Raw genomic sequence first — 57671 nt, 5'->3', positions numbered from 1 at the left:
TAGCGAAATTCCGGTAGACTATGTATTTATCGGATCTTGCACAAATTCTAGATTAAAAGATTTAAGGGATGCCGCCCAAGTGATTAAAGGTCATCATGTTCATGAAAATGTTACAGCGTTAGTCGTTCCCGGCTCTTTTCAAGTAAAAGCCCAAGCTGAATCGGAAGGGCTGGATAAAATCTTCATTGAAGCAGGGTTTGAGTGGAGAGAATCAGGTTGCAGTATGTGTCTTGCGATGAATGACGATGTGGTTCCTGCCGGCAAACGTTGTGCTTCCACTTCCAATCGCAATTTTGAAGGACGACAAGGTTCCGGGGCTAGAACCCATCTTGTAAGTCCTGCAATGGCAGCTGCTGCAGCAATATTTGGGAAGTTTGTTGATGTACGAAAGCTGGAGGAAAAAGTATTAGTCTAAGAAATAGGTGAAGGAGGTCGAAAATCTTGGAACCCTTTAAAAAAATGGATGGTCTAGTGTTCCCGTTAAACCGCAGTAATGTGGATACAGATCAAATTATTCCAAAACAATTTTTGAAAAGAATCGAGCGAAAAGGATTTGGAGAGTGCCTCTTTTATCATTGGCGGTTTGATGATAACGGTCAGAAAAAGTCGGACTTTCCATTAAATAACCCAAAATATGAAGGTGCCTCCATCCTTATTGCAGGTCCTAATTTTGGATGCGGTTCATCACGAGAACATGCGCCTTGGGCATTGCAGGATTATGGTTTTAAAGTAATTTTTGCGCCTAGCTTTGCAGACATCTTTTTTAACAACTGTTTAAAAAATGGAATTCTAGCAGTTACTTTACCTGAAACGGTAATCGCAAGTTTACTAGATACGGCAGAGAAGGAACAACTGCATCTTACGATCGACCTTGAAGAACAGCTTATTTATAATCAACAATTATCGATTGACTTTGAGATTGACGAATATCAAAAGCATATGCTGATCAATGGTCTTGATGAAATCGGGCTAACATTAGTCCATGAAGATAAAATTAAAAACTATGAATTAACAACAGGAAGGTGAATGAATTGGGGATTACTTGCAGACTAACCAAATAATTGAGGCATTTGAACATTTAATGAGTGTTGTCCACCGCACGCCTTTAAATGAATCGAAAACCTTCAATGAATTAACAGGATCAAAGCTTTATTTGAAAATGGAAAACTTGCAGCGTACAGGTTCATTTAAAATTCGGGGTGCCTTGAATAAAGTACTTTCCTTGAGCGATATAGCTGCTTCCAGAGGGGTTATTGCAGCTTCAGCGGGAAATCACGCCCAAGGTGTCGCATATTCAGCAGCCAAAAGAGGAATGAAAGCAAAAATCTTTATGCCGGAGGGTACACCTATCGCGAAGGTGAAAGCAACACAAGCTTATGGTGCGGAAGTAGTAATAACAGGAGAGTCTTACCAGGAAGCATACGAGGCTGCAGTTCTCACACAACAAAAGAACGGTGCGACCTTCGTCCATGCATTTGACGATTATGAGGTAATAGCTGGCCAAGGAACCATTGCACTTGAAATGGTCCAGCAATGTTCAGAATTGGATGCTATCGTTGTTCCAGTTGGGGGTGGAGGATTAATTTCCGGTGTCGCTACCCTCATTAAAAACTTATATCCAACGATCAAGATCATTGGTGTTCAATCGACCGGAGCTTTGGCAACCTATAACTGTTACCATGGAGTTGGGAAAACCCGGCTATTAAAAGTGGGGGGAATTGCAGATGGTATCCTGGTCAAGGAACCTGGGGAATTAACATTTCCTATCATACACCGATATGTTGATAATATTGTTTCCGTAACGGATGAGGAAATTGCGCAAGCCATGATTATGATGCTGGAAAGAGAAAAAATGTTTGTAGAAGGCGCCGGAGCAGCTGCATTAGCAGCCGTAATTTCTGGGAAGGTAAGAATGGCAGGTAAGCATGTTGGTATTATCATTAGCGGTGGCAACGCTGATTTGGAAAAAATGCCACTCTTTACAAGTCTGGCAAATTCGATTCAATCCACCAGTAAAGTGGGATGAGGGACGGTTCCCTTGTCCCATTTTTTGATGCGATGATGGAAAAGTTCCTTTTCCCTTTTTTTCAAAATCTAACGTGTAATACACTTTACTGTGATAAACTAGTGAGATATAAGTGTGATAGGAGGATTCGTCGTTGGTTCAAACTATTTTATTTGATGTTGATGGTGTTTTATTGAGTGAAGAACGTTATTTTGATGCGTCTGCCCTAACGGTTTGGGAGCTTTTGTATAGTGAAAATTATTTAGGGATAGCTCCGGAAAAATTTAAAACAAGTTATTCTGATGAAGAAATCGCGAGCATTAGAAAACAGGTTTTTGAAGAAGCAGATCAGGTTTTGAAATTTTTTAAATCAAGAGGCTTAAATGCCAATTGGGATATGATTTATATCGCATTCAGTTATCAACTCATCCATCTTTTATCACAAATCAAGGATCAAGAACATTCACAAATAGTGAATTGGTTTAAAAATGAAATGGATAGAAAAACGTTGCTGGAAATAAAAGATGTTTTAAAACGATACAAGCTAGAGATCGATTTTAGTAAATTATTAGAGGATTTCAAAAAGTTCCCTCAAGCTAAACGAGAATTATTTATTGTTCTGGATAAGCTTGCCGAAGAGAAGCTAAGGGTCCAATCAGAGATTTTTAAACAAAAGGGATCGCTTTGGTCTATTTGCGAGCATTGTTCGCAGGAATGGTATGTTGGGGATAAGAATATTTTAGCCTCCACCGGGAGAGCATCTGTCCAAACCGGTAAAAAAGGATTTTTAGATGATGAAAAAGTGCTGGCAAAACCTGAGGAAATTGCAGATTTATTTCAATTCTTAAGAGAATCAGGCATTTCGATAGGAATTGGCACCGGGAGACCGGAATTAGAAACGATTGAACCATTTGCAGCATTAGGATGGCTGGATCAATTTGACGTTCAGCATATTGTAACAGCGGACGATGTATTAAAGGCGGAAAATACAAGGGGCAGTGGTATTTCATTGTCCAAACCGCATCCTTTTACTTATTTAATGGCACTGAAGGGGAAAGGTGCAAAAGTAGACGAGATTTTAAATCAAAAACTTCCTATTGAATATGGCAATGAAGTATTAGTTGTCGGAGACTCTCTTGCTGATTTATTGGCTGCACAAAAAATGGGATGTCGATTTGCTGCAGTCTTAACAGGACTCTCTGGAAAGGATGCGCGGACCGAATTTGAAGAACACAACGCGGAATTTATCCTAGACTCGGTACTAGATATTAAGAAACTGATAACAAGCATATGTAAATAATAAAAAATACAATCTGGTGCCTGACACCAGATTGTATTTTTTCTACATTAAAGAGTTGCTTCTTCCAGGGTATATCCGGAAGTTAGTTCAAGGATTTGGATGTCTTTGATGCCTTTTAAAGATTGGATTTCAATGGCCACCGGTCCATCTATTTTCTTATCTAAAGTGAGGATCATAATAGCCTCGCCACCCACAGCAGATCTGCCCACTTGCATAGTTCCAATATTTACGTTATTGTTACCTAGGATGGATCCCACACGGCCAATCATTCCCGGTATATCATGGTGTTTAATGTAGAGCAGATGTGTTTCCGGTTTTACATCAATTCGATAGTCATCAATTTTCACGATTCTTGCCCCTAGACCGATTAAGACAGTTGCGGCAACACTCACCTTTTCTCCATTTCTATATAAGGTTAGCTCAATATAATTGGAAAATCCTTTATTCGAAGCCTCTTTTTGAATTTGATAATGAACGCCTTGCTCTCTTAATAGATGAAATGCGTTAATAAGATTTACAGAATCGCTTAGGTGATGGGATAAAACTCCTTTGATAATGGAACGCGTCAGAAGGCTCGTATCCTCATCCAATAGCTCCCCGAAATAGGCAATTTGAATTTTCTCTGGTGCGGTTTTTAATAACTGTATCGCGATTCCAGCCATTTGCTCTCCGATTTGTAAGTAAGGCTGCATTCTTGCCTGAGATTCGCTTGTAATTTGTGGCATATTGACGGCAGAACGAATCGATTGGTATTCACATATATTGATGATTTCAGCACTAACCTCCAAAGCAACCTTTTCCTGCGCTTCTTCTGTAGATGCTCCGAGATGCGGAGTTACAATAACATTAGGATGTTTTAGTAATTCGAAATTTGCCGGCGGCTCTTGTTCAAATACATCGAGTGCAGCCCCTGCAACTTTCTCTGAATGTAAGCCTTCAAGTAAGGCACTTTCATCGATAATCCCGCCGCGCGCGCAATTAATGATTCGGACACCTTTTTTCATTTTCTGAATATAAGATTCATTCACGAGATCTTTCGTCTCTTTTATTAGTGGTGTATGAATGGTGATAAAATCAGAACGCTCGGCTATTTCATCTAAATTTGCTTTTGTAATCCCGAGTTTTTTTGCTCTCTCCTCGGTAAGGTAAGGATCATATCCTAAAATATTCATCTGAAAGCTTTTTGCACGCTTCGCAACCTCTGTACCGATTTTCCCCATACCGATAATGCCAAGCGTTTTTTCGTACAACTCAATCCCTTGATATTTTTTTCGTTCCCAATTTCCATTGACGGTAGATTGATGAGCATGAGGAATTTTTCTTGCCAAAGATAAAAGCATTGCCATGGTATGTTCTGTTGCGGCTATGGTATTCCCACCTGGAGCATTAATGACAATAATTCCTTTTTTAGTTGCAGCTTCTACATCGATATTATCAACGCCAACACCGGCTCGTGCGATAATTCTTAAGCGAGGTGCAACATCCATTAATTCCTTTGTTACATTTGTTTGGCTGCGTACAATGAGAACATCATAGTTTCCTATAATGGAAAATAGTTTATTCGGCTGCAGCTGATCATAACGATCGACCTCAAAATTCGGATGTTCATATAACGGAGTGAGCCCGCTCTCACTTATAGCATCAGTCACTAGCACTTTATACATTTTTACTCCAAACCTCCTCTGCTTTAGCTGTAGCCTTACCTAAAATATTCCTTCCCAACAGGCTCGATTGAATCATTTCCAATCCTGTCAGAACTCTTAAAATATCAAATGGAGTGCAATATCCCATATGGCCAATTCGCAGGATTTTTCCCTTCAAATGTTTTTGGCCACCTGCAATGACAATTCCAAACCTTTCCTGTAAGCCTTGCTTAATTGGAGCAATAGAATTTTCATTTGGTTTAATAGACGTTACCGTCGGAGAGGCAATATCATCTGCAACAAAAAGCGGAATATCCAGCTCTTGAAGCCCGCTGCGAAGCATTGACTTCAATAACTGATGGCGTGAAATTACATTTTCCAAACCTTCCTGTTCTACTAAGTTACATACCTCACGCATCCCCGCAATCAAAGACACAGCCGGTGTAAATGGAGTGGAGGTTTCTTCATAATAAGAAGTTAAGTACCTGTTTAAATCGAAATAAAAGCGCTTCGTCCTACAGTTTTTAACAACTTCCCGAGCCCTTTGATTTAAAGCAATAAAAGCTAATCCAGGCGGGAGCATAAGTGCTTTTTGCGATCCGGAAACAAGAATATCTATCTGCCAATCTTCCATATCGACCGGAACAGCTCCAATACAGCTGACACCATCAACAATAAAAAGGGCATCTGTATGCAGTTTTGTTATTGTTCCTAAATCTTTTATTGGATTTAATACTCCGGTAGATGTTTCGCAATAGGTGGCAAAAACAGCTTTAATTGGAACATCCAAAGATTTCAAATAGTTTTCTAATTGATCTGGCTCACATGCTTTTCCCCATTCAATATTTAAGCGGTGGACGCTCGCCCCAAACGCTTGGCAAATGTTTGCAAACCGATCGCCAAAAGCCCCAGTAACAATCACAACAACATGGTCACCATCTTCTACAATATTACATGCCGCTGCCTCCAATGCAGATGTACCAGTACCTGCCACTAGTAGAACAGGATCTTTTGCCCCAAAGATGGGCATAAGTCTTTTGGAAACATCCTCGAGTAAATGCGAAAATGCCTTACTACGATGGGCAATCATCGGCTCATTCATAGCCAGTTTCACACGCTCTGGTATTGGCGTAGGGCCTGGCGTGAACAAAAATTGCTGATTAAAAAGCATCCATTCATCATCCTTTCCTAAAAAATAAAAACGCCCCTCATAACAGACATTCCTGCCTATTATAAGGGGCGTGGGGAAACGCGGTACCACCCTCAATTTGTTACTTTATTTGTAAAGTAACCTCATAAAATAACGACATTCCTGCCGTTCTGACCTACTGTTATTTCAGCCAGCCGGTTCCGAAGTGCTCGGCATTTGAAGAAAAAGCATCGGTTCACAGCATCCACCGACTCTCTTTAGTCATTTTCTCCATACCATCTTCATCATTACCTTTTGCGTATATTAGACTGTTTAGAATATTCTATCCAAATGCTTTAGTTTTGTAAAGAGGTAAAATATTTTTTTTTGAAAAAGCTCTGTTAATCTTTAATGTTGCTTTTCCTATAAAAAAATTTATTTTAAAATTTTACAGAAAATTTAGATAAAATGAATGTATATATTTTTTAAGCGTGTTACATTCGAAATGTAACTAACAATCCATAAAGAAAGGAAGAAAAAACATATGAAATTCAAAGTAGAAATACTTCCAAACTATCGCATTGCTTATATGCGACGAGTTGGTCCTTATGGTCCTGCAAATATTGAGGTAATGGAGAAATTAAAAAAATGGGCTCATGAGAAAAAACTTCTTGAATCTGCCATTCTATTTGCAATTCCACAAGATAATCCAGAAACAACACCTCCAGATCATTGTAGATTTGATGCTTGTATTGTGATACCAAGTGATTATCAAGTCGATGATTCCGTTGTTCAAGGTGAAATTTCTGGCGGACAATATCTTATTTATGAGGTTAAACATACAGCAGAAGATATTCAAAAAGCATATTCTTATATTTTTTCATCTCTACAAAACAAGGAATATCAATTGGACAACAGACCAATTATGGAAAAATATATTGGTGATAGGATTAACAACCCATATTGCGAAATATGTGTACCCATAAAATCATTATAGTTTGCTTAGCTTGATCAGAGAAAAAATACAATGGAGAAGAACAAGAAGTTATCTACTGGTAACTTCTTGTTCGCATTTTGTATTTGAAAAGACACATATGACAGTTCGCGATTGTACAAGCTCAAAGTTCTGTGATTACTTGGCTAACAGATCATTTTAAATATCAAATTTTCCTTTAACAGAGCCTTTAGAACAGCCGTTGATGTAAAGGCAAAAAGATAAGTAAGTGAACGTTTACACATACAGTGATTGGAACATCAAATATTCATTTTCAGAACTATTGACAAAATAGAATAAACCAATTATTATATCGTTAACCGATATATCGTTCTACGGAATATCAGCTGTCGATATAATTTGGAGGCTTTATGATGTTAAGTGAAAAATTAATAAAGAAGTACCTTCCGCTTACTCATACCACTTACTATATTTTAGTTTCCCTTACCTCGCCGCTTCATGGGTATGGAATTATGCAAAAGGTGGAGGAACTTAGTGAGGGAGAGGTAAATTTAGGTCCTGGAACGCTTTATGGTGCGCTCAGTAAGTTGGAAAAGGATGGGTTAATCAAAAAATTAGCGGAAGAAGAAAATGATAGAAGGAAAAGTTATGTCTTAACGGATATGGGAAGGGAAATTAGCAGACGTGAATTTGAACGATTAAAAGCACTAGTAAAACAAACAGAACCATTTTTTACGAGTGAGGGTAAAGAGCAATGAGGAAACGGGTATTTAAATTATTTTTGGCATGGCAGGATGATCAGGAGAACAAATGGCTGGAAAAAATGGCAGAAGAGGGCTGGAAGCTTATAAAATATAATTTTTTAGTTTATACCTTTGAAAAAATGGAGCCTAAAAAATATATTTATAAGACAGATTTCAAAGCCAATCAAAAACATGATTTAACAGAATACTTGGCAATATTTGAAGATGCTGGCTGGGAGCATGTAACGGAATATGCAGGTTGGCACTATTTTAGGACGGAACCAGGAAAAGCGAAGACGTTAGATATTTATTCGGATACGAATTCAAAAATGGACATGTTTAAGAGGTTGCTTTACTTTTTATTAATGCCATTGATTGGGATTCTGCTCATTTCTTTTACGATTGTATTTAATTCAGGCTACTCTCATATAAAATTTATGATAGTTCTTAGAGTAGTGTATGTGATGTTAATATTTCTGCTAGGTTATTCTGTTCTAAACATTTTATATAAAATGAAACGGTTAAAAAATTGATTTAATAGGGAGTTAGATTAATATGAACTTGACCCAGCAGCAACAGACCGTATTGCTAGCATTAACCACTGAGTGGCAATCACCAAGGCAAATCTCTGAGCAACTTTCGCATGAAAATGGAGACCTATCTACTGTGAATCAATCACTTAAAGAATTAATGCGTGAAGGATTGGTGCAGACTAATCCACTTTTGTTCGGATTGTATCGATTAACTGCGCAAGGTGTGGATACTAAAGAAGAATTGGATAAGGATCAATGAGCTAGAAACGCTTAGGTTAACCTAAGCGTTTATTATATATTATTTAGCTCTAAATGACTTCAATCGCTTTTCGATAACGCAAATACATATAGGATCCAATGAAAATACATGGCAGTGCAACCACAGACATTCCTCCGAAAGCAAGGCCAGGGGAGTGGCTATAAAGGAAACCTCCTAAATATGTAAATATTCCAACGATAAATCCCATCCCAAGGGACGTGTAGACAGCTTGTGCCGCTGGGATGTCCTGTTGCTGCAGCTCTTCGTTTATTAAGCGAATAAAGGTATAGTGTGTTAATCCAAATGTGAGGGAATGAAAAAGCTGCATTACTATAAATACAATAGCAGATGGAAAAGCAAAAATCACAAGCCATCTTATCATGCAGGCGATACTCGCAATGATAAACATAACCGGTGTTGGCACTTTCCGAAAAATTCGATCTGCAAAAGAAAAGAAGAGTATTTCAGCCAAAACGGCGATATTCAAAATAAATCCGATATAAAATTTGCTGACATGCAGATCCTGTAAGTAAAGAAAACCATAATTGTTATAAGAAGCATGTGTACCTTGCAATAAAATAGCGATGACAAGTCCTAATAAGAATCTTTTCGACTTCAACAATCCACGATAAGAACTGCTCTTACTTCCGATTCTTTTCTGAATGGAAGGCGGAGATTTTACATTCGCCGTTGCCAGCATGACCAGCATCCCAAATGCCATAATAAAAAAGATGGCATGATCACTAAAAATAGATGTAATGATGCCTACCACAATCAGAGCGACCGTATAACCTATCGATCCCCAGCGCCTGCTTTTCCCATAATGGATGCCATCTGCTTTTACCATCATCGTTCCCGTGCTTTCCATTAAAGGAAGGATAAGCGGATATAAAATAGTGAAAATAACCATTACAGCGATAAGAATTTTCGGCGATGTAAAAGGCAAAAATAAGAATAATAGAATGGTAGAAATGAATGGAAACATTCTTAATAATAATGCAATCGACCGGTGGCGGCAAAATGCAGGAAATACCACTAAGGTTGAGATCGACCGTGAAATAAAGCCAGCACCTATAACGGCACTAGCGGCTTGAATCGTTAACCCCTTACTATCAACAAGCCATCCAGTCCAAAAAGGCATAAATACTCCCCAGGTAAAGAAAAAGGCAAAATAGTTAAGCGATAACCATGTTTGATTTTTCATACGGTCCCCTTTCTTTCTGCATTCGAGTAAGTAACGTTTAAGTCAATAACATGATACCACACCGTTTTTTTAGAAAATACAAATATTTGCATTTTGTTTTCATTGTTGAATGACAATAAAGTTGGTTAAAAACTTCAAACGTTTTATTCTATTAAAAAAAACATATTGTGGAAAAAGGAATCTTCGTACAAAAGTCGAAGTTATGATCTTACACACATTATTTTACGTCATCAAAAACGTTATATAGTAGAGAGGATTTAATTAAGTTTATCAATCACCCAAGAATGGATTTAAAAACTAAGGGTTATATAAATCCTAAGGATTATTGAGAAGCTATGGGGGCTTGAGTGACGTAAGGTTGAAGCGTATAATATATTACGAATTGAGCGAATATATAAAGATAAAAAAATCTTTAAAAGGAATTAGAGGGTTTTCTAATGAAAAAGAATTTTTTTACAGTTAAAGATGTGATACGGATAACAGGTGTCACTGCTAGAACATTACATTTCTACGATAATATAGATTTATTAAAACCAATTCGCTTGTCTAATAATGGTTATCGAGCATATAGCAGAGAAGATTTGGACAGCCTTCGAACGATTTTATTTTTAAAAGAAATGGGTATTTCATTAAAAAAAATATCAGATATTATGCAACTAACGAAGCAAGAACAACTACAAATTTTAAAAATGCAATATCAAAAACTGCTCGCAAAACAACAACGCTTAGGTGAAATTGTTAGTGCCTTAGAGGATTACGTATCAGGAAAAGATATATTTAATTTGAATATCTTTAATAACTCACCAATTTTGCCACTACAAGAACAATATAGCCGTGAAGCCAAAGCGGTATTTGGTGAAACAGAAAAATACAAAGAGTATGAAAAGAATATAGAAAAACTATCTGATCGGGAAAAAGAAGATGTATATTACGAGTTTGGAAAAAACATGGAAAAAGTATTTAAGAAATTAGCAGAACAAATCCACAAACTTCCTTCCTCTAAGGATGTACAAAAACTAATAGTAGAATGGAAAAGTTACCTTGAACAAAATATGACTTGTGATACAGAAATTTTGATATGTATTGCTGAAACCTATACATCTGATGAGAGATGGAAAAAATATATCAACCAATTCAGTGATGAAGATTTGAGTGAATTTATTTATCAGGCAATTATGTATTATTGTAAAACGAGTAGGTAGTAATAAAGCATGCTGCAGATTCAGCACACTTTATTACATTAATTTAGTCTTCAAAATAGCCAGATGCCTTTATAACTTCATCTCCATCCATAACCGTAGCCTTTTCTATTGAAATACCTGTCTTTTTTAGATATGCCTGTATAGCATAATATCCTACAGCATAGCCTCCACAGAAAGGCATTCCAAAGTCTTGAGTCTCTGGCATCATTGGGTGCTTTCCAAATATATATTTACGAACTTCCATAAACCCTCTGACGTCTAGTGATTTTGAAATTATTCTTCTTGCGGTTTCCAAATCCGCTCCTTGTACAAGTCCATCTGTTACCCATGGGCCAATAAACTCTTCTCCAAACATACTTGCTGCAAAGCTTTCAGCCAAGCCTTCAATAGCAATGTATCTTCCAACTGTTACGTCAGTCATAAAATTCCACTTTGTATTATGGAAAAGCACATTGTGATGAAACTCATGAGTAATACATGCATTCAGCTTTGGCAGGTTCTTTTCGTTCGGATCTATCATTATTAATATATAGCCAGGTATAGAGCCCATACCCGTGTATCCTTGAAACATTGATAAGTATTCTGGGTTTCCTAAGAAGATCCCTACTACAACTTTTTCCGGTAATGGAATGCTGGCTTTTTCAAAGCGGGCGGCTGCAGCTTCAATTGTCCTTTTTGCATTATTCCAAGCATCAGTCTTTTCCAGTCTTTCTAACATTTCTATCATCTTTGATTCCTGGCCGGATAGCTGTATACACCCCATGGCTTCAGGTGTCTTAGGCATATGCATTATTTCAAACATCCGATTAAAAGGTTTTAATAACTCTCCGCTAAAAAATTCACTTCTCTCCCCTTCTGGCAAATTAAGCATTTCTTTATATAAATTTAATGTATCTTGTATGATTATTTCCATTAAAATCATCTCCTTATTATTCAATTGAAATAGTGACATCACTTAGAACAATTTCGATTATAGGCTATGACGTTACGTCAATGTCAACAAGATAATTAATAATCTATTATTGCACTTTGAAGAACCCTTTAATGGAGTAAGAGAAAAAGGCTTTTTCAATTAAAGTATCCGGTTGTGAAAATAAACTCCCAGATTTAAACGACTTTATTGTTACTTATTTAAAGAGTTATTCGGTAATTAATCCAAAAATTAAATAACTTTATTCTCCCCCTTCCATTTTAATGGACGGGGTAATGCGCATTTGGCGGTTTAAAATCAAACAACTTTATTGTAATTCATCATTCATTTCCGAAATTTCCTCCGTATATTTTCCTTTTCATGGATAAAAATATAAAGATAGCATCCATTATGAATTAAAGGTGAATGATTAGATGGCAATATCAACTTTTGAATTTTTAAAATTACAGCTAAGCGGAAGTGCCGATGCGAAGATTCAGCCATTAATGAAAAGTAATCAGCAGATTTTTTTGATATATTTAAAAAGCTTAAGTGATGGGGACAAAATCCAACAATTAGTGGTAAAGCCATATTTTGAAATGCAATCTATGGAGGATTATTGCTATTATTTGCAGTCGCTTGCAGACTATAAGGAATTTAAAGGTAATGATGCAGCGTTAAAGGATATTTTTCATGGAGGAGTAGCCGTTATCCTTCCTGGTCAAGTCGTTATATTAGACTTGAAATTTCAAACGAATAAAGAAGTTCTCGATGCTAGTGTAGAAACCACCATTCATGGGCCGCAAAAGGCTTTAAGTGAAAACTTAGAAGTGAATCTTAATTTAATTAGACAGCGCTACCATTCGAGTACCTTAATGGTCGAGTTAATGGGGGAAATCGGGTATAAAAGTAAAGTGCAATTAGCCCTCATTTACGATGAATCATTGATTAGAAAAGAAACCCTGGAAGAAATACGTAAGAAAATTAATGAAATTGATCGGTCAGTCATTCAAACCACGGGACAGCTGATGCGAAATTTTACTAAAAGAAGAACCTTATTCCCGACCTATCTTGTCACAGAGCGACCTGATCGTATTGCTTATAATCTGGCACTTGGGAAATTTGTTATTACCATTCAGGGGACCCCATTTACATTAATTGGACCAGCAGTTTTCTATGATTTTTTAAGTTCCATGGAAGACTTATATATGCCTTATTGGATTACCAAGTTTCTGGTAACCATTCGATACATCGGCCTTTTTATCAGTACACTGCTTCCTGCCGTCTATGTAGGGGTTACATCCTATAACCCCGAATTATTTCGGGTCCAGCTGGCGCTCACAATTGCTGGCAGCCGGGCAACCGTTCCTTTTCCATCATACTTAGAAGTATTATTTATGCTTTTAATGATGGAATTATTAGTGGAGGCAAGTATCAGGCTTCCAAAAGCAATTGGACCAACCGCAACAACCGTTGGCGGACTTATTTTGGGTACTGCAGCGACGGAGGCTGGTTTGGTTTCCAGCATTATGATTATTATTGTTTCCGCAGTGGCGATTTCAAACTTTGTTATTCCTATTAATGAAATGGGCTTTGCTATGAGAAATGTGAAATATGTTTTGTTATTTTTTGCGTCTATTAGCGGACTAATTGGTGTCATTGTAGGCTTGATTGGACTTCTCTTTTTCTTGGTCAATATTAACAGTCTTGGCGAGCCTTATTTGAAGGCATTTTACAGTGAACGAACGCGCAAAAAGCAAGTTTAAAAAGGAAGTCATATCGATGAACCGATACTTTTATTATTTGATCATTGTGAATATGATTACGAATGTCTTAACCTTTATTCCAAGGATTTTGTTGAACGAGCGTTTATCGGGAGGACTGCTCGCGATACCGATTGGAACCATAGTTGGGACGGGTTTAATGTATCTTTTTATAAAACAGATATCCCATTTTCCCGAAATGGGATTACCGGAAATATTAGAGAAATATCTCTCTAAATGGTTTAAAAACATTTATATATTCTTTAATGGTTTTATGTGGTTTCATGCGGGGCTCTTTACCTTGCTTTCCTTTATAACTATTACAAAAGTTTTTATCAGTCCGGATATGTCAGGTTTTCTTATTACTGGCATGTTTTTATTATTAATATGCTTTTCTATATTAATGCCTTCAAAAAAAGTTCTGTATGCAACAGAGTTATTGATTTTATTGAATATCCCGTTTATTTTACTAATTTTAATAAAAGCGATTTTTAATGATTATTTTAGCTGGGATTCTGTTCGTATTTTATTTACTCATTATCGGGAGATACCTACATGGTCCTCCATTTCTGCGGCCAGTTTTATCTACTTTGGTTTTGCTAATTTAATCATTTTCAATCGGGATTTTCAAAAAGTGAGTTTAAAGTGGATTTGGTTAATCATGCTGTTTGGACTGCAGGTACTGCTTGTTACAATGCTCGGTCCCATCGGATTTCATGGTGCGGTAAAAGGTGTTGAAAGTTATGTGTTTCCCTGGGTTAGCACAGCTGATTCTATGCGGATGGAGCTCGGTTTTGTGGAAAGGGTTCTCTTTATTTTTTTATTGCTGCATATAAATGTTTCATTAGTCAGCATTACCATTCATTGGCATGTGAGTATTGAATTATTTAAAAGCATTTTTCCAAAATTCAAATGGAAAGGGAAATACATTACAGGCTATATTATTTCGGCAATCTTTGCGGTACTCACCTTTATATTAGATGGGTTTTCGACGGAAGATACTAATTTTACGATTATGAAATCGTGGATAAATGGTTTAATCCCTGCCGCCATATTTATGAATTTTATCTTACTATTAGCTATTCGGAGGAAGAAAAAGAATGAATAGAAAATGGCTTCTTATTCCTTTAATAGTATTTGCCGTATTACTTGGTGGCTGTGGATTTAAGGATATTGATAAAAGATTTTTTGCGGTATCCATTGGGGTCGATAAAGGGGAAAAGAAAAGATATAGGGTTTCTGTGGAACTTGCTATTCCAAGCGGAGATCCGAAACAGCCCGGAGACAGCATTGTCTTCACAGAGGAGGCAGATTCCATTGCTGCGGCTATTGGCATTATAAAAGCAAATGCCGATAAAGAACTTGATTTTGGACATATGAACGTAATCATTATCGGAAAGGATTTAGCGAAGGAGAATTTATTTACGACGGTCGATTGGTTTTCAAGGAGAAGAGATATTCAAGAAATTGCCTGGGTAAGTATTTCTGCCTCGAAGGCGAAGGATATTTTAGAATATCATCCGAAGGGAGAATACATACCGAGTAATAATCTTCTTTTGCTTTTTGGTAATGAGGGTACGGAAACCCCTTATGTTATATCAGAATATCTTTTTAGCTTTTGGAGAGATTTAGCTGAGCCAGGAATTGATCCTGTCTTGCCAATCATCAAATATATAAAAGGTGAGAACACATTGGAAGTTCAAACAAGCGGGGTGATTCGAAATAAACATTTGGCTCTTGTGTTGAACAAGGATGAAACGATGCTTCTTAATCTATTCATCAAGCAAAAAGTAAAATCAGAACTTAATGTTACATCAAAGAAATACAATTTTACTATTGCCTCCAGTAAAGCAAAGGTAAAATATAAAATGAACACATCCGGTTCAGCCCCCATCATCGATATATTTGTATCGTTGAAAGGAAATCTGGAAGAAAAACATCGAGAGCATCAGAATGTAAATTTACATGTATATGAAAAAATAACGAATCAGCATTATAAAAAGAAATTTGAAAAACTCTTAACCAAATTGCAGAAGGAAAAAGTAGACCCAGTTGGCTTTGGGATGCGCTATGAAGCAACCCACCTAGGAGATGAGAAGGTGAAAATTTCCGAATGGAAGAGACTGTATCCACAAGCAAAGTTTAATGTTCACGTTACAACGAAAATAGATGGGACAGGCATTATTAAATAAGAACCTGTCCTATATGTATTTGCTCCCTTCTCTAATGCTTAGTTCTGGCAATGTATGGGACTGAATAAAATTTCTGACCGATTCAGGATTTGTTTTCGAATATTCTCTTAGTGCCCAGCCAATGGCCTTTTGGATGAAAAATTCTTTGCTGTCGGCATTGACTAAACAGTAACGGTAAAGAAGATCTGCATTTGTATTTGATTTATATTTTAGCTGAAAAAGAATAGCTGATCTTTTTAACCACATATTTTCATCAGTTGCCCAATTATCTATGTATTGCGGTATAATCTTAAGAAACCTGCTGGCAATTTCCCCGATGATGTGCGGTGCAATCGTATCGACTGTATCCCACCATGAATTCGTAGTAATAAGCTTTTGAAAAAATGGAATATGCTCGCTTGTAAATACTTTTTTATATTTTTGACAGTAACTAAGAGCTGCATAATGATATTCCCTTTCTTTAAAACTCCATAGTTGTTTTACAAAGTCTGGTGAAAATGGCATCTTATTTATTTCGGTTTCTGAAAAAAACTCCTTTAAAAGTTGATTTCGTTCGGGGGTCTTGATGCCCAGAAACGGTAAATGGTTCTTCATATAGCTTGCCATTGGAATGGCTTGCTCTGGATCCGCATGTTTTTCGAACTTGTCTACTAAGATTTTTATCTCCTGCATCGTTTTGAACTCCTGTTTTTTTCTTTCATCATACCGAAATATAGAAAATTAGCAAAATGCTTTTTTATTGGCTTGCCACTTTCTGTGTGAGAATTATAGCGTCCACAATTGAGCTTTTAAAACCGAAAACTTCTTCAATTTTTAAAACGGAATCGTTTAAAACGATGACGTCAAAGGAAAGTCCTAGTCGCTTCGCAGTTTCTAATTCTGCTGCGTTCGTTAAAAATCCTCCATCTCCTGTCAGACAAATAACCTGGTGATCCGGACAGGCTAATTTTGCTCCAATTGCACCGGGAAGGGAGATACCGATAGATGCTAATCCATTGGAGATAATTAATCTATTGGGGTTCTTTGGCTGAAAGGTGCGTGCCACTGAAACTTTATGGGAACCGACATCTGATATTATGATGGTTTTGTCAGTAGCGGCCATTTCCATAACATGCAATATATTCTCAATTGTAAGAGACAATGAAGCATAATTGGTATGATTCCAGCTTATATTGTAGGTTTTTTCCACGTGCATCTTTAAATTTCCAGACGGCATCCAGGTTTTAGAAGGGAGTTGGTAGGACTGAAAACTTTTCAACGTTTCCTTGATATTCCCGACTAATTCCAATTGAACGGGATAATATTCATCTACCTCTGCAGGTTCTGAATCGATATGAAGAATGGCGATCTTTTTTCTGTTCCATTCTTTTGGCAACCTTTCGTGTTGATCATATCCAATTACAATAAGCAGATCTGCTTCCTGTAACCCCGGTAAAATTTCATCCTTTTCCATAAAACCAAATGTAAAATAATTTTGTTCATGTTCTTTCGGTAAAATTCCTTTAGCCGTAAAACTATGTGCCACAGTTGCTTGCAAAGTTTCGGCAAATGCTAAAAATTCATCTGCAGCGCCGCCTCGAATGACACCATTTCCAACCAGGATAAAAGGCTTTTTGGATTGTTGGATGACTTGATGAGCGGATAAAAATACTTCATTACTTGGGATGAAAATAGGCTCAGGCGAAACGGGAAGCTGAACTGGCGGGATGGATTGAATGGCTAAATTTTCCGGGAGTTCAATTGCAACTGCACCGGGTTTTTCCAACTTTGCAATACGAAAAGCTTTGCGGATAATTTCAGGAATGGCGGAAGCTTCCTTAATTTGTACTGCCCATTTTGTAACGGAATCCATTATCTGTATGACATCAAGATATTGGTGGGAATGCTTATGCTGCCTCTCTAACCCTGCTTGACCTGTGATAGCAACTACCGGGGAATGATCAAGTGTTGCGCTTGCAAGTCCCGTTATTAAATTGGTTGCACCCGGTCCAAGTGTTGCGAGGCATACACCTGCTTTCCCCGATAATCTACCGTAAACATCCGCCATAAACGCTGCACCTTGTTCATGGCGAACGGTTATGTATTGAATTTGCTTGGAACGTGACAATGAATCCGCTAAATCTAATGTCTCATTGCCGACGATTCCAAATATATATTCCACTCCTTCATTTTCTAAACATTGAACAAAAACATCCGTTGCTTTCATGCGGTACCCCCTTGATAAATTTGGTCCCGGATAGTTTTTGATATTTGCAGAAAATTATAAGCACATCTAAAAGGAAAAAGCCCACAAAATTTGTGGACTTTGTACTATTTGTAAAGGAAGTATAAAATTTTCTAACCGATGCAATGAACGTTTCTACGCCAACATCAAGTAAAATTACATTTCAAATTTAACTCATCCGTACGCTAAAGCTGCGGGTTTCCGCATTTTTAATCTTCACCAATAATTTTTACTTCTCTTTCTAATTCTACATTGAATTTTTCTTTCACTGTTTTTTGGACATGGCGTATTAACGCAATATATTCTGAAGCGGTGGCATTATTTTTATTGACAATAAAGCCCGCATGCTTAGTGGAAACCTCAGCTCCCCCGATGCTTGTTCCTTGCAGTCCGCTATCTTGAATCAGTTTACCGGCAAAATAACCCGGTGGCCTTTTGAAGACACTTCCACATGAAGGATATTCAAGTGGCTGTTTGGATTCACGGCGAAACGTGAGATCATCCATAACTGCTTTAATATCTTCGTAATTGCCCGGTTTAAGTTGAAATACTGCCTCCATGACAATGTCGCGGTTTGCTGCAATATTACTTGTTCGATAATCAAGCTCTAAATCAGCAGCTGTTCTTTTTTGGATATCGCCATTTCGATCCACTACGATAGCGTAGTCGAGAACGTCTTTTATTTCTCCGCCATATGCTCCGGCATTCATAAACAATGCTCCGCCGACTGTTCCCGGTATACCGCAGGCAAATTCAAGACCGGTTAATTTTGCATCTAATGCTTTACGGGATGCTTCAATAATGGCAGCTCCGCTTTCCGCAATTAATTTATCCCCGTCCACTTTAATGTTTTTAAAACGATTCAAAAGAATCACGATGCCGCGAATTCCGCCGTCCTTCACAATTAAATTAGAGCCATTCCCTAATAAGGTAAAAGGAATTTGTTCCTTATTCGAGAACTTAATGATGTTTTGTAATTCCACATAGGTGGAAGGTGTGACAAGAAAATCCGCTTTACCGCCAAGCTTCGTATAAGTATGATTTTTTAAATATTCATCCACTAATATGTTTTCTTTTTCTACAATTTCAAGTAAGTTATTATAAATTTGATGAGACTCTATCATGATAATCATTCCTTTGACGTAATTTTCGAATAATCTATCTATATAAAGTAAGAAATTTTTTACCCCTTAAACAAGCATTATAACAGTTTTCCATCACAAATTTTAGTCCTACAACACAAATTCAAACATACTGTAATATTATATAGGCAAATGCTCATTTGGTGTCAGGCACCGCAAATGGACAAATCGATATTTTGTCCTTCTATAGTGGACAATAGTTCTAAAAATATTAGTAGAATAAAATTTCTTTCTCCTCTTGACATTCTATTTTGAACGTAATAATATAATTAACAATAAATTTAAAAAAACTGAAAATTATGCAGCGTTGAAGAAGAAGAGTAATCCTTATGGACACTTTAGAGAGCTGGTGGTTGGTGTGAACCAGTGTGAATGTATGGATGAATGGGCTTCTGAGCTTCCAAACCGAAACTAAAATTTGAGCAGTAGGCTTTGGCGAATGTCTCGTCGTTACAAGAGACGGATATTACGATCTTTCTATTAGATCTTGATATTGTCAAAGTGAGCTGTTTTGTTCAGCTAATAAAGGTGGTACCACGGGTCCTCTCGTCCTTTTCGGATGGGGGACCCTTTTGTTGTTTCTGTAAAAAAACTAAATATAGCGAACTCTATGATTAAGAGGAGTATGTTTTATAAAAATCGTTGCAGAGAGCCGGTGATGGTGCGAATCCGGTACGATGGGTAAGACAGAATGGACTTATGAGAGGTTTCTTGAACGAAAGTAGGGAAACACGGAATTCCACCGTTAAAAGGATAGGGTATCGGAAAGAACAAATGCGTAAGCGCCTTGCTCAGCGGCTTATGGATTTCGTAGTCGCAGGCTCGAGATAAAGGAAACACAGTGAGGTAGTTCACGAACAAGTGAAAATAGCACTACCATTTTCAACTGATGTTGACTTATCGTAGGGAGAAGACGGAGAAATCCACTAGCCGCTAGGCGCTGAAGCTAGACGAAAACAATCCCGTACCCGAAAAAGCGGAAGGAGTGTATTCTCCTTCAACATGAGGTGGCACCGCGGTATGAATCGTCCTCTATAAACTCAGGCAAATTGCGCTTGAGCTTATAGAGGACTTTTTTATTTTCATGACAAAACCCATTTTAAAAATTAGGAGGTTCCCAGCTTTGAATCCAAATTACAAAATCACGACATTTAACGGTGATACCCTAACACCAATCGCCATTTACAATCGCCTGAATGGAAAAAAGAAATTTCTGCTTGAGAGCTCACTTCAACATGATGAAAAGGGCAGGTACTCCTTTATCGGTATGAACCCATACCTTGAGTATAAAGCGGCTCATGACCAAATAACGATTATTTCAAAGCAGCAAACTCTAAGAGAACAGGGGAAACCACTAGAAGTATTGAAAAAATACATTCCCAAACTAGAGGCAGAAATACCCTTTCCATTCTATGGCGGAGGTGTTGGGTATATAGGTTACGATACCATCCGTCAATACGAAAAGATTGGGGAAATAGCAAACGATACTATGAAAATGCCGGATATCCACCTCATGTTTTATCAGGAGGCAATCGTTTTCGATCACGTTTCTCAAACCGTTTCGATCATTTTATTAAATGCAGATCAAAAACGAACGGATGATGAGCTCACACAAATAACAGAGCAATTGAAGTTAACCATATTCACTGCCAACGACATTGTGGAAACATCAACATCTCCTGCCAAAATGAATTTTACACCAACCAAGACAAAAGAAGAATTCATGGAAATGGTTGAAAGTGCAAAGAAACATATTCAGCAAGGGGATATTTTTCAGGTTGTATTATCTCAAGCCTTAGAAGGGGAGGTAACAGTAGAACCCTTTCAGTTTTATCGAAAACTGCGAAACGCAAATCCATCACCATATATGTTTTACATCGACTTCGATGACTACATTCTTTTAGGCGCCTCACCTGAAAGCTTGATAAAAACTAAGAGCGGGGAATTATCAACCAATCCAATTGCTGGAACCAGACCGCGCGGAAAATCTAAATTAGAGGACCGCCAGTTAGAACAAGAACTTCTTTCAGATGAAAAAGAACTGGCAGAACATAAAATGCTCGTGGATTTAAGCCGTAATGATGTGGGGCGCGTATGCGAAGCCGGCTCCATCACGATTCCAAAGTTTATGGAAATTGAACGGTACCAGCATGTTATGCATATCGTCTCTGAAGTAAAGGGCCGGCTAAAACCAAACTTATCCGGAATCGATGCTCTTGTTTCCTGCCTTCCAGCGGGAACGGTATCTGGGGCTCCGAAAATTCGCGCGATGCAAATCATCAATGAACTTGAAAAAAGAAAGCGCGGAGTGTATGCAGGAGCAGTAGGCTACATCAATGTGAACGGTGATATCGATTTTGCATTAGCCATTCGCTCCTTAGTGATAAAAGATAAAAAGGCCATTTTACAAACCGGTGCGGGGATTGTGTATGACTCTATTCCGGAAAAAGAATATGAAGAAACCATGAATAAAGCAAAGTCCCTATTGGAGGTAAACAGCTATGATCTTGTTAATCGATAACTATGATTCCTTCACTTATAACCTATATCAATATTTTCTGGAATTAGGTGAAGATGTTCAGGTAGTACGGAATGATCAAATAACGGTGGAGGATATCGAAGCACTCCAGCCGGAAGCGATTATTTTATCTCCTGGCCCAGGTGTACCGGAAAATGCCGGGATATGCATGGAGCTGATAAAAGCCTGTTATCGGGAAATTCCGATATTAGGAATTTGTTTAGGCCATCAGGCAATTGGGGCAGCCTTTGGAGCAGCAATCGTGCAGGCGGAAAATATTAAGCATGGGAAAACATCGATGATTTTACATTCCGGGCAAGGCTTATTCGAATATATGTCACAGCCGCTCGAAGTGATGCGCTACCACTCACTGGTGATTGAGGAGCAAAGCTTGCCTTTAGAAATCGAAGTGGTAGCAAATTCAATGGACGATAACGAAGTAATGGGAATCAAACATATTCGCTACCCATTGTACGGGCTTCAGTTTCACCCGGAATCCATTGGCACAAAATGCGGAAAAGCACTTATTCAAAATTTTTTACATGTTGTAAGGGGGCAAAGAAATGAGATCGTATCTTGAAAAAGTAATGGAGCACCAAAGCTTGTCTTATGAAGAAATGACAATGGCAGCTAATCAATTATTTTCAACGGATATATCGGATTCAGAAATGGGAGCCTTCTTAGCTGCTTTAAAAATAAAGGGGGAAACAGCTGAAGAAATTGCCGGTTTAGTAGAAGTCATCCGCGAAAAATCGCTGCAAATCGAACTGCCATTTCCATCCGTTATGGACAATTGCGGAACAGGTGGCGATGGATCAGGGAGCTTTAATATTAGTACAACATCTGCTTTTGTCATCGCTGGTGCGGGAATCAAAATTGCCAAGCATGGAAACCGCAGTGTCTCCAGTAAAACCGGCAGTGCGGATGTACTCGAACATTTAGGGGTGTCCTTAAACTTTGACCGTCATCAAATTGCGGAAATTCTTGATAAGAATGGAATTGCCTTTCTTTTTGCACCTAAGGTACATCCAAACATTAAGAGAATCATGAAGGTAAGGAAGGATTTAAAAATCCCGACGATCTTTAACTTAATTGGCCCTCTTACAAACCCTATTTCATTAGACACTCAGCTTCTCGGCATTTATCGAAGGGATATGCTCGAAATGATGGCACAGGTTTTACACCAATTAGGAAGAAAAAGAGCGGTTGTTTTAAATGGGGCAGGGTTTATGGATGAGGCTTCATTATCTGGTGAAAATCATCTCGTATTATTAAAGGAAGGAAAAATAACAAGCTTCACCTTAAATCCAAGTGATGTCGGTTTACCCGAATATGAAAATGAAGCAATTCGCGGCGGAAATTCAAAAGATAATGCCGATATTCTTCTTCAAGTTTTAAAAGGTGTAAAAGGAGCATATCGCGATACCGTGCTTCTTAACGCCGGGTTAGGTATTTTCGCAAATGGTTTGGCATCTTCCATTGAAGACGGAATTGCCTTAGCTGAAAAAAGTATCGATTCCGGAGCTGCTCTGCAAAAATTAGATTATTTAATCGAGTACAGCAAACATTTCGCAAAAGAGGTGATTTAAATGTCGTTTTTATCCAATATTTTAATCGAAAAAGAAAAAGAGGTTCAGTTACTAAAACAGCAATATCAACAGCACGGCCGAAGAAAAACTGAGCAGGAGAAATCAATGTATCAAACCTTCATGGAATCGAAGACCATGAATATAATTGCAGAAATAAAACGGGCATCGCCTTCCAAAGGGGAAATAAATGTAGGAATTAATCCTGTGGAACAGGCACAAGCATATGCCAAGTACGGTGCAAAAGCCATTTCCGTCTTAACAGATTCCGCCTTTTTTAAGGGCTCTATCGAGGATTTGGGTGCTGTAAGAAATGCTGTCGACTTCCCGATATTGTGTAAAGATTTTATTATTGAAGAAATTCAAATAGACCGGGCGAAAGAATATGGTGCAAATGTGATTCTTCTCATCGCTGCGGCGTTACCGAAGCATCGATTAAGTGAGCTTTATGAATACGCCTATTCGAAAGATTTGGAGGTTCTTTTAGAGGTTCACAATGAAACGGAGCTGATGATTGCTTTAGAAATAGGAGCTAATATCATTGGAATAAATAATAGGGATTTAAAAACATTTACCGTTGATTTAAGCGTAACAGAAAGGTTAGCAAAATTGGTGGACAGGGACGACATTCTTCTGATTGGGGAAAGTGGGATCCGAAATAGGGAGGATGTCGAAAGGATGATGCATGCTGGGGTAAAAGGAGTTTTAGTCGGAGAGACCTTAATGCGCTCGGATAATTTGAAAGATACATTAGCGGATTTAAAAATAGCATTCAACTAAGGGGCGTGTTTCTTTGGGAGTGAAAATTTGTGGAATTAAAACGATGGAAGCAGCAAAAGCAGCGGTTGATGCAGGTGCGGACTTTATCGGATTTGTTTTTGCGGAAAGTAAAAGACGAATATCGCCTGAGCAAGCGAAAAAAATGGCAGCTCACATTCCAAGCCATGTGAAAAAAGTCGGAGTATTTGTCAATGAAGATCAATCTACCATTCGCAAAATAGTTGCGCAAGTTGGTCTTGACTACATTCAGCTTCATGGAAATGAATCGCCGCAATTTGCTGAAAGTCTGCAATATCCAATCATTAAAGCATTTTCTTGTAAAAATTTTACACAAATAAATAACTATAGCTGTGATTATTATCTGATCGACGGTCCGAAAGCCGGCAGCGGGGAAACTTTCGACTGGACGGATCTCGAAATACTCGATTTGCCAAAAGATAAACTTATACTAGCAGGCGGTCTTACCGTCCACAACGTAAAGAACGCTATTTTAACTGTACATCCGGCAGCAGTGGATGTATCAAGTGGTGTTGAAACAAATCATGAAAAAGATCCAGAAAAAATAAAATCTTTTGTTCGAAATGCTACATTAGCATATCAACAATTAAAGGAGAGAAAAGAATGATTTCGAAAACATATCCAAATGAAAATGGCCGCTACGGTGAGTTTGGCGGAAGATTTGTACCAGAAACATTAATGACTGCAATACTGGATCTCGAACTAGCATATAAAGAGGCAATGGAGGATCCAGCATTTACGAAGGAGTTAGAATACTATCTTACTCAATATGTCGGCCGCGAAACACCTCTCTATTATGCTGAAAATTTATCAAAACGATTAGGCGGTCCGAAAATCTTTTTAAAAAGAGAAGACCTGAATCATACAGGTGCCCATAAAATTAATAATGCTATCGGGCAGGCATTATTAACAAAAAGAATGGGGAAAAGGAAGGTTGTTGCGGAAACCGGTGCGGGCCAGCATGGGGTGGCAACTGCGACAGCATGTGCATTGCTTGGGTTGGAATGTATTGTCTTTATGGGTGCAGAGGATATTCGCAGACAAAAGCTGAATGTATTTCGAATGGAATTGCTCGGTGCAAAAGTCGTAAGTGTTAACCAAGGAAGCAGTACTTTAAAGGATGCGGTGAACGAAGCATTTCGCTACTGGGTAAGTAATGTTGCAGATACTCATTATATTATTGGTTCTGTTGTAGGACCGCACCCATTTCCGCAAATTGTCCGCGATTTTCAAAGTGTCATTGGATCCGAGACGAAGAAACAAATCGTGGAACAAACCGGGAAATTACCAGATGCGGTGGTAGCATGTGTCGGCGGCGGAAGTAATTCGATGGGGATGTTCTATCCATTTGTAAAAGATACAGAGGTTAAGCTATTTGGTGTAGAAGCAGGCGGAGATGGAATTGAAACAGGCAAACATGCGGCGGCATTAACCGACGGGGAAAAAGGAATTTTACATGGAACAATGACATACTTGCTTCAGGATAAGGACGGACAGGTGAAGGAAGCCCATTCTATTTCGGCAGGCCTTGATTATCCTGGTGTTGGACCAGAACATAGCTATTTAAAAGAAATTGGTCGAGTTACTTATACATCCATCACAGATAAGGAAGCATTAGAGGCATTTGAAATCCTCTCCAGGACGGAAGGAATTATTCCGGCGCTGGAGAGCTCCCATGCGGTTGCTTACAGTATAAAGCTCGCTAAAGAAATGACGGAAGAAGAGACACTTGTTATTTGTCTATCAGGTCGCGGGGATAAAGATGTAGAAACCATTAAGAGTTTAATAGGAGGAGAGTAATATGGGGAAAAAGAAATTGTCGGATGCTTTCGCAAAGGTAAAGGAAAATAGTGATAAAGCATTTGTACCATATATTATGGCTGGTGATGGCGGTTTAAGCATTTTAGAAGAAAGGATTAACCTGTTAGAAAAACTAGGGGCAACAGCAATAGAACTAGGAATTCCGTTTTCCGATCCGGTTGCCGATGGGCCTACGATTCAAGCTGCAGGCATTCGCGCACTGAAGGAAGAAGTTACATTGTCTTCTATTTTACTAGAGCTGCAAAAGCTTAAAGGAACATATAATATCCCAATTGTAATCATGACATATTTAAATCCTATCTTTGCTTATGGAGTAAAGCGCTTTGCTGAGGATTGTACCAAAGCAGGTGTGGATGGGATTATCATTCCCGATTTGCCGTTAGAAGAGGAAGAGCTTGTGTCCTCGGAACTCGAAAAAGAGGAAATTGCCTTTATTAGGCTGGTCTCTATTACAAGCACGGAGGAGAGAAAAACAGAACTAGCAAACAAAACAGAAGGTTTTCTCTATGCTGTCACGGTTGCTGGAATTACAGGGACAAGGGATTCCTATCAGAATGATATTGGAGAATATTTATCCTCTCTAAAAGCAATTTCTAAATCTCCTGTGTTGGCCGGATTTGGCGTCGCTACTCCAGAGCATGTAAAACAATTAGGTCAGTATTGTGATGGGGTAGTAGTCGGAAGCAAGATCATTGATTTATTTCAGCATCATGATCTTGGAGGGATTCAAAAGCTGATTCAGGCTTCGAAATGCAATCCGGTTGTGGGATAAAAAAGGGTGCATGTCAGCTCCGACATGCACCCTTTTTTTTAGTAAATTACCGTAAGTACCATCAGCTAGCGGGGATAACTACCACGCTGTGACGACGAAATCCTTACGCTAGAGCTTCGGCCCTAGCGTATTTGTTCTTTTTATGCATTAATAATGAATCGAGTTTTGACAGGTGGTGGAAAGATAGGAGGGAAGCTCTCTCCCTCAGCTAATTTATGGACAGAATTTACATTTTTTCCTCCATTAATAGGTTCTGCAAATGAATGTGCTTTTCCATTTACAAACAGACCTCCAACAACTAAAGAAAATGTTAATGTACAACCAACTAATGCCTTTTTCAAATTCATCTCGGATTCCTCCTAAAAATTAATTATTTTTTCATATGCTGAATTTGCAATAGCAAAAGATGTAGCGGCTGATTTGTACTCATTTCTTTCTTGATAGTAGTCTCCTAATGTTTTTGCAAGAAGTACAATTCTTTGATACATTTTGATAGATTCGAAATATGGAATGGCCTCATTCAAAATAAAATCTTCGAAGCCAGGCGGATAATCATTTACTATATATTGATAAAACCTCAATTCAATCATTTGCTCTTTATATATTTCGGTAAATTGTTCATTGGATTGAAGTAAGTCCAGCCCTTCATGGAGCCACTTCTCAACTTGTTCCTTAAAGCCAATTTTATGGTATTCTTTGATTATATTAATGATTGTATTAATTTTATCTTCATTTATAGAAGGATTACTTTGCTCAAAGCTCTTCAGATAATGATCAATTGCTTCCTCTGATTTACCTAGCTTCGCTTTTAAATATCCTAAGTTATTTTCAACCTTAATGAGGATATCTATATAATTGGATGAAATAGCAAGCTGTCTGGCAAAATTATAATGTTTTTCAGCTTCCTTATAGTCTTGCATTCGGCGGTATATTACCCCGAGCATTAAGTGGCAATCGGTACATCTTCTCATTTGATAGCATTGTTGAAATATGGACAATGCTTCATCCATATGAAAGATAGATAGAGTGTTTTTATTAAGTCTGCCGAGTGTAAGGCCATACATGTAAAAAAGGTCAGCCTTTTCAATGTTGTAAAGTTCTTTTACTGATATTAAATAGTTTTTCGCATCCTTAAAGAATGGTTCTGCTTCAAGATATTGCCCTTTTAGATAGAAATAATTCCCCCGATATTTTTGATAGGAGAACTTTAAAATATCAGGCATATCATTTTGCAATGGAATAAAGAAATCAATGATTGTTTTTGCCGCTTCCAGGTCGTTATGAATTAAATGGTAGCGAATCAGATAAATATTATAGGTCATCACCACAAAAATATCATTGCTATCAGATATTCTTTCTTTAATTCTTTGATAATAAGCGTCTGAGTTCTGTGTGTCGTTTAGCAATAGGTAACGATTCCATTCCTCAAAAAGCTGTGCTAGATCATTATTTTGATAAGTCATAAACGGGATTTCTAGTTTGTCGCAAAGTTGGCTTAATAGTTCAATTGGTGGAGTATGATCGTTGTTTTCTATAGATGAAAGGTAAGGAACAGTAGTAATATCTTTGGCTAATTCTTCTAAGGACAAATTCTTTTGTAGACGGTAATAACGGATTCGAGTTCCAATGCTCATAAATTTTAACTCCCAGCTTCACTATATTTACATTATAACCCTAATATACGAAAAAATGGAATAATTCTTTTGTCCTAAAATATTGAAATTTGCAAATTTTTGTTACGAATCATACAGTAAATAGAAATATTCCATCTCTTTTTGTTCTATTATGATAGATTCTGTCTAATTCTTCAAGAAATTCGTAGGGATTTTATGCCATTTTTTGAATTTTATTTTCAAGATATATCCACGAAGTTTCTTTCCGAGAATTTAATTTACTTTTCTACAATTGAGTTATTTATCCATAATTTATACACAAGACTATTCATAATTCAGAAAAGGAGGAGGAACTTAGTCATTATCGCCACAAATCACCTTTTTTCAGTGAATTATTCGATTTAATTCCCTAAATTCCTCTTTCCGTTTTACAAAAACTTATTAAATGTAATCTTGGTCCGTTTAATAGGTAAAAGCTTCTGCTTTTTCTTCTCCAGTTATCATATCTTTAACTTTATATTGATTTCTTTGCACTTCTGCTTCTCCAATAATAATAACTTTCCGTATTTTATCTCTATTTGCTTTGTCCAATGCTTTTCCAATTTTTTTGTTGCCCATTTCCACTTCAACCTTAAAGCCTTTATTTCTTAAATCCCTCGCGACTAATAATGACTCCTTCCATGCATTAAGCGGAATGACATAATAATCGACAGAAGAAGCATTCTTTTTTATTTCGTCCGCTTGTAATAGGGCAGTGTAAATAACATCTAAACCAAATGAAATTCCAACGGTTGAAACCTTTTCGTTTGTTCCTAATAATCCACCTATTGCGTTATCGTATCTTCCTCCGCTGCCAATGCTGGATTTTAAAGTTTTATCCGTCATGAAAATTTCATAGATGGTACCTGTATATATTTCCAAGCCCCTTGCTAAAAATGGGTTAAAGATGCATTTGCTCGTAACCTTTAAATAGTCTAGATACGTTTCAAGCTCCTTTAGCTCATCTATTCCTGATTGAATGAGCGGATTCAATTCAGCAAACTTCTCAAAATAGGAATAGTCCGTATTATTTTCATTTGTTAAAAACCCTTTGATCGACTGAACCGTTTCGGTGGGCAGCCCTTGAGCAGCCAGCTCAGAGACAACGGCTTCCAAACCAACCTTTTCAAGCTTATCAAGGATTAATACTACTCGATTGATTTGATTAAAAGGTGTCTTAAAAGCTTGGAGCACACCGGTTAATAGCTTGCGATTATTGTATTGAATCGTAACATCCATATTTAATCTATCAAAAGCATCCAGTGCCATTATCATTAGCTCTGCTTCTGCTACCTGTGTCTGAACTCCCACAATATCTACATCACATTGTGTAAATTCCCGAAGCCTTCCAGTCTTAATTGGACCATCCCTAAATACTTTGCCAATCTCATATCTTTTAAAGGGCATTTTAATAGTTGGATTCATTGCTACTACTTTTGCGAATGGTATTGTTAAATCATACCTTAATGCTAAGTCCCTATTCCCTCTATCTGATAATGTATACATTTCCTCCAATATTTCAGCCCCGCCGCCATATTTAGAAGCAAGCAGCTCCTCATAATTTAATATTGGCGTTTCTAACGGTTGACACCCATATTGAATGAAGACATCCTCCAGATTCCTTCTAATCTTGCGACGAACCTCTTCCGCCACTGGTAAATAATCCTGTGTTCCCTTTACATTTTGATAATCCATTTTTTTCATTTTTCCAGCCTCCAATAATGTAGAAATAAATAAAAAAACCGCACAAGATTTAAGTGTTTATACTTAATCCATGCGGTTTAATGAGAAATAGCCTTCCTATTTGCGATTATTAAAAAATTCGAATAGCAAGGCTAATTGATATGATGATGGAATTGTGAAAATGCAATACTATTTTTGAAAATCAGCATTTTATTTCACCTCGAATTTCCCATTACTTTATCATACCTGCATTTAGATATCAATAATGATGTTGAGAAATTTTTATTACTTACTTAACCTTAAAAGTAAGTATTTTAGTCATTACTTTTTTTGTTCCTTTTTGGCGAACATCTACTGCGACTTTATTATATGGAATTCCACTATACGTTTTCTTGCTTGAATAATTTTGAACTGTGTCCCAATAAAATTCATTGTAAACTCGTAACTCCCTTTTCCTTTTGCAGTAAAATGGATTTTCGCCAGATTTTTAGGGATTATCATTTGTTAGCCAAAGTTTTTCTTATTAATAACGATTGATAAATTCCGTTAAAAACATATCTATTCATTATTAGGTGCTTATTTATTGATTCAGATGGTAATAGGTCAACTTATACTTCTTTTAAGAAAAATTAAAGGCAAGTGGTATTACAATGGCGATGATATTATCAAACATAACATTTCAATTGCTTGAAAACATTATTTAAATTTATATTGACCTTTATAATGCCTCGTGGGATTAAAAGGGTCAATATAAACTTCATAATTATTATCTTGATGGGAAAATATATGCTCTTGTGCAATTTGGAAATATACATTATGGAGGAATTTTTACGAAGAAAATTATAATTTTTGGCATTTTAGCATCCTCTGCTTATTTATAATTAAATGACCAGTTCTTCAACTAAACGCAAAGACAAATCAATTTTTGACAAAGAACGTCACTGCTAAAATCACCAATTATTTTTAAATAAGATGTGTTGTCCTTAAACGAAGTAAGCTAGAAAAAGGAAAATAAGCGGAAATCTTCCTGTTAAATGCAGAAGGAAGATCGTTTTTGAGTAAATAAGAGGAGATTTTCCGATAATGCAAAGTAAAATCTCCTAATTTGGCATTTTTCGAGACAATAAGCGGAATCTCTCCGTCTAATTATGCCTTTTTTTTTAATAATTACGATTTAAGCGGAATTTTTCCGTCTATTTATTGGATGGGGTGCTTGACCTGTTCCCTAACATAAACATAGATAAATCTAATAATTGATTACATAATTTGCAACGTTTTGGGTGTGACCAATAGCTATTGCCCACTTGTTAAAACCTGTGCTACATCTGTCGTATTTAAACTTAATAATCCTTGTCATAATAAGAAAAAGAAGCAAGCGGATTTAAATGCTAATCCGCTTGCTAAAAACTCTTGTTCTTTTTTATTTTTCTACCTCTAAACCGAACTATACTACTTAGAGAAATTTCCTACACTTTAACTTTTTACTTATTACGTTTATTATTCATTCTCACACGCTGATTAGCAGCATTAGCGCGAGCCTGTGCTTCTAAATCAGCTTGATCTGCTAATTCTTGAGAAAATTCTACATCGTTGCCGTCTGATTTTAAATTCTTTGGTACTTGTGGAAGTGAAGCTTTGTTTTTATCACGTGTTTTATGACCATGCGAGCGACCCATGTAGTTTTCCCCTTTCAAAAATGGGAGTTACGGAATCATCCGTTCATAGATAGAATGTGCATAATCATTCGGATTCAAACAGGAAGTTATTTACGGTTTTCTTCAAATCCACCAGCACGATCTGCTTTCCGAAATTCACGGGAATAAGTAACAGCCTGCATGCTTGAAAGATTGCTTTTCGTTTTAATCTTTTTATCCTTTGCCACATTTCTCATCCTTTCGGGTATAGTTTCAGTACTATTATTTCCTTAATTTAGGTAAAAATACTGTGAGTTGTAGAGGAAAGTGATAAAATAGGATTAACATTTAAAAAAACAATCTATCCATATAAGGAAGGTTGAGATAAACATGCCAATCATAACAAAAATTACAGTTCAAAAAAATCTTTCAGACCGATATAACATTTATCTTGATGAACACTATGCTTTTAGCGTTGATGAAGATGTATTGACTAGGTTTCAATTAAGAAAAGGGAAAGAGTTATCGGAATTAGATTTAACAGAAATTCACTATGAAGATGAAATAAGAAAAGGGGTTAACAGTGCCATCCAGTATCTTTCCTTCCGAATGAGGTCGGAAAAAGAAGTGGAGGAGCATTTAAAGAAAAAAGAATTTAATGAAGAAATTATTAAAGAAGTAATACATGCTTTATATAAAATGAATTATTTAAATGACTTAGAATTTGCTGTGGCATATGTACGGACACAAATGAATACCACTAAGAAAGGTCCGGAGGTAATCAAATTAGAGTTAAAAAATAAGGGAATAACAAATGACATGATCGAAACCGCTATTTTGGAATTTAAGGATGATCACGTCTTAAGCTCTGCTATTTCACTTGCTGAAAAAACGGTGAAACAAAATAAAAAGATTCCTGAAAAATTATTACGTCAAAAAGTGGAACAAGCTTTAATAAGAAAAGGGTATACAAAAGAAATAATAAAGGAAGCAATGACACAAATAACTTTTGAACAGGATGAGGATGCAGAACGGGAGATTTTAGAAAGTCATTGGTCCAAAGCACACAGAAAATACGAGCACTTGGAAGGGTTTGAGTACGAACAGAAAATCAAACAAGCTCTTTACCGTAAAGGTTTTCAAATAGAACAGATAGAGAGATTTTTAAGTGAAAAGGAGTTATAATGTTACAATAAGCATGTTGTTTGGTTAGGTGAAAAATCAACACTCTATAATATATATAGCAACATTGTTTTAACCAAAACTTAAGGTGGTAAGTCAATAAAATGGAAACTGAAAAAAGATACAGCGAGATGTCCGAATTTGAATTAAAGACAGAAATCGCCAGGCTAACGGAAAAGGCTAGAAAAGCAGAGCAGCTTGGAATTGTGAATGAATATGCGGTTTTAGAACGGAAAATAACAATGGCAAAAGCGTATCTTCTCAATCCAGAGGATTTTAAAGCTGGTGACGTGTATCAAATTGAAGGTGATCCGGGAGTTTATTTTAAAATCGATTATATAGATGGTGTTTTTGCTTGGGGATATCGTATGAGCGGGGGAAAGCAGCAAGAAGCATTACCAATTTCACTTCTTACACCATTAAAATAAAGAGCCAAAAGGCTCTTTATTTTTGGGCTTATGACTGTTTTCGCGTCTGATGCTCTAAAATAATTAAATCCTGTGACATCTTTGTTTCCCCATTTATTTGAGAATGGGCATGTTTTGGGGTATACCACCCGCGATTAAATGGACTAGCGGTTCGATTACGGTGAGTATTCAGCGATTTTCCCATTGCAAAAGCCCCTTTCCATTTTTCGCATTTTCTTCAACTGTTTATTCCGATTGAAACACCAGCTCTAAAAATGGTCATATCTAGCTACAGCGCCTATCGGCTAGTGAATTTCTCCGTCTCCTCCCTACGATAAGTCAACATCAAGTGAAATTTGAAGTGCCAATTTCACCAGCTCGTGAACTACCTCACTGTGTTTCCTTTATCTCGAGCCTGCGACTACGAAATCCATACGCTAGAGCTGCGGCGCTTTCGCTTTTAAATGGAATCAGATTTGCGATTACCTGACGCATGCATTCGCTCTTGTGGATGGGTATTGATCGTACCATCCGCGCGTGTAGATGCAAATTCTGCTTTTGCCCTAGGTTCACCCTCGAATTTATTATCATTTCCATATGGAAAACCTTTCGCTTTGTTTCGCATAAAAAGTTCCTCCTATATGTTAGTCCAGTACGTGAAAGAATCCAATCACGCATTAATAGTATGACTGATTTTTCATGAACATATGATAAAGAACCTGTTGAAATAGATGGAAGCTAGTGCGGAGCAACATCTAATTTTTTTCTTAATTTGTCCTTATTATAAATCCAGCCGGTGTAGGAACCTGTAATATTTAAATCCTCATCTAATTGGACGATTGCTACAAACGGATAGTGCCCTTTGCTTCGATAGCGTAAATCAATAAAGCGAACCTCATAAGAATGATCGTTTTTCTCCTTAACCTCCCATCTGAAAATAGGGGAGAAGGATAAGAAAGCAGAAAGGTTTTTATCCTTTTTGGCGGCTTCAATTTCTGGTGTTTGCGGCACAGGAATCTTTTTATACGTATCCAAAATCGTAATATCACGTTTGTAGGCTTTCCCTACATAAAAGCTATCATCGGTCTCCACAACAACTCTCCATTTATAATAACGCATGGTGGAAGCGACGATTATTTTCTTTGCATCTGGAATTTTCGCCTTTACCGCTTGCCGAACGGATCTTTGTTCTTGGAACCGAAGCAAATAATAAAAGAGAATGATGATATACATGGTTAAAAAGGTATATCCTGGGTGAAGACCAAATCCCCATAAAATGAGTCCGACTACATGGATACCAAAAATAAATGGATCAAATGTATTAATCATACCAAATGCCACCCATTTCATGGACAGGGGACGAACTGCCTGGGTACCATAGGCATTAAAGATATCTACAAAAACATGGAGGAATACAGCAAGAAAGGTCCAAAGCCACAAATGAAGCATATTGGCCCCCGGAATGAAGAGATGAACCAGTAAGGAAACTAAAAGCGGCCATAAAATAACCGCAGGAATAGAATGCGTAACTCCTCGATGATTACGTATATATACTGCATTGTTTTTAAATTTTAAAACGGTATCGATATCAGGTATTTGCGAGCCAATTATGGTTGCCAATAGAACACTATGTGTATTAACAGCATCTCCGGCAACGACGGGGTCTAAGGTGGCTAAGCCGCCTAAGGCAAACCCCATAACAAGGTGTGTTCCTGTATCCAATTCTATTTCCTCCTTAAGAAGGCGTAAAAAAGAGCTTTCTGTCGTTTGCAAAATTTTAAATTTAACTATGTGGATGACTTTTTTTAAAATTATTTAATAAGTATAGACTCTGTCTAGCTCCAGCGCCTATCGGCTAGCGGATTTCTCCGTCTCCTCCCTACGATAAGTCAACATCAGTTCGTGAACTACCTCACTGTGTTTCCTTTATCTCGAGCCTGCGACTACGAAATCCGTACGCCGATGAGCAAGGCGCTTTCGCTTTTCTTATAATGACTTTTCGCTTTTCTTAAAACATGATATGGTAGTAACGGTACAAAGGTAATGGAAAAACTGATATATCTGTATAATTGATAAAAACGACTAGATTAATGCTTTTCTTTGAAGAAAAGTTTCTTATCATTTAATTATTTGAGTTTAGTCTTGTCTGGCGTAAGTAGCCATCAGCTAGCGGGATTCTACGTCTTCTGAAGAACAACGCCGTGTTTGCGTTTGTCTCGTCGAAAACTACCAAATCTGTACGCTATCTTATTTAAATTGGACAACCTGTCCTTATTATATTCCTTTTTAGAAAGTGGTTTAACCCTTATGAGTGAAACTTTAAAAAATCTTAAGAATATGAACGTAAAATCATTTCAGGATGATTTAATAAGCTGGTTTGAAAGAGAGCAAAGAGATCTTCCTTGGAGAAAGGATCAAGATCCTTATAAAGTTTGGGTTTCTGAAATAATGCTGCAACAAACAAAGGTAGATACAGTTATTCCGTATTTCTTGAATTTTATTGAACAATTTCCCACACTTGATGAGCTTGCAGCTGCAGATGAAGAAAAAGTTTTAAAGGCATGGGAAGGCTTAGGTTATTATTCCCGTGTACGCAATCTTCACTCAGCGGTCAAAGAAGTGAAAGAAAAATATGAGAGCAAGGTTCCTGATAATCCAAAAGGAATATCCAGTCTTAAAGGTGTTGGGCCATATACGGCCGGAGCAATTTTAAGTATTGCATATGGAAAGCCGGAGCCTGCCGTTGACGGAAATGTCATGCGTGTGCTGTCAAGGATATTATCGATATGGGAAGATATTGCAAAACCATCCACTCGGAAAGTGTTTGAAGAAGCAGTTCGTCAGTTAATTTCAGAGGAAAATCCCTCCTATTTTAATCAAGCATTGATGGAATTAGGAGCGCTGATCTGTACTCCGACATCACCTTCATGCTTACTTTGCCCAGTTCGCGAGCATTGTTGCGCTTTTGAAGAAGGGACTCAAGGTGAGCTGCCGGTTAAAACAAAGAAGAAAAGTGTAAAGCACGTCGATCTTATTGCGGGGCTTTTAATAAATGAAGAAGGCAAAATCCTCATTCATAAAAGACCGAACAAAGGACTTTTAGCTGATTTATGGGAGTTCCCTAATGTTGAAAAAAGCCAAATCGTCCATCCAAGACGGGTTTTGGAGGACTTTCTTTTAGATGAATATAAAGTAAAAGGTGAAATTCAAACAAGATCCTTTGTGAAAATAGATCACGTATTTTCCCATTTAACCTGGGAAATTGAAGTATTTGCGGGTGAAATCATAGGAAAAGTAAATGAAACCGCGACATTAAAATTAGTGACAGCAGAAGAATTGGCCGAGTACGCGTTTCCTGTGTCACACCAGAAAATATGGAAAGAGTATCAAAATACAATAGAAAAATAGCAGGCAACCGTTGCTGGTATTAAGGAATGCTCTTTTCTTAAACTTTGTTGCTTTTATGTTGATGACGGCTTTATAGTCCCTAACTTAATAAGAAAGGTCTTTTCCCTTTACTTTGAATCACAGGCAGATTACCTGTGATTTTTTTAATGACCAAAAAATTCATAAGTATAGAAGGGAAAATTTGGGCCGAGGTGTAATAAAGATAGTAGAACATCAAGTAAAACACTGTATTCTCGTTATTTATATAACATGAAGGAGGGATTTTAATATGCAATATGGACCTGATCCTAATGCAATCTACCCCAATGAAGCAATTAAAAGTATATGCTATATTAAAAACGTTGTAACACGCTCGAATATTATTGTCGGTGACTACACATATTATGACGATATAGACGGTGCTGAAAAGTTTGAAGAGCATGTCACACATCACTATGACTTTATTGGAGATAAACTGATTATCGGAAAATTTTGCGCAATAGCAAAGGGCATTGAATTTGTGATGAATGGTGCAAACCATAGAATGCACAGTGTCACTACCTATCCATTTAACATTATGGGCAATGGTTGGGAGAAATCGACTCCAACACTGGCAGACTTACCCCTTAAAGGTGATACTATCATTGGAAACGATGTGTGGATCGGTCAAAATGTCACTGTAATGCCCGGTGTGCATATTGGTGATGGAGCAATCATTGCGGCCAATTCTGTCGTTGTAAAAGATGTTCCTTCTTACCATATTGCTGGTGGTAATCCCTGCAAAATAATGAAAAAAAGATTTGATGATGAACTCATTGACTATCTCCTTACTATTAAATGGTGGGATTGGCCCGCTCGTAAAATTTTTGATAATCTTGAAGCTTTATGCAGTGGGGATTTAACAAAAATGAAGGAAATTTAAGAGTTCACTATAAGCAAAATGGGAAGTCGAGAATAAGAATTCTTGGCTTCCCATTTTGCTTTTATTAACTATACAAATAACGATTTATTTCCTGCGCTGCTTTTTTTCCTTCTTGCATGGCCCAAACAATCAAGCTTTGCCCTCGTCTTGCATCACCTGCTGTATAAATTCCGTCATGATTTGTTTTAAAATCAACATCATTTGCGGATATTTTGTTTTGTTTTTTCTCGATATTGGGAAAGGTATCAGTTACACCATCAAAACCGATAGCAATAAGTACTAGATCTGCCTCCCAAAAACGGCTTTCCGTCTGATCATCCACTAGAAAAGAGGTTGTTTCTAGGCTTTTTACATTTCCATTCTTGTCGCCATGAAATGCTTTTGTTTGGATAAAATACTGTCTTGGGTCCATTCCAAACTTGCTTTGTGCTTCTTCGTATGCATAATCCAATGTAAATACTTGAGGATTCTCCGGCCATGGATTTGTTTTGGAACGAGCGGGTGGAAGCTTCCCATGCTTCCCGAACTGAACAACACTTTTACAGCCTTGGCGAATAGCAGTTGCAACGCAGTCAGCACCTGTATCCCCGCCGCCGATTACAATAACCTTTTTATCTTTGGCGTTAATACTAGGAATATATTGTTTATTAAGATGATGCTTTGTACTTTCCTTTAAGTATTCCATTGCAGGATGGATACCAGCTAGCTGCCGGCCGGTGATATCAAGTTCACGAGGTTTGTCAGCACCAGTACAAATTAAAACGGCATCATAATCCTTCCTTAATTCTTCTAAGGAAATATCAACTCCAATATGAGTATTTCCTTTAAATACGATTCCTTCCTTGCGAAGCAGCTCAATTCTGCGTTCAACATATTTTTTATCTATTTTCATATTTGGAATGCCATACATCAGCAGGCCGCCAAAGCGATCATCTTTTTCGAATACAGTGACATTATGTCCTAACTGATTTAAATCATCTGCCGCAGTAAGCCCGGCAGGACCTGATCCAATTATTGCAATTTTTTTAGTGGTTCTTTTACTCGGTTGTTTTACGTTTACCCAGCCTTCTTGAAAAGCCCGGTCAATAATGGCTTTTTCGATGCTCTTAATCGTAACAGGCTGACCTGGCAGACCGGCAGTGCAAGAACCTTCACATGGAGCTGGACAAGCCCTTGAAGTAAACTCAGGAAAATTATTTGTCTTTGCCAGCCGTTGATAGGCCTCCAGCCATTTTCCTTGATAGGCAAGCTCATTCCATTCTGGTATTAAGTTATATAATGGGCATCCGCTGGTGCTTGAATTAATAAGAGACCCGATTTGACAAAAGGGAGTCCCACAATCCATACAACGAGAGGCTTGTAGTTTTATAGCATCCTCCGAAAGCGGTTTTTGATACTCTTGCCAGTGCTTAATCCTCTCTAGTGGATGCTGTTCAGCAGGGTTTTCTCTTTGGATGTCGATGAATCCTGTTAAATGCCCCATAAATAATTCACTCCCACGAAAATTTTTAAAGGCTCTTTTCTTAAACTTTGTATTGAAAAGAAGCCTAGAATTCAAAACAAATTCCGAAAAGCTACGAAGCTGCCTTTTGAAAAGAAATCGGCAATATTGCCGATTTCTCCCGTTATTTCTAAAAAGGCTAAATAGTTTGGCTGTCTTGCAATGGAGATGAAAGTGCTTCAAGTTCATTCAATGTTTCCAGTAATTTTCCTTCTTTATTAATATTAAAAGCGGTAAGTCTTGCATCGACATACGATAATCCTCGATTTTGCAGATCATCAATCATCGCAGTCATATTTTTATATTCATGTGGGATAATCTTCACAAACTGTTTTTTCAGCTGTTTCCAATGTTTTAAAATCGTTTTTGCCTTTGGACTTCCAGTGTACAGGTAATGCTTGGAAATCATTTGATGAAGCTCTATTAGTTCATTTTCGAATGTAACCTGTTCTACATCCACAAGCTCTTGGTTAATATGTGGCAAGATGTCTTCATTAGCAGAAAAACCCTTGAAGATATAAGCGATTCCGCCGGACATTCCTGCAGCAAAGTTTTTTCCGATTGTTCCAAGAATGACTACCGTTCCGCCAGTCATATATTCACAGCCGTGGTCTCCAACTCCTTCTACTACAGCTTTAACACCGCTGTTCCGGACAGCAAATCGCTGACCTGCTACACCGCGAATGTATGCTTCACCGGAGGTTGCGCCAAATAAAGCGGTATTGCCGATAATGGCATCTACTTGTGGAATGCTCCAATTGTTATCTGGTTTAATGATCAGTTTGCCGCCAGACAATCCTTTTCCGACATAATCATTTGCATCACCCTCTAAGGTGATCGATAAACCTTTCGGGATAAAAGCACCAAGACTTTGCCCGGCAGAACCTTTTAATTGGATGTGAATTTGATCCTCTGGCAAGCCTTCCGCACCGTAATGCACAGATATTAAATTTCCTAAACTCGTTCCTACAGCACGGTCCGTGTTTTTAATATAGGATTGCAAAAAGGCTTTCTCGCCATTTCCAATAGCAGTATTTAATGCAGGAATAAGGAGACGCTGGTCAAAACGTTTTTCCAATTCGTGATCCTGTGTTTGTTGGATAGAAGTCTCCTTTTTATCGGACATTTTGTATAAAAGGTCGCTTAAATCAAGATGCTTTGCTTTCCAATGGGTGGTTACTTCCTCTTTTACGGTTAAAAGATTCGTCCTGCCGACTATTTCATCAAGGCTTCGATACCCGCATTTTGCTAAAATTTCGCGGACATCCTCAGCAATAAAATGCATATAGTTCACAATATGATCAGGGCTTCCTGCAAATTTTTCACGAAGCAATGGATTTTGCGTAGCGATTCCAACAGGGCAAGTATCTAAGTGGCATGCTCTCATCATGATGCACCCAAGAACAACTAGCGGGGCAGTGGCAAACCCGAATTCCTGCGCACCAAAGCATGCTGCAACTACAACATCCTTTCCTGTCATTAATTTTCCATCTACCTCTAAGGTTACTTTCTCTCTCAACCCGTTGAGTTGTAGGGTTTGATGTGCTTCTGATAATCCGATTTCCCAAGGGACACCTGTATGTTTAATGCTTGTTCTAGGTGAGGCGCCTGTTCCGCCGTCATGGCCGCTGATTAGGATGGTATCTGCTAATCCTTTCGCAACACCAGCTGCAATGGTTCCAACTCCAGCTTTTGCAACAAGCTTCACACTGATTTTTGCTTTCGGATTAGCGCTTTTTAAATCATAAATCAATTGGGCAAGATCTTCGATGGAATATATATCATGATGCGGAGGAGGGGAGATTAATCCTACCCCAGGCGTGGATCCTCTAACCTCAGCAATCCACGGATAAACCTTTTGGCCAGGCAGCTGTCCGCCTTCACCGGGTTTTGCTCCTTGTGCCATTTTGATTTGAATTTCGTCTGCATTTGTTAAGTAATAGCTTGTTACGCCAAATCTTCCCGAAGCAACCTGTTTAATGGCACTTCTGCGGGAGTCTCCGTTTGCATCTGTTTGGAATCGTTCAATTTCCTCGCCGCCTTCACCGCTATTGCTTTTGCCGCCGATTCGATTCATCGCAATTGCGAGCGCCTCATGTGCTTCTTTGCTAAGGGAGCCGTAAGACATTGCTCCGGTTTTAAACTTTCGCAAAATATTTTCGGCTGGCTCGACTTCATCAAGTGGAATAGGGGAGCGATCGCTTTCTATTTTTAAGAGACTGCGTATGGTTGTAAAAGGACCATCGTCATTCATGCTGACAAATTTTTTATAAACATCCTTATTATTTGTTCTTGCTGCCCTCTGAAGGGTGTGGATGCTTAATGGGTTAAACTGATGAACTTCCCCACCTTTGCGCCATTGTAATTCGCTTCCTGAATCTAATGTTTGATCATAATGTTCTATTTCGTCTGCAGCTTTTTTATGACGCATTAAGGTTTCACGGGCAATCTCCGGTAAACCAATTCCGCCAATTTGTGAAACTGTTCCGGTAAAGTATTGGTCCAGTACCTGCTGCGAAATTCCTAATGCTTCGAAGGCTTGAGCGCCGCGATAGCTTTGGATTGCGGATATCCCAACCTTGGACATAATTTTTATGACACCATTCAATAATGCGTGAAGATAATTTTGAACTGCCTGTTCGATGTTTAACGAAATATGTTGCTCTTCACATAGGTGGTAGATTGTTTCGTATGCAAGATATGGATGGATGGCATCAGCCCCATATCCAAGTAACATAGCCATATGATGGGAATCTCGCGCTTCACCCGTATCAACAATAATGCTTGCTTTCGAGCGGCAGCCATTTTTAATTAAATGATGATGGATGCTTGAAGTTGCAAGCAGGGAAGGAATGGCCGCATGTCTATCGTCTACTTTTTGATCGGATAAAATAATTAGTTCGTGTCCTGCTTGAATAGCTTGATCAACCTTAGAAAAAATCCTTTCCAAAGCCGATGCTAATCCATTTTCACCGCTTTCTGCAGGGAAAATAGTATCAATCTTTACTGCGTTCCAACTGGAATTTGTTAAAGTCCTAAACTGTGAAAAAGTTAAGAATGGATGATCCAGCTTCAGTTTACGCTTATCTTTTTTATAGCTTTCAAGCGGGTTAGAGCTTTCTCCTAACCAGGAAATCGTGGAAATAACACATTCCTCCCTGATTGCATCAATTGGCGGATTGGTTACTTGCGAAAATCCTTGTTTAAAATAATGGAATAAAAGCTGCGGTCTATCTGAAAGAACAGCAAGCGGTGTATCAATTCCCATTGCACCAGTTGCTTCCTTCGCTTCTGTTGCCATTGGCTTGAGCATTTTCATTAACTCTTCATACGTATAACCAAACACCTTTTGGTGAAAAAGAAGCTCTTTGCCAGTAAAGCTAGAAGTTAAATCAAAACGATCATCGTGTAATTCTTTAACAGTTTCCTTTAAATAGCTGCTATAAGGCTCTTCAAGACTAATCGTCTTTTTCAATTCATCATTTGGAATAATTCGTCCTTGTGACGTATCGACTAATAGTAACTCCCCAGGCTTTAAATGCTTTCGTTCTAATATCATGTCATTGTCAACGTCCACAACACCGACTTCAGAAGCAAATATGATCCGATCATCTCTCGTTATATAGTAACGGCCAGGACGTAACCCATTCCTGTCGAGGATAGCGCCAATCTGTATTCCGTCCGTAAATCCAAGTGCCATTGGGCCATCCCAAGGCTCCATGCACTGACTTTGGTATTCATAAAACGCTTTTAAGTAAGATGGCATTTCTTCATTTTGCTCCCATGGCTCAGGCACCATCATCATCACTGCTTTTGGGAGTGAAACACCTTTTAACAGTAAATACTCCAAAACATTATCGAAGATCGCCGAATCACTTCCAGATGGGTTGATCACTTCTAAACCAGAACTATTTTTAGCATTAAACCAGTTCATGTTCCCTTTAATGGTATTGATTTCTCCATTATGTGCGATGACACGGTTAGGATGTGCTCTTTCCCAGCTCGGAAAGGTGTTAGTGCTGTAGCGTGAATGGATAAGCGCTAGGGATGATGTAAATTTTTCGTCACGTAAATCAGAGAAATAAAGGGATAATTCTTCTGCAAGCAACATTCCTTTATAAACTACGGTACGATTTGATAAGCTAGGAATATACATTTCAGATTTATACTTTTGTTCTATTTGTTTTCTTAAAGAATACAACCTGGCAGGAAATTCCTCCAATTGCGTCGAGATTTGCGTGATAAAGATTTGCTTAATGCTTGGCTCTGATTTTCTCGCTTGTTCGCTTATTCGATCGGAAGACACGGGGACAGATCTGACTCCAAGAACAGATAATCCGTGTTTTGAAGATTCTTTATAAAATTCATTAAGTATTTCTTCGCTAACTGCATGATCTTGTGGTAAGAAGAGCATGCCAACTGCATACTCGCCTTGATTTGGAAGATCAAATGGGCATACTGAAGAAAAAAAGTCATGTGGAATTTGCAGCATGATTCCTGTTCCATCACTTGTTGATTTATCCGCGCTTTTCCCTGCACGGTGATCAAGTCGTTTCAACATCTCTAAAGAAGTGGACACTACTTCATGTGATGGGCGACCTTTTATATCTGCATAAAAACCGATACCACAGGCATCATGTTCGAATTCACTGCGATAAAGACCAGTAGTTTTTATAGGAGAACGAAACGTTTTCATAAGTTAACATTCCTTCCGTATTAAAAATGCCGAAGTGTTTGATAATTAAAAATTTTACTTTAAAATGATTCATCTATACAATATATAGTTAAGAATGAAATAATCTCAAAATGAGAATGGTTGTGATGAACGTGGAATTAAGACAGTTAATTTACTTTAACGAGGTCGCAAAAAATGAACATGTAACGAAAGCCGCAGATGAATTGCATGTTGCTCAATCAGCCATCAGTAGACAAATCAGCCTATTAGAAGCGGAATTGGGGGTAACATTATTTTTAAGAGAAGGAAGAAACGTCCGGTTAACTTCTATAGGAAAGATATTTTTGGAGCATGTCGAAAAAATTTTAAATGAAGTGGAAAAAACAAAAGAAAAAGTGGAAGATTATTTAAATCCTGAGAAAGGAGTCATTCGCTTAGGCTTTTCCACAGGATTATCCGTTCATACCTTTACTATGGTATTCACCCAGTTCCGAGAGTTGCATCCAAAATTGCATTTTCAATTATTACAAGGTACCACCCCATATTTAATGGATTTAATGGAAAAAGGTGAAATTGATATTGCCTTTGTTGCGCCTGTCCCAACCGACCATCCCATCGTGAAAGGGGATATTTTTTTCACAGAAAAAATGCTGTTATTGTTGCCAGAGCACCACGAGCTGGCCCATCTAAAAACAATTCGGATCAATCAGCTTGAACAGGAACGGTTTGTAACATTTCGCTCAGGGCTTCCGATTCGGGAAATGATTTTTAAAGCGTGCCAAAAAGCCGGGTTTGTCCCAACAATCGCTTTCGAAGGGGAAGATATGGATACAATTAAAGGACTTGTTTCAGCTGGGATCGGCATCGCCATATTACCGGAATTGGCTTTGTCCTATAACGTGCCAAAGGATGTTGTTGCGGTTGAATTAAATGGATCCGAGTTCTTTAGGCCAGTTGGCGTGATTACACCGAAGAAGAGAGAGCTTGCCCCATCAGAACAGCTCTTATACAAATTTTTAAAGTCTTTTTATGATCGGTTATATCGGTTTCAGATGTGAAAGTGCAATAGCTGATCTTGGCGTGCGGACACCAAATCCGTTATCTGTGACAAAATGGGGTATTTCCTTAATCTCGCGGACAATGGTTCCGTTATTCTATGAAAAAGTGGTGATTTCCATGTAATTTTTCATGAATAACGGAACTCATGTCCGCTTAGCTCATAAAATATGTTCATTTGATGAAAATAGCGGAACCAATGTCCGCATAATTTGATGTTGTATTCTATCTTTACCTGCTATCCGCGATGGGTTATTTCTTCTACTATTTCCCGATGGATTGTTAGGCCTTCCGAGTTTAAATACGGTGCTATTTGCTGCAGGGATTGATGAAAGTGTGAAAGCTCTTCATCTGTCCATTCCGTTTTTGATATCATTGACAATTGTGTCATGTCACGAATATTTTCCATCCATAAACACCCCTTATGCTTTTGAATATCCATAGTTTTCTTTGCTGGTTAGTTTGTTATTCATCTTTGGATAAATTGAACGATTTTTTGAAGATAATGTATACAAGCATTTTGTGCAGGATCCTTGTTTTTCATCGGTTTGTGCCAAAATATTAACCCCAACAAATTGAAAGGAGCGAAATCATAAATAAACGGACGGGCTTATATGATAAACAGCTTGAAAACTGTGTTGAATGGACTGAAATTGCCATCTAACGAACCGATTTGGGACCTTTTGACTACCGGTACTGTCTTCGAACAAAGAATGTTTAAATTCCAGTGAGCAAACCAAGCTATATATACAAAGCTGATGGGAGGCACATGACAGAAGCGTAAACACTAAAAATCTAATGACGAGAACGAATCATAAGAAATTTTTTCGCAAAAATTACATAACAACCATTCTGATTGGTTACATTAATGAGCGTGGAGGTGATAATCATGGCAAAGCAAACAAACAAAACACAATCTGGTACTAACGCTCAAGAAGTTAAACAACAAAATGCACAATCTGCACAAGGATCTCAAGGTTCTTTCGGAACTGAGTTCGGTAGCGAAACAGATGTGCAATCTGTAAGAAAAGCTAACCAACAAGCTGAATCTCGTAAAGCACAAAATTCTGGCAATGCTGGTCAACAATAATACAAAGTAAAGGGGCATCCAAATCGTGGATGTCCCTTACTCTTTTAAATTTAAGCTTGTGGATGAGTTTTTCTACAATTGTCTAGTCTAGCTCAAGCACCCATTTTGGGTTTTCTTCCGGTTAAATCGGGGCCATAAGAAATTAATTAAAAGCCTAACTTGAGGTGGAAATTCAGTCTAAGTGGTCTTTATGAGGAAACAAAAGGCCAACTGGAGGTGGAATCGGAAAGCGAATGGCCTTTATAAGCAATCAAAAGCCCAACCTAAGGAAAACCCCAAATCCAAATGGTCTTTTATAAGGAAACAAAAGCCCAACTTTCAACATTACCCCACCGACTTACCCAGTATTTAAAGAACAAACAGGTGAAAAATCAACAGTATCAATCTCAGGCGTAAACAACCATTTTTTATTCGACAAAACTGATTGGAAAGCGACATAACTAGTCAAAGGAATTCTTTTCATATAAAGCGAAATACATAATGAAGAGGAATGAATGAAAAGGATGGTGCGCAATATGAGTAACTTCAATCAAATTATTTCTGAACAGATGAAAACGATGGAGCAATTATTATATTTACAATCCGAAATAGAAAGATGCCAAGAGCTTGAGGAAGAGCTGATAGAATTACAGAAGGAAGCAGAGCTTGAAAGCATAAAAAAAGAAATAGCTGATATGAAATGTGAATTGCGCAAAATCCAAAAAATATTTGAATCACAAACAGATGAAGTGATTCGTACATATCAAGAAACCAAAATCTTTGCATGAGGGTGACATCAATAATCGTCACTCTCTTTTTGTTTTAAATTTTCCAAAAAACCGTTATAATAATAAGAAAATCATTTTTAGGTATCGGTAAATACATATAACTTCGGAGTTTATTGACATCATTTTAAGATAATTATTTCTAAACAGAAAGGATGTATGGACTATTCATAAGACTACGACGAAAGAAGGGAGAATAATGAGGATTCCCACAGAAGGAGAAACCATTCAAATTCACAGCTACAAGCATAATGGTTTCATTCACAGGATTTGGGACGAAACAACGGTTCTAAAGGGAACAAAATCTCTCGTTATCGGTGGGAATGATCGAACCATTGTGACAGAATCAGACGGAAGAACCTGGGTTACCAGGGAACCGGCTATATGTTACTTCCATTCGGATCATTGGTTTAATATAATCGGAATGATTCGGGAGGATGGGATTTATTATTACTGTAATCTTGGATCGCCATTTGTGTATGACAGTGAAGCTTTAAAATATATTGATTATGATTTGGATATTAAGGTATTTCCTGATATGACCTATACTCTCTTAGATGAGGATGAGTATGAATACCACCGGAAACAAATGGGGTATCCGGATGTTATTGATCATATTTTGAAACGAAATGTGGACAACCTTGTTCGCTGGATTAGACAGCGCAAAGGTCCATTTTCACCAGACTTTATTGATGTTTGGTATGAAAGATATTTGACTTATCGCTCATAATTAAGGTTCTTTTTTTAACTTTGGGAAAATGACCCGAAATTGAGTTTTATAAGAAAACAACCTAAACAAATTAATAATTGACGCCGAAAAGGAGCACTATTCTAGTAGTGCTTTTTATTTTTGCGGTAAAATAGTATGGTCAAAAAAATACGGAGGGTTAAAGTGAGTAGTATTAAAAGATATTTAAAATTTGTTAAGCCATATAAGTTTCAAATCATCGGCACATTTATCATTGGAATTATAAAATTTGTTATCCCATTACTTATTCCTTTATTCATTAAATATGTCATCGATGATGTGATTGGAAGTCATACACTAAATACGCATGAGAAAACGTCAAAGCTCATTTTTTGGCTGTCAATCATGTTAGGAATTTTTATTTTTGCTCGTCCTCCCGTGGAGTATTATCGCCAATATTTTGCTCAATGGACAGCTAGTAAAATTCTGTATGATATTCGCGATCGATTATTTACGCATCTGCAAAAACTCAGCTTTAAATATTATTCGAATACACGAGGCGGGGAAGTTATTTCAAGAGTTATCAATGATGTGGAACAAACGAAAGACTTTGTTATAACAGGCTTGATGAATGTTTGGTTAGATACTTCTACTATCATCATTGCCATTTCCATCATGTTTAAGATGGATGTAAAGTTGACGCTTGTTTCTTTAATTGTTTTCCCGTTTTATATTGCATCGGTCAAATATTTCTTTGGGAACCTTCGAAAACTGACCCGCAATCGATCACAAGCATTAGCGGAGGTTCAAGGTTATTTGCATGAGAGGGTGCAAGGGATGGCTGTTATTAAAAGCTTTGCCATCGAAGACCATGAGCAAAAGCAATTCGCCAAGCGCAATTCCAACTTTTTGGACAAAGCATTAACCCATACAAGATGGACAGCAAAATCGTTTGCGGTAGTGAATACTATTACAGATATTGCACCATTGATTATTATTGGTTTTGCCGGTTATCAAGTTATCCAGGGTCATTTAACAGTAGGAACAATGGCTGCCTTTATTGCTTATATTGACAATTTGTACAGTCCATTACGCCGTCTAGTCAATTCTGGGACAACTTTAACACAAGCATTCGCATCCATGGACAGGGTTTTTGAACTGATAGATCAAAAATATGATATAGATGATCGTCCCGATGCTATTGAATGTAAAAATGTCCTTGGAAATATTAAATTTGACCATGTTAGCTTTGCTTATGACCAAAAAGAAGAGCCGGTTTTAAAAGACATCGACCTTGATATTCAAGTGGGAGAAACCGTCGCATTGGTAGGGATGAGCGGTGGAGGAAAGTCTTCTTTAGTAAGTTTAATACCAAGATTTTATGATGTCACAGAGGGGGCAATACTTCTTGACGGGACTGATATTCGCAGGTTTAAGGTCAGAAGCCTGCGAGACAAAATAGGAATGGTGCTGCAGGACAGTATCCTTTTCAGTGAGTCTATACAAGCGAATATTTTATTAGGAAAACCGGGAGCAACGACAGAAGAAGTGTATGAAGCTGCCAAAGCTGCAAATGCACATGACTTTATTTTAAACTTACCTAATGGGTATGATACGCAGGTCGGGGAACGCGGAGTGAAGCTTTCCGGCGGTCAAAAGCAGAGGATTGCCATTGCCAGAGTCTTTTTGAAAAATCCGCCAATATTAGTACTGGATGAGGCAACATCAGCATTAGACTTGGAAAGTGAGCATCTCATCCAAGAAGCACTGGATAAACTTGCGAAGGATCGAACCACTTTCATTGTTGCCCACCGCTTATCAACTATTACTCATGCAGACCGGATTATTCTTATCGAGCATGGACGAATCGTGGAAATGGGAACACATGAAGAGTTAATGGCAAAAAGGGGCCATTACTTTGATTTATTCCAAGTCCAACAATTGGATGCATAGAAAAGCGAAAACGACGGAAAAACCAATCTGGTGTTTATATGATACTGAAAAGCCGGCAAAAAGTTTGCCGGCTTAATCTTCATTTATTTCCTCTACCGTTACTTCATTTTTATCCTTATGAAAGGATTGAAAGCTATCGATAAGCTTTTCAAAATGCTCTAATTGCTCTTGATATTCAACGATAGCGGATAAAAGTCGCATAACATGGAACTTCTGTACTTGAGACAGACAATTCTCAGCCTCAATATCTTCTAGAAAAAGCTCCATTAATTGATTTCTTTGTTCTTCCAAAAGTTGAACAGATTCAATTTCAGAGTCCTTACGTATTTTTCCTAAGAATTTCAAAATTAATTTTTCATGATCACTCATGATAGCATCCAGTAATTCTTGTAATTGTTCATTAACCGATTCAGGAAGCTGGCGCAAATCCTGTTCGTACCGGTGGAGAATTTTTAATATATCAAAACTGCTTTGTAAAAGTATAACCATTTGTCGATAAACAACTGCTTTGCGTTGTTTATCAATGGTGGATTTTTTGAAATAGCTTCTCTCTTCCTTGTACATCGACAAAAAATCATTTACCCTAAGCATTCTTTCTTTTAATACCGTAATATCTTTTTTTAATAACTGATGTTCTGCTGCATGTCTGCTTGTTAATCTTACCCATCTTAGTACATCTTCCGTTACATTGGAGATACTATTATATAATTTTGTTTCATATTTTGGCGGCAAAAAGATTAAATTTACGATAAAAGCCGATAAAATTCCAAGCAATAAAGTGGAAAAGCGAATTCCAGCAAATTGCAAGAAATGTTCTCCAGGTGTTTCCATTAAGGCAATCATCGTTACAAGTGCAAGACTGACATTATTCTCCAGTTTAAGCTTTAACATAATGATGATAGTAATAATAGCACCGAGTCCAACAACGAGCACATTATTATTAAATATCATAACTAATACGACCCCAATAATCGCTCCAATCAGGTTTCCCTGAAGCTGTTCAATAATCGATAAATAGGATCGATATATAGTTGGCTTTATCGCGAAAATGGCTGCAATCCCGGCAAATACCGCGTTAGGCATATGTAACAATCGCGCTAAAAATAAAGCCAGTACAATAGCTATTCCCGTTTTAAAAATGCGGGCCCCAAGCTTCATGACAAAATAATTCCCCTTTAAATGCAAATAATAGTTTTTTTATTAGTGTATGTTGCTGTTATTATCAGTCATAGGGTTACATCAAGCAAAACCACTCCAATGACCAGATATTTCATTTTCATTTACAACATCTACGTAATATACATTGGAAAGGTGAGAATATCAAGAGAAAAATTTAATAATTTTATTAATATCATACCCAACTACTATATATTTTGCTAAAAATACAAATCTTGTCCATGTTTTCGTGATAAAGAATGATATGTGAGGAAGAGGGGAAGTATGCCGAGAATATAAAAAAACCTAAAAGCAAAGCCTTTAGGTTCTTCTTTATTATAGTTGGGAGAAGGCGTAATCAACTGCCTTAATAGTTTCTTTTATATCTTCTTCCGTATGAGCGGTTGTAATAAACCAAGCTTCATATTTAGAAGGAGCAAGATTAATTCCTTGATGCAACATCAGCTTGAAGAACTTCGCAAACATTTCTCCGTCTGTAGCCTCCGCTTGTTTATAATTTTCTACTTTTTCCTTTGTGAAATATACGGTTAATGCACCTTTTAAACGGTTAATAGTAATTGGTGTATTGTATTTCTTAGCAGCTTCTAATATTCCTTCTTCTAGCATAGCACCTAAGAAATCTAATTGTTCATATACACCTTTTTCTTTTAAAACCTCTAAGCATGCGATACCAGCCAGCATCGATGCAGGATTTCCTGCCATTGTTCCCGCTTGATAAGCAGGTCCTAGCGGTGCTACCTTTTCCATAATTTCTTTGCGGCCGCCATATGCACCAATCGGTAATCCGCCACCAATGATTTTTCCCATCGCTGTTAAATCTGGTGTTACCCCAAGTAAGTTTTGTGCGCCGCCATACATAAAGCGAAAGGCTGTGATAACTTCATCATAAATGACAAGGGCACCGGCATTATGAGTTAGCTCATTCACTTGCTCTAAGAATCCTGGTTTCGGCTCAACAATTCCAAAATTGCCCACGATTGGTTCGACAAGTACAGCTGCAACCTCATCTCCCCATGTATTTAATGCTTCTTTAAAAGGTTCGATGTCATTGAAAGGAACCGTAATAACTTCTTTCGCAATATTTTTTGTTACACCAGCAGAATCTGGCATTCCAAGCTGAGAAGGACCGGAACCGGCTGCAACAAGAACAAGATCAGAATGACCATGATAACAGCCTTCGAATTTGATGATTTTGTCGCGTCCAGTATATGCGCGGGCAACACGAATAGTGGTCATTACTGCCTCTGTTCCTGAATTCACAAACCGTACCTTATCTAATGCCGGCATTGCTTCTTTCAGCATTTTTGCAAAGGTTACTTCGAAAGGGGTAGGTGTTCCATATAAAACACCATTTTCAGCAGCTGTTTTAATCGCTTCCGTAATATGTGGATGGGCATGGCCTGTAATAATCGGACCATATGCCGCAAGATAATCAATATAACGGTTATCGTCCACATCCCAGAAGTATGCTCCTTGCGCTCTTTTCATTGCAACAGGTGAGCCGCCGCCAACTGCTTTATAAGATCTCGAAGGACTGTTCACACCTCCGACAATATGCTGTAATGCTTCACTATGTAAAAGTTCAGATTGAGTAAAATTCATATGTATTCCTCCAATTATTAAATCCATTCTCCATTTTAGACCTTTAAGAAAATAGTGTCCAATTAAAGTTTTCATTCATAAATGTATTCGACGGTACAATAAAATAGACTGACAAGCAGTTTTGAACAAGAATATGTCAGCTTGATGTTCTTACCTCTAATTTGCGTAAAATAAAAGGAGCTATTTAAATGTATAATCTCCTCATCATATTAGTCATTCTGTGTATTTGCATGAGCCTGCGAACATTGTTTTTCTCGCATAAATTAAAAAATAAACAAATCTCTTTTGACAACTTTTTGTTCCTTGCTTTTGCCTATTGTGTCCTAATGATTGGGTTCGGCCTTATTTACCTGTTGCTTGAAATAAAGGGATATCACATCATCATCGATCATGGTGCAGACCTGACAGGTTCTTATTTTCATAAGCTGTATACCTCCCTTTATTTAAGTGCAGTAACATTATTTTCTGTTGGCTTTGGAGATGTGGTTCCTTTAGGAATCGGCAGAGCCATTGTCATAATAGAAGCACTGATTGGATATACCATTCCGGCTGCATTTGTCGTGAAAAGTGTACTTGACCATGATCAGGTAAGCTTCAGAAAAAAGTAGATGGTTTGCGTTAAAAGTTACATTTCGATAAGCTGAAGATAAGGTGATACTGCCATTTGGTAGTTGAGAACAACTGCCCGTTAATACGGGATAAATATTTAGTAGGAGTTGAATTATATGACCATTGAAATAGGAGCAAAAGCACCAGACTTCGAATTGCATGCAAATAACGGTGAGACGGTAAAACTATCTGATTTCGAGGGTAAAAAGCATATTGTATTGTATTTTTATCCAAAGGATATGACACCTGGTTGTACAACGGAAGCATGTGACTTCCGCGATGCATATAAGGAATTTGCGGATTTAGATGCTGTTATTTTAGGCATTAGTCCAGATGAGGTAAATTCCCATCAAAAATTCATTAATAAATACAGCTTACCATTTCTTCTGTTAGCAGATGTTGACCATAAGGTTGCAGATGACTATGAAGTGTGGAAGCTGAAAAAGAATTTTGGAAAAGAGTATATGGGAATCGAAAGAAGTACATTCATTATCGATAAACAAGGGAACGTTGCGAAGGAATGGCGCAAGGTGAAAGTGGATGGACATGTCCAAGAAGCACTGGCTTTTATAAAAGAAAATCTTTCTTAAGAGGTAAAAAAATTTATAGACGCTGTCTAACTCCAAGTGCCAATTTCATCAGCTCGTGAACTACCTCGCTGTGTTTCCTTTATCTCGAGCCTGCGACTACGAAATTCGTACGCCGATGAACAAGGCGCTTCCGCTTTTCTTATTTGCCTATTTTAGTAAGATAGCGGCATTTGTCCACTCAAAACATGACAACGCACATACAGTATAGTAGGGCATACCTCCTCAGATAGTCTTTTAGGGTCGATTCATTCGGCCCCTTTTTTATGTTTTCTAGAGCGGGTCAATTTTCACACATACATGGTACAATTAAATAAAATATTGAAGAAAAGGGGAAAACCATGAAAACGATCTTTACTTTTACACCGCCGGCTGAATTGATACAAGACCTAACCGAATGTTTTCCTAGCGAGGATTTTTCCTTTTATCCCGATATTCAACATGCAGAGAAGGAGCTTTCGAATGCGGAGGTCCTGGTGACTTATGGTGAGGATTTAACCGAAACACATATTCAACTAGCGGATCAGCTAAAATGGATAATGGTCACATCGGCTGGTCTTGAAAAAATGCCTTTGCAAGCGATAAAAGAGAAGGGGATTCTTGTTACGAATGCACGAGGGATACATAAAATTCCGATGGCAGAATTTACTCTGGGGCTTATGCTGCAATATGCCAAACAATTTCCTGTCATGCAAAAACAGCAGAAGGAGCATGTATGGAAAAAGGGACTGCCAATTTTTGAACTATCCGGACAAACAATATTGATTGTCGGAGCGGGGGCAATTGGAAGTGAGATAGCAAGATTAGCAAAAGCATTTGGAATGAAAACAATCGGTGTGAATAGCAGCGGAGAAAAACGAGATTATTTTGATGAAATGCAAACATTAGATTCCATGTATGAAGGGTTAGGTGCCTCTGATTTTATAGTGAATATTTTACCAAGCACATCAGAAACAAAGCATTTTTATCAAAAACATCATTTTAAAAGTATGAAAAATACAGCTGTTTTTATCAATATTGGCAGAGGGGATGCAGTAAAAACGAAAGTATTAATGGAAGTTCTGCAAGAAAAAATGATATCGCATGCGATTTTAGATGTATTGGAGGAAGAACCGCTGCCGGAGGAGCATCCAATTTGGAGCATGGATAATGTAACGATCACTCCGCATATTTCCAGCAATACAAATCTTTATCTTCCAAGAGTATTTGAAATATTAAAGCATAACTATCGTACATATACTAATAAACAAGAAGACTTTTTGAACGTGATCGATGTAGAAAAGGGGTATTAATGTGAAAATTTATACGAAAACCGGTGATAAAGGAACGACATCATTAGTTTATGGAACAAGAATCGCGAAAAACGATATGCGCGTGGAGGCATATGGGACTTGTGATGAAGCAAATTCAGCGATTGGTCAGGCAATAAGCTTTTTAAAGAAAGAAGATTTTCCGGAAAAAATGGAGGCGGAGGAAGTATTTCATAAAGTGCAAACTGCTCTCTTTCATGTCGGGGCGGAATTATCGACTCCGGCAAATAAAGAAGTAAAGTGGAAAATAAAACAAGAAGATATTGAGGAATTGGAGCATACTATTGATAAATGGGACTCGGCATTGCCGCCATTGAATAATTTCATTTTACCGGGCGGGCATCCGGCTGGTGCAGGCCTGCATTTCGCCAGAACTGTTGTAAGAAGAGCGGAAAGATGTGCTGTGTCATTAGAGGATGTAAATCCGTTGGTGCTCTCCTATCTAAATCGTTTGTCCGATTTTTTATTCGTAGCAGCTCGATTTGTGAATATGCGTCTTAATGAAAATGAAAAAACCCTTCATCAGTCCTGAAAACATTGACAGAAGTGCCTTTTACTTAGTACACTAATTATAGATATTATAAAGTAATAATAAATTCTTTTTAGGAAAGAGGTGCATGACGGTGTCTGAACATCAAATGAAGGAAGCCATTGAAACGTTAAAAGAAACGGGAGTAAGAATCACTCCTCAACGTCATGCGATATTAGAGTATTTAATTCAATCAATGACACATCCTACCGCGGATGAAATTTATAAGGCGCTTGAAGGGAAATTCCCAAATATGAGTGTTGCTACTGTATATAATAACTTGCGAGTATTTCGCGAGGTTGGTTTAGTAAAGGAACTAACATATGGAGATTCATCAAGCCGATTTGATTTTGTTACAACAAATCATTATCACATCATCTGCGAAGACTGTGGAAAGATTGTAGACTTCCACTATCCTGGACTGGATGAAGTGGAGCAGCTTGCTTCACATGTTACAGGGTTTAAGGTAAGTCATCATCGCATGGAAATTTACGGCACTTGTCCTGATTGCATGAAGAAACAAAATGTACATTAAAAAAGAATGGTTCGAGCCTTTACTCGAAACCATTCTTTTTTTGTTTTAGGAATGTTAATTTTTTCACGTTAAATTCTTAATGCTTACATTTTTGTTGTCTGGGATTTTCGATTGTAGTTTTCATCGAATTCTTTTCCTTCTAAATTCGGGTCTAAGGTTAAAGGCTCACGGCAATGCATGCACATATCGACGCGTCCCAAAATTTTTGTTGGCTTGTTACAGTTCGGACAAACAACCTGCACCGCCTTTGTAGACAGCATTCCGATCCAAAAATACACGACAGTACTAGCAATGATCGACAACAATCCAAGAAGCATAAATATAGACATAACTAGGAAATGAGTTCTGAAAAAGATTCCGAAATACATGATGATAAATCCAACAAATATCAAACTTAACGCAAATGTGCGAATCTTATTGATTTTACTAGAGTATTTTGCCATGCTTGTCCCTCCTAAATGCTACTATATCATAAAATAAGGAAAGATGTAGACTTACAATTGGACATAATTAGTACTTTTAAAATAGCAGGAAATTTATTATCATTGTCGAAGTATAAAGAAAAGCAAAAAAGCATTTTGTTTCCCAACTTACGGTAGAAACACAGAGATCAGGCATACTGATATTCCTAAAAACAGATAGACTGAAACTAACTGACATTTAAGCTATTAAATTCATGATACATAAAAATATACTTTCTTATACCCTATAAAGGATTTTGGAGGAATTAAATATGGAGGACATCCTTCGACCGATATATCAAGAAAGAGCAAGCCAAACAAATACACTCGGTGTTCTAATTATTGAAAAAGTACAGAATACGAGTGCAGTTACGGATACATTTGATGCAGTTTTATTAATTGTTGTGAAAGATGTGGAAACACCTGTCTTTATAAAGCACTATACTTATGAGGACAAAAAAGCCTCTTTGCATATTGTCAGAGAAGATCAACTGCGGGAATGGTTGCTTCTCGGGACGAATCGGAAAATAGTAGAGTGGATCCTGCACGGAAAAATATTATTTGACCGCAATGAGTATATGAACAACTTAAGAGATGAGCTTCAGGATTTTCCTTTTTATAATCGAAAAGTCAAAATCGGTCTTGAATTTGCGAAGCTGGTTCGCAGATATATGGAAGGAAAGGCGTTTTTTGATAACAGTCAGTACTTAGATGCCTATAATCATGTAGCACATTCCCTGCATCATTTGGCACGTCTTGCTGTAATTGAAAAAGGCTTTCATCCTGAAATAACGGTATGGAATCAAGTAAAACAAATGGAACCGGAAATATTTAAGCTTTATGAGGAATTGGTTACGAGTGATGAGCCTATAGAAAAGAGATTAGAGCTTTTGTTTATAGCAAGTGAATTTTTAATTCATTCCAGAACACGATTTGGTGCCTCACATTTAATTGAAATTATGAAGACGAAAGATGAATGGACGATTAATGATCTTATTTCACATCCGGAATTAGAACATTATGATGTAGATTTAAGCATGCTATTAGAATTTCTACTAGAGAAGCATTTTATTGATGAAGTTAGAATTCAAACAAAAGGATATGATATATATCACCGTCATTACTGTGTTTCAAAAAAATTATTGTAAAATATTAATTTATGTATTGACGATTGATTTTATTCTTGGTATATTAATAAACGTCGCTGCAAGATGTTGAAAAACGCAGCGGCGAAGAAAATAAAAAAAGTGTTGACAAGAAATAAACACTTTGATAAGATAATAAAGTCGCTGTCACGAAAGAGTGACGGAAATTGATCTTTGAAAACTGAACAGAACGAAACGTCAATGTTTTGAAATTCATGAGCTATATCAAACACTTTTTTGGAGAGTTTGATCCTGGCTCAGGACGAACGCTGGCGGCGTGCCTAATACATGCAAGTCGAGCGGACTTTTAAAAGCTTGCTTTTAAAAGTTAGCGGCGGACGGGTGAGTAACACGTGGGTAACCTGCCTGTAAGACTGGGATAACTCCGGGAAACCGGGGCTAATACCGGATAACTTCTTTCCTC

Annotated in this window: 55 protein-coding genes and 3 other annotated features (1 of these 58 only partly in view); of the genes, 34 read left to right on the top strand and 21 right to left on the bottom strand. The window is 37.6% G+C overall.

What is annotated here, in order from left to right; translation table 11 throughout:
• The 4 genes from leuC to AN964_RS22025 form a co-directional block, all read left to right on the top strand.
• A protein-coding gene (gene leuC, locus AN964_RS22040) for a 3-isopropylmalate dehydratase large subunit (RefSeq protein WP_055741955.1) crosses the window boundary here: on the top strand, positions 1 to 415 show its end. It extends 995 nt beyond the left edge of the window; the window shows 415 of its 1410 coding nt (coding positions 996–1410); its start codon lies off the left edge, out of view; its stop codon occupies positions 413 to 415.
• Between the two features lie 26 nt (positions 416 to 441).
• On the top strand, positions 442 to 1026 hold the full coding sequence (gene leuD, locus AN964_RS22035) for a 3-isopropylmalate dehydratase small subunit (protein ID WP_055741954.1): 585 nt from the start codon (positions 442 to 444) through the stop codon (positions 1024 to 1026).
• Between the two features lie 55 nt (positions 1027 to 1081).
• Positions 1082 to 2026, top strand: coding sequence for a threonine ammonia-lyase (ilvA, locus tag AN964_RS22030; protein WP_055742494.1), 945 nt, complete (start codon positions 1082 to 1084; stop codon positions 2024 to 2026).
• A gap of 133 nt (positions 2027 to 2159) precedes the next feature.
• Positions 2160 to 3305 (top strand): HAD family hydrolase, encoded by a 1146-nt coding sequence (locus AN964_RS22025; RefSeq protein WP_055741953.1) that lies wholly within the window; start codon positions 2160 to 2162, stop codon positions 3303 to 3305.
• A gap of 47 nt (positions 3306 to 3352) precedes the next feature.
• Here the strand turns inward: AN964_RS22025 and serA are convergent, their stop codons facing one another.
• On the bottom strand, positions 3353 to 4969 hold the full coding sequence (gene serA / locus AN964_RS22020; protein WP_055741952.1) for a phosphoglycerate dehydrogenase: 1617 nt from the start codon (positions 4967 to 4969) through the stop codon (positions 3353 to 3355).
• Positions 4962 to 6119, bottom strand: a complete 1158-nt coding sequence (locus AN964_RS22015; RefSeq protein ID WP_055741951.1) for a pyridoxal-phosphate-dependent aminotransferase family protein — start codon at positions 6117 to 6119, stop codon at positions 4962 to 4964. The genes serA and AN964_RS22015 overlap by 8 nt, the downstream gene beginning before the upstream one ends.
• A gap of 61 nt (positions 6120 to 6180) precedes the next feature.
• Positions 6181 to 6395, bottom strand: a binding site (T-box leader).
• A gap of 226 nt (positions 6396 to 6621) precedes the next feature.
• Here AN964_RS22015 and AN964_RS22010 point away from each other — a divergent pair.
• From AN964_RS22010 to AN964_RS21995, 4 genes are all read left to right on the top strand, one after another.
• Positions 6622 to 7074, top strand: a complete 453-nt coding sequence (locus AN964_RS22010) for an AraC family transcriptional regulator (protein ID WP_055741950.1) — start codon at positions 6622 to 6624, stop codon at positions 7072 to 7074.
• A gap of 371 nt (positions 7075 to 7445) precedes the next feature.
• Positions 7446 to 7790: a PadR family transcriptional regulator gene (locus AN964_RS22005; RefSeq protein ID WP_055741949.1), complete on the top strand. Its 345-nt coding sequence runs from the start codon at positions 7446 to 7448 to the stop codon at positions 7788 to 7790.
• Positions 7787 to 8308, top strand: a complete 522-nt coding sequence (locus tag AN964_RS22000; protein WP_055741948.1) for a DUF2812 domain-containing protein — start codon at positions 7787 to 7789, stop codon at positions 8306 to 8308. The genes AN964_RS22005 and AN964_RS22000 overlap by 4 nt, the downstream gene beginning before the upstream one ends.
• A 22-nt stretch (positions 8309 to 8330) precedes the next feature.
• Positions 8331 to 8567: a MarR family transcriptional regulator gene (locus tag AN964_RS21995; RefSeq protein ID WP_055741947.1), complete on the top strand. Its 237-nt coding sequence runs from the start codon at positions 8331 to 8333 to the stop codon at positions 8565 to 8567.
• Positions 8568 to 8616: 49 nt separating this feature from the next.
• Here AN964_RS21995 and AN964_RS21990 read toward each other — a convergent pair whose 3' ends face one another.
• The gene (locus AN964_RS21990) at positions 8617 to 9771 is read right to left on the bottom strand and encodes an MFS transporter (RefSeq protein ID WP_055741946.1); all 1155 of its coding nucleotides are present in this window, start codon (positions 9769 to 9771) and stop codon (positions 8617 to 8619) included.
• Positions 9772 to 10208: 437 nt separating this feature from the next.
• On the opposite strand from AN964_RS21990, the gene AN964_RS21985 reads away from it, so the two are divergent.
• Positions 10209 to 10973 carry a MerR family transcriptional regulator gene (locus AN964_RS21985; RefSeq protein ID WP_055741945.1) on the top strand — a complete coding sequence of 255 codons (765 nt, stop codon included), beginning with the start codon at positions 10209 to 10211 and terminating at the stop codon, positions 10971 to 10973.
• A gap of 43 nt (positions 10974 to 11016) precedes the next feature.
• Here the strand turns inward: AN964_RS21985 and AN964_RS21980 are convergent, their stop codons facing one another.
• On the bottom strand, positions 11017 to 11886 hold the full coding sequence (locus AN964_RS21980; protein WP_055741944.1) for a DUF2268 domain-containing putative Zn-dependent protease: 870 nt from the start codon (positions 11884 to 11886) through the stop codon (positions 11017 to 11019).
• Between the two features lie 431 nt (positions 11887 to 12317).
• Here AN964_RS21980 and AN964_RS21975 point away from each other — a divergent pair, with 431 nt between their 5' ends.
• Genes AN964_RS21975 through AN964_RS21965 form a run of 3 tightly spaced genes read left to right on the top strand, consistent with a single transcriptional unit; the run spans position 12318 to position 15838 of the window.
• Positions 12318 to 13649 (top strand): spore germination protein, encoded by a 1332-nt coding sequence (locus AN964_RS21975; protein WP_055741943.1) that lies wholly within the window; start codon positions 12318 to 12320, stop codon positions 13647 to 13649.
• Positions 13650 to 13665: 16 nt separating this feature from the next.
• A complete protein-coding gene (locus AN964_RS21970) occupies positions 13666 to 14754 on the top strand; it encodes a GerAB/ArcD/ProY family transporter (protein WP_055741942.1) in 1089 nt (362 codons plus the stop codon).
• Positions 14747 to 15838 (top strand): Ger(x)C family spore germination protein, encoded by a 1092-nt coding sequence (locus AN964_RS21965; protein ID WP_055741941.1) that lies wholly within the window; start codon positions 14747 to 14749, stop codon positions 15836 to 15838. The genes AN964_RS21970 and AN964_RS21965 overlap by 8 nt, the downstream gene beginning before the upstream one ends.
• Positions 15839 to 15847: 9 nt before the next feature.
• Here AN964_RS21965 and AN964_RS21960 read toward each other — a convergent pair whose 3' ends face one another.
• The 3 genes from AN964_RS21960 to murB form a co-directional block, all read right to left on the bottom strand.
• On the bottom strand, positions 15848 to 16510 hold the full coding sequence (locus AN964_RS21960) for a DNA alkylation repair protein (RefSeq protein ID WP_055741940.1): 663 nt from the start codon (positions 16508 to 16510) through the stop codon (positions 15848 to 15850).
• 64 nt (positions 16511 to 16574) lie between these two features.
• On the bottom strand, positions 16575 to 18044 hold the full coding sequence (locus AN964_RS21955; RefSeq protein ID WP_055741939.1) for a thiamine pyrophosphate-binding protein: 1470 nt from the start codon (positions 18042 to 18044) through the stop codon (positions 16575 to 16577).
• Between the two features lie 227 nt (positions 18045 to 18271).
• Positions 18272 to 19186 (bottom strand): UDP-N-acetylmuramate dehydrogenase, encoded by a 915-nt coding sequence (gene murB / locus AN964_RS21950; RefSeq protein WP_055741938.1) that lies wholly within the window; start codon positions 19184 to 19186, stop codon positions 18272 to 18274.
• 316 nt (positions 19187 to 19502) lie between these two features.
• Positions 19503 to 19761 (top strand) — a binding site (T-box leader).
• A gap of 44 nt (positions 19762 to 19805) precedes the next feature.
• Positions 19806 to 20240 (top strand) — a binding site (T-box leader).
• A 48-nt stretch (positions 20241 to 20288) separates the two neighbouring features.
• Between murB and trpE the strand changes: the two genes are divergently transcribed.
• From trpE to trpA, 7 genes are read left to right on the top strand one after another with little or no spacing between them, the layout of a single operon-like run.
• Positions 20289 to 21725, top strand: coding sequence for an anthranilate synthase component I (trpE, locus tag AN964_RS21940; RefSeq protein ID WP_055741936.1), 1437 nt, complete (start codon positions 20289 to 20291; stop codon positions 21723 to 21725).
• Positions 21706 to 22302 (top strand): anthranilate synthase component II, encoded by a 597-nt coding sequence (locus AN964_RS21935; RefSeq protein ID WP_055741935.1) that lies wholly within the window; start codon positions 21706 to 21708, stop codon positions 22300 to 22302. The genes trpE and AN964_RS21935 overlap by 20 nt, the downstream gene beginning before the upstream one ends.
• Positions 22286 to 23311: an anthranilate phosphoribosyltransferase gene (gene trpD / locus AN964_RS21930; protein WP_055741934.1), complete on the top strand. Its 1026-nt coding sequence runs from the start codon at positions 22286 to 22288 to the stop codon at positions 23309 to 23311. The genes AN964_RS21935 and trpD overlap by 17 nt, the downstream gene beginning before the upstream one ends.
• Positions 23312 to 24088, top strand: a complete 777-nt coding sequence (trpC, locus tag AN964_RS21925) for an indole-3-glycerol phosphate synthase TrpC (RefSeq protein WP_055741933.1) — start codon at positions 23312 to 23314, stop codon at positions 24086 to 24088.
• 19 nt (positions 24089 to 24107) lie between these two features.
• A complete protein-coding gene (locus AN964_RS21920; protein WP_340833181.1) occupies positions 24108 to 24713 on the top strand; it encodes a phosphoribosylanthranilate isomerase in 606 nt (201 codons plus the stop codon).
• Complete coding sequence (gene trpB, locus AN964_RS21915) at positions 24710 to 25906, top strand: tryptophan synthase subunit beta (RefSeq protein ID WP_055741932.1); 1197 nt, start codon at positions 24710 to 24712, stop codon at positions 25904 to 25906. Before AN964_RS21920 ends, trpB begins: the two co-directional genes overlap by 4 nt.
• Position 25907: 1 nt before the next feature.
• Positions 25908 to 26699 (top strand): tryptophan synthase subunit alpha, encoded by a 792-nt coding sequence (gene trpA, locus AN964_RS21910; protein WP_055741931.1) that lies wholly within the window; start codon positions 25908 to 25910, stop codon positions 26697 to 26699.
• A 140-nt stretch (positions 26700 to 26839) separates the two neighbouring features.
• Here the strand turns inward: trpA and AN964_RS21905 are convergent, their stop codons facing one another.
• The 5 genes from AN964_RS21905 to AN964_RS25785 form a co-directional block, all read right to left on the bottom strand.
• Positions 26840 to 27046, bottom strand: a complete 207-nt coding sequence (locus AN964_RS21905) for a hypothetical protein (RefSeq protein WP_055741930.1) — start codon at positions 27044 to 27046, stop codon at positions 26840 to 26842.
• A 12-nt stretch (positions 27047 to 27058) separates the two neighbouring features.
• Positions 27059 to 28333, bottom strand: coding sequence for a helix-turn-helix transcriptional regulator (locus AN964_RS21900; protein ID WP_055741929.1), 1275 nt, complete (start codon positions 28331 to 28333; stop codon positions 27059 to 27061).
• A 441-nt stretch (positions 28334 to 28774) separates the two neighbouring features.
• Positions 28775 to 30055, bottom strand: a complete 1281-nt coding sequence (locus AN964_RS21895; RefSeq protein WP_055741928.1) for a histidine--tRNA ligase — start codon at positions 30053 to 30055, stop codon at positions 28775 to 28777.
• A gap of 1460 nt (positions 30056 to 31515) precedes the next feature.
• Entirely contained in the window at positions 31516 to 31710 is a 195-nt protein-coding gene (locus AN964_RS21890) for a YfhD family protein (RefSeq protein ID WP_055741927.1), read from the bottom strand.
• Positions 31711 to 31796: 86 nt separating this feature from the next.
• Positions 31797 to 31916: a YfhE family protein gene (locus tag AN964_RS25785; RefSeq protein WP_083489512.1), complete on the bottom strand. Its 120-nt coding sequence runs from the start codon at positions 31914 to 31916 to the stop codon at positions 31797 to 31799.
• A gap of 142 nt (positions 31917 to 32058) precedes the next feature.
• On the opposite strand from AN964_RS25785, the gene recX reads away from it, so the two are divergent.
• Both recX and AN964_RS21880 read left to right on the top strand, forming a co-directional pair.
• Entirely contained in the window at positions 32059 to 32853 is a 795-nt protein-coding gene (recX, locus tag AN964_RS21885) for a recombination regulator RecX (protein WP_055741926.1), read from the top strand.
• A 101-nt stretch (positions 32854 to 32954) separates the two neighbouring features.
• Positions 32955 to 33278, top strand: a complete 324-nt coding sequence (locus AN964_RS21880) for a YfhH family protein (protein ID WP_055741925.1) — start codon at positions 32955 to 32957, stop codon at positions 33276 to 33278.
• A 28-nt stretch (positions 33279 to 33306) separates the two neighbouring features.
• Here AN964_RS21880 and AN964_RS25780 read toward each other — a convergent pair whose 3' ends face one another.
• From AN964_RS25780 to AN964_RS21870, 3 genes are all read right to left on the bottom strand, one after another.
• Positions 33307 to 33462 (bottom strand): YpzG family protein, encoded by a 156-nt coding sequence (locus tag AN964_RS25780; RefSeq protein ID WP_083489511.1) that lies wholly within the window; start codon positions 33460 to 33462, stop codon positions 33307 to 33309.
• 255 nt (positions 33463 to 33717) lie between these two features.
• Positions 33718 to 33882 carry a small, acid-soluble spore protein K gene (locus AN964_RS21875; protein ID WP_055741924.1) on the bottom strand — a complete coding sequence of 55 codons (165 nt, stop codon included), beginning with the start codon at positions 33880 to 33882 and terminating at the stop codon, positions 33718 to 33720.
• 113 nt (positions 33883 to 33995) lie between these two features.
• The gene (locus AN964_RS21870) at positions 33996 to 34979 is read right to left on the bottom strand and encodes a metal-dependent hydrolase (RefSeq protein ID WP_055741923.1); all 984 of its coding nucleotides are present in this window, start codon (positions 34977 to 34979) and stop codon (positions 33996 to 33998) included.
• 585 nt (positions 34980 to 35564) lie between these two features.
• Between AN964_RS21870 and mutY the strand changes: the two genes are divergently transcribed.
• Together mutY and AN964_RS21860 are read left to right on the top strand one after the other, a co-directional pair.
• Complete coding sequence (mutY, locus tag AN964_RS21865) at positions 35565 to 36665, top strand: A/G-specific adenine glycosylase (protein ID WP_055741922.1); 1101 nt, start codon at positions 35565 to 35567, stop codon at positions 36663 to 36665.
• A 268-nt stretch (positions 36666 to 36933) separates the two neighbouring features.
• Positions 36934 to 37566 carry a Vat family streptogramin A O-acetyltransferase gene (locus AN964_RS21860; protein ID WP_055741921.1) on the top strand — a complete coding sequence of 211 codons (633 nt, stop codon included), beginning with the start codon at positions 36934 to 36936 and terminating at the stop codon, positions 37564 to 37566.
• A gap of 64 nt (positions 37567 to 37630) precedes the next feature.
• Here the strand turns inward: AN964_RS21860 and AN964_RS21855 are convergent, their stop codons facing one another.
• A complete protein-coding gene (locus AN964_RS21855) occupies positions 37631 to 39049 on the bottom strand; it encodes a glutamate synthase subunit beta (RefSeq protein WP_055741920.1) in 1419 nt (472 codons plus the stop codon).
• A gap of 157 nt (positions 39050 to 39206) precedes the next feature.
• Entirely contained in the window at positions 39207 to 43763 is a 4557-nt protein-coding gene (gene gltB / locus AN964_RS21850; protein WP_055741919.1) for a glutamate synthase large subunit, read from the bottom strand.
• Between the two features lie 131 nt (positions 43764 to 43894).
• On the opposite strand from gltB, the gene gltC reads away from it, so the two are divergent.
• Complete coding sequence (gene gltC / locus AN964_RS21845; protein ID WP_055742492.1) at positions 43895 to 44800, top strand: glutamate biosynthesis transcriptional regulator GltC; 906 nt, start codon at positions 43895 to 43897, stop codon at positions 44798 to 44800.
• 236 nt (positions 44801 to 45036) lie between these two features.
• Here the strand turns inward: gltC and yfhS are convergent, their stop codons facing one another.
• On the bottom strand, positions 45037 to 45207 hold the full coding sequence (yfhS, locus tag AN964_RS26815; protein WP_163258600.1) for a mother cell protein YfhS: 171 nt from the start codon (positions 45205 to 45207) through the stop codon (positions 45037 to 45039).
• Between the two features lie 480 nt (positions 45208 to 45687).
• Here yfhS and AN964_RS21840 point away from each other — a divergent pair, with 480 nt between their 5' ends.
• From AN964_RS21840 to AN964_RS21825, 4 genes are all read left to right on the top strand, one after another.
• Positions 45688 to 45888: a gamma-type small acid-soluble spore protein gene (locus AN964_RS21840; protein WP_055741918.1), complete on the top strand. Its 201-nt coding sequence runs from the start codon at positions 45688 to 45690 to the stop codon at positions 45886 to 45888.
• 515 nt (positions 45889 to 46403) lie between these two features.
• Positions 46404 to 46655 (top strand): YgaB family protein, encoded by a 252-nt coding sequence (locus tag AN964_RS21835; RefSeq protein WP_055742491.1) that lies wholly within the window; start codon positions 46404 to 46406, stop codon positions 46653 to 46655.
• Between the two features lie 196 nt (positions 46656 to 46851).
• Complete coding sequence (ntdP, locus tag AN964_RS21830; RefSeq protein WP_055741917.1) at positions 46852 to 47382, top strand: nucleoside tri-diphosphate phosphatase; 531 nt, start codon at positions 46852 to 46854, stop codon at positions 47380 to 47382.
• 162 nt (positions 47383 to 47544) lie between these two features.
• The gene (locus AN964_RS21825) at positions 47545 to 49293 is read left to right on the top strand and encodes an ABC transporter ATP-binding protein (protein ID WP_055741916.1); all 1749 of its coding nucleotides are present in this window, start codon (positions 47545 to 47547) and stop codon (positions 49291 to 49293) included.
• Between the two features lie 72 nt (positions 49294 to 49365).
• Here AN964_RS21825 and AN964_RS21820 read toward each other — a convergent pair whose 3' ends face one another.
• Both AN964_RS21820 and AN964_RS21815 read right to left on the bottom strand, forming a co-directional pair.
• On the bottom strand, positions 49366 to 50451 hold the full coding sequence (locus tag AN964_RS21820; RefSeq protein ID WP_055741915.1) for an FUSC family protein: 1086 nt from the start codon (positions 50449 to 50451) through the stop codon (positions 49366 to 49368).
• Between the two features lie 333 nt (positions 50452 to 50784).
• A complete protein-coding gene (locus AN964_RS21815; protein ID WP_055741914.1) occupies positions 50785 to 52071 on the bottom strand; it encodes a glutamate-1-semialdehyde 2,1-aminomutase in 1287 nt (428 codons plus the stop codon).
• Positions 52072 to 52259: 188 nt separating this feature from the next.
• Between AN964_RS21815 and AN964_RS21810 the strand changes: the two genes are divergently transcribed.
• The 5 genes from AN964_RS21810 (at position 52260) to perR (ending at position 55641) form a co-directional block, all read left to right on the top strand.
• Positions 52260 to 52679, top strand: coding sequence for a potassium channel family protein (locus AN964_RS21810; RefSeq protein ID WP_055741913.1), 420 nt, complete (start codon positions 52260 to 52262; stop codon positions 52677 to 52679).
• A 117-nt stretch (positions 52680 to 52796) separates the two neighbouring features.
• Complete coding sequence (bcp, locus tag AN964_RS21805; RefSeq protein ID WP_055741912.1) at positions 52797 to 53270, top strand: thioredoxin-dependent thiol peroxidase; 474 nt, start codon at positions 52797 to 52799, stop codon at positions 53268 to 53270.
• 338 nt (positions 53271 to 53608) lie between these two features.
• Complete coding sequence (locus tag AN964_RS21800) at positions 53609 to 54559, top strand: D-2-hydroxyacid dehydrogenase (protein ID WP_055741911.1); 951 nt, start codon at positions 53609 to 53611, stop codon at positions 54557 to 54559.
• Between the two features lies 1 nt (position 54560).
• A complete protein-coding gene (locus AN964_RS21795) occupies positions 54561 to 55109 on the top strand; it encodes a cob(I)yrinic acid a,c-diamide adenosyltransferase (protein ID WP_055741910.1) in 549 nt (182 codons plus the stop codon).
• An 85-nt stretch (positions 55110 to 55194) separates the two neighbouring features.
• Positions 55195 to 55641 (top strand): peroxide-responsive transcriptional repressor PerR, encoded by a 447-nt coding sequence (perR, locus tag AN964_RS21790; protein ID WP_055741909.1) that lies wholly within the window; start codon positions 55195 to 55197, stop codon positions 55639 to 55641.
• Between the two features lie 83 nt (positions 55642 to 55724).
• Here perR and AN964_RS21785 read toward each other — a convergent pair whose 3' ends face one another.
• The gene (locus tag AN964_RS21785) at positions 55725 to 56084 is read right to left on the bottom strand and encodes a YgzB family protein (protein WP_055741908.1); all 360 of its coding nucleotides are present in this window, start codon (positions 56082 to 56084) and stop codon (positions 55725 to 55727) included.
• 290 nt (positions 56085 to 56374) lie between these two features.
• Here AN964_RS21785 and AN964_RS21780 point away from each other — a divergent pair, with 290 nt between their 5' ends.
• On the top strand, positions 56375 to 57250 hold the full coding sequence (locus AN964_RS21780) for a nucleotidyltransferase-like protein (RefSeq protein WP_055741907.1): 876 nt from the start codon (positions 56375 to 56377) through the stop codon (positions 57248 to 57250).
• The last annotated feature ends 421 nt before the right edge of the window (positions 57251 to 57671 follow it).

Origin of the sequence: Heyndrickxia shackletonii, from assembly GCF_001420715.1 — a bacterium.
Taxonomy (GTDB): Bacteria; Bacillota; Bacilli; order Bacillales; family Bacillaceae_C; genus Margalitia; species Margalitia shackletonii.
This window is presented reverse-complemented; position numbering and strand designations above follow the sequence as displayed.

Coding starts and splice junctions, on each gene's coding strand:
- ilvA (WP_055742494.1), top strand. CDS start 1,082: ATGAGTGTTGTCCACCGCACGCCTTTAAATGAATCGAAAACCTTCAAT.
- serA (WP_055741952.1), bottom strand. CDS start 4,969: ATGTATAAAGTGCTAGTGACTGATGCTATAAGTGAGAGCGGGCTCACT.
- AN964_RS22015 (WP_055741951.1), bottom strand. CDS start 6,119: ATGCTTTTTAATCAGCAATTTTTGTTCACGCCAGGCCCTACGCCAATA.
- AN964_RS22010 (WP_055741950.1), top strand. CDS start 6,622: ATGAAATTCAAAGTAGAAATACTTCCAAACTATCGCATTGCTTATATG.
- AN964_RS22005 (WP_055741949.1), top strand. CDS start 7,446: ATGTTAAGTGAAAAATTAATAAAGAAGTACCTTCCGCTTACTCATACC.
- AN964_RS22000 (WP_055741948.1), top strand. CDS start 7,787: ATGAGGAAACGGGTATTTAAATTATTTTTGGCATGGCAGGATGATCAG.
- AN964_RS21995 (WP_055741947.1), top strand. CDS start 8,331: ATGAACTTGACCCAGCAGCAACAGACCGTATTGCTAGCATTAACCACT.
- AN964_RS21990 (WP_055741946.1), bottom strand. CDS start 9,771: ATGAAAAATCAAACATGGTTATCGCTTAACTATTTTGCCTTTTTCTTT.
- AN964_RS21985 (WP_055741945.1), top strand. CDS start 10,209: ATGAAAAAGAATTTTTTTACAGTTAAAGATGTGATACGGATAACAGGT.
- AN964_RS21980 (WP_055741944.1), bottom strand. CDS start 11,886: ATGGAAATAATCATACAAGATACATTAAATTTATATAAAGAAATGCTT.
- AN964_RS21975 (WP_055741943.1), top strand. CDS start 12,318: ATGGCAATATCAACTTTTGAATTTTTAAAATTACAGCTAAGCGGAAGT.
- AN964_RS21970 (WP_055741942.1), top strand. CDS start 13,666: ATGAACCGATACTTTTATTATTTGATCATTGTGAATATGATTACGAAT.
- AN964_RS21965 (WP_055741941.1), top strand. CDS start 14,747: ATGAATAGAAAATGGCTTCTTATTCCTTTAATAGTATTTGCCGTATTA.
- AN964_RS21960 (WP_055741940.1), bottom strand. CDS start 16,510: ATGCAGGAGATAAAAATCTTAGTAGACAAGTTCGAAAAACATGCGGAT.
- AN964_RS21955 (WP_055741939.1), bottom strand. CDS start 18,044: ATGAAAGCAACGGATGTTTTTGTTCAATGTTTAGAAAATGAAGGAGTG.
- murB (WP_055741938.1), bottom strand. CDS start 19,186: ATGATAGAGTCTCATCAAATTTATAATAACTTACTTGAAATTGTAGAA.
- trpE (WP_055741936.1), top strand. CDS start 20,289: ATGACAAAACCCATTTTAAAAATTAGGAGGTTCCCAGCTTTGAATCCA.
- AN964_RS21935 (WP_055741935.1), top strand. CDS start 21,706: ATGATCTTGTTAATCGATAACTATGATTCCTTCACTTATAACCTATAT.
- trpD (WP_055741934.1), top strand. CDS start 22,286: ATGAGATCGTATCTTGAAAAAGTAATGGAGCACCAAAGCTTGTCTTAT.
- trpC (WP_055741933.1), top strand. CDS start 23,312: ATGTCGTTTTTATCCAATATTTTAATCGAAAAAGAAAAAGAGGTTCAG.
- trpB (WP_055741932.1), top strand. CDS start 24,710: ATGATTTCGAAAACATATCCAAATGAAAATGGCCGCTACGGTGAGTTT.
- trpA (WP_055741931.1), top strand. CDS start 25,908: ATGGGGAAAAAGAAATTGTCGGATGCTTTCGCAAAGGTAAAGGAAAAT.
- AN964_RS21905 (WP_055741930.1), bottom strand. CDS start 27,046: ATGAATTTGAAAAAGGCATTAGTTGGTTGTACATTAACATTTTCTTTA.
- AN964_RS21900 (WP_055741929.1), bottom strand. CDS start 28,333: ATGAGCATTGGAACTCGAATCCGTTATTACCGTCTACAAAAGAATTTG.
- AN964_RS21895 (WP_055741928.1), bottom strand. CDS start 30,055: ATGAAAAAAATGGATTATCAAAATGTAAAGGGAACACAGGATTATTTA.
- AN964_RS21890 (WP_055741927.1), bottom strand. CDS start 31,710: ATGGGTCGCTCGCATGGTCATAAAACACGTGATAAAAACAAAGCTTCA.
- recX (WP_055741926.1), top strand. CDS start 32,059: ATGCCAATCATAACAAAAATTACAGTTCAAAAAAATCTTTCAGACCGA.
- AN964_RS21880 (WP_055741925.1), top strand. CDS start 32,955: ATGGAAACTGAAAAAAGATACAGCGAGATGTCCGAATTTGAATTAAAG.
- AN964_RS25780 (WP_083489511.1), bottom strand. CDS start 33,462: ATGGGAAAATCGCTGAATACTCACCGTAATCGAACCGCTAGTCCATTT.
- AN964_RS21875 (WP_055741924.1), bottom strand. CDS start 33,882: ATGCGAAACAAAGCGAAAGGTTTTCCATATGGAAATGATAATAAATTC.
- mutY (WP_055741922.1), top strand. CDS start 35,565: ATGAGTGAAACTTTAAAAAATCTTAAGAATATGAACGTAAAATCATTT.
- AN964_RS21860 (WP_055741921.1), top strand. CDS start 36,934: ATGCAATATGGACCTGATCCTAATGCAATCTACCCCAATGAAGCAATT.
- AN964_RS21855 (WP_055741920.1), bottom strand. CDS start 39,049: ATGGGGCATTTAACAGGATTCATCGACATCCAAAGAGAAAACCCTGCT.
- gltB (WP_055741919.1), bottom strand. CDS start 43,763: ATGAAAACGTTTCGTTCTCCTATAAAAACTACTGGTCTTTATCGCAGT.
- yfhS (WP_163258600.1), bottom strand. CDS start 45,207: ATGGAAAATATTCGTGACATGACACAATTGTCAATGATATCAAAAACG.
- AN964_RS21840 (WP_055741918.1), top strand. CDS start 45,688: ATGGCAAAGCAAACAAACAAAACACAATCTGGTACTAACGCTCAAGAA.
- AN964_RS21835 (WP_055742491.1), top strand. CDS start 46,404: ATGAGTAACTTCAATCAAATTATTTCTGAACAGATGAAAACGATGGAG.
- ntdP (WP_055741917.1), top strand. CDS start 46,852: ATGAGGATTCCCACAGAAGGAGAAACCATTCAAATTCACAGCTACAAG.
- AN964_RS21820 (WP_055741915.1), bottom strand. CDS start 50,451: ATGAAGCTTGGGGCCCGCATTTTTAAAACGGGAATAGCTATTGTACTG.
- AN964_RS21815 (WP_055741914.1), bottom strand. CDS start 52,071: ATGAATTTTACTCAATCTGAACTTTTACATAGTGAAGCATTACAGCAT.
- AN964_RS21810 (WP_055741913.1), top strand. CDS start 52,260: ATGTATAATCTCCTCATCATATTAGTCATTCTGTGTATTTGCATGAGC.
- bcp (WP_055741912.1), top strand. CDS start 52,797: ATGACCATTGAAATAGGAGCAAAAGCACCAGACTTCGAATTGCATGCA.
- AN964_RS21800 (WP_055741911.1), top strand. CDS start 53,609: ATGAAAACGATCTTTACTTTTACACCGCCGGCTGAATTGATACAAGAC.
- perR (WP_055741909.1), top strand. CDS start 55,195: ATGACGGTGTCTGAACATCAAATGAAGGAAGCCATTGAAACGTTAAAA.
- AN964_RS21785 (WP_055741908.1), bottom strand. CDS start 56,084: ATGGCAAAATACTCTAGTAAAATCAATAAGATTCGCACATTTGCGTTA.
- AN964_RS21780 (WP_055741907.1), top strand. CDS start 56,375: ATGGAGGACATCCTTCGACCGATATATCAAGAAAGAGCAAGCCAAACA.